Genomic DNA, 56,104 nt, shown 5'->3' with positions numbered 1-56,104 from the left:
AGCACCGTGAACGTGGCGGACCCGGACACCGAGCCCACGACCTCGATCGTGTGGGTGCCCGCGGCCAACGTGGTCGGGATCGTGCCCGAGTAGGTCAGGTTGCCGTTGGCGTCAGCGGTCAGGTTGCTGGCCAGCGTCACCGGGGTCGAGTGGGCCACGATCTTGATGCCCGTCTCGTTGGGCTTGAAGCCCGAGGCGGTCACCGTGAAGGGGTCACCCGGCGCATACGAGGACTTATTCAGCGTCACCGTGGCTTTGGACGGGCTGGTGGGGCTCGTCGGGCTGGTGGGGCTCGTCGGGCTGGTGGGGCTCGTCGGGCTCGTGGGGCTCGTCGGGCTCGTGGGGCTCGTCGGGCTGGTGGGGCTCGTCGGGCTGGTGGGGCTCGTCGGGCTCGTGGGGCTCGTCGGGCTCGTGGGGCTCGTCGGGCTCGTCGGGCTCGTCGGGCTCGTCGGGCTGGTGGGGCTCGTCGGGCTCGTCGGGCTCGTCGGGCTGGTGGGGCTCGTCGGGGTCGAGTCACCAACGATGATGTTGCCGATCACGTTGGGCTTGTTGGCGACGGAGCCAATCGGCTTGGTGCGGTAGGTACAGGTCACCGGAATGACCGGCTTCTGCCCCTGCTCGTTCGTGGCGACGATGGTGGCCGTGAACCCGTCAACAGTGATCGGGTAGGTCCCGGGCTTCGTCGGGGCAGTCGCCCCGGGGGCCGTTCCCTTCGCCGTTGTCACCAGGTTTCCGGTGGCCGGGATCGGGGTAACCGGAATCGTGAGTTTCGCGGTGTAGGTGTTTTCGAACACGGTGTACGGCGCATCCGACGTGCCTTCAACCGTCACGTTTTTCAGATTGCGCAACGTGTCAGTGGCAATGCTTGACGCCGTCACACGCGCGGTCACATCGATGTCCGGAATCGCTGCACCCGGCGCTACCTGCGTGGGCGCGGTCGTGGTGATCTCAGCACCCCAGGTGCCCAAGGTCAGCGGGCCACCGAACTCGCCGGTGCAGTCGAACCAGATGCCAGGTGGGTAGACCAGCGCGTCCGCCTGGGGAGCCGCGATGGCGCCCATCCCGACCAGAGCCAGTCCGCCGACGAGTCCGGTCGTACCGGCGACACCAAGCGTTCGGCGTACGCCAGTGGATGTCGTACGGCGAGTGGTGGTCCGTGCCATGAAGATCTCCCTCGTGCTGATGCGGTCGTAGCGCCCGTGCGCAACCTACTACTTAGTAAGCCTACGCGGGTAAACGTACGTCAGTGTGACCTAGATCGCAACGCGCCTATGCGGGAATCGCCGGATAACCGTTCGCCGAGCCTGATGAATCCTCGTCTTCCGGGGGCAGTCGGCACCATGCCTGCACCACGAATCCGCTGACCGCCACTGCGGTAGCTGACGCACCTGACACCAGCGCCAGGATCAGCGGCGCCCGATCGGCACCATGGGAAACCCGGTCGATGTGCACCAGCACCTGGGCCAGGTACCAACCAGCGAACACCGATCCGGCCAGCGCACACGCCTGGGCAGCGACCAGCGTTGCGCGCGCCCGCTGCGGTGAGGGTGGCGCCACCTTTTTGGATGAGCGCAGATAGCGCCGGATCTCCCAACCGGCCACCAGCACGGCGGCGGCGATCATCAGCAGCACCACCACGGTGATCCAGGAATTCGTCGGCATCGAGTTGCCGCGCGATGTCCACCACCGAAGTCCGAAGAACGACAGCACCAGCACCACCCCCGCGCCGATCAGCGCGTAGCGGATCCGGACACCCTCCGACAGGTCGATCACCAGACACCTCCGGGCCAGTCCGGTCCGGGGCGAACACCCTGGTCCGGCAACGATTCGACAAGCGCGGCGACCGTTCGCACCCCGTCTGAGGTACGCAGCGTCGCATCGGGGTCGGCCAGCAACCAGGGCTGAAGTACGAAGGCGCGTTCGTGGGCGCGCGGATGCGGCAGGCTGAGCGCCGGGCCGTCCAGGACCAGGTCGGCCATCTGGATCAGATCGAGGTCGAGCGTCCGAGCACCCCACCGGGTCTCGCGGATCCGGCCGAACTCAGCCTCGATGCGGTGCAACTCGCGCAGGAGGGACGCAGGGGCCAGACGGGTACGAGCCAGCAGTACGGCGTTCAGATAGTCCGGTTGCTCCGGGCCGATGGGGTCGGTTTCGACGATCGGGCTGACGCGCAGAGTCCGCAATCCCGAGATCTGGGAAACCGCTCGGACCGCGGCGCTCAGCGTGCCGAGTCGGTCACCCAAGTTAGCCCCGAGCGCGATGACCACGGCCTGATCGGCCTCTCGCCGGATGGCGACCGACGGCCCACCGCCGGGGGTGAAGTCGACACCGGCCGGTGCGTCCGGTTTGTGCAAGGTCACCTCGACCGCCTCGACACCCGGGTGCGCCAAGGCCGCCGCCGCAATGCGGGTTGCCAGCGTTTCGATCAGATCCACCGGTGGCCCGGACAGGATCGCGACCGTCTCCTGCGCCACGTCGGCGTAACTGACGGTGTCGGTCAGGTCGTCGCCCGCACCCGCCGCGGCCAGGTCGGTCTCCAGGATGACGTCGGCGATGAAGCGCTGCGGTTGGGTTTTCTCGAAGTCGAGGACTCCGTGGCAGGAGGTGACGGCGATGCCGTGCAGGGCGATCCGATCAGTCACGAGGACGCGACCTCCGCCACGACCTCGACGGCCGCCAGGGTCGATCGCGCGTCGTGCACGCGAACCCCCCATACCCCGGCCTGGGCCAGCAGCACGCTGACCGCTGCAGTGGCCAGGTCACGGTCCTGGGCCGCAACCGGCTCATCGCCCCGGGCGCCGACGCGTTCGAGGAACCGCTTGCGCGAGGCACCGACCAGCACGGGCTGACCCAGTTCGTGGAACCGGGCGATGCAGCGCAGGAGCAGCCAGTTCTGCGGACCGGTCTTGGCGAAACCGAGGCCGGGATCGAGCACCAATCGGTCGGGCAGCACTCCGGCTTCCAGGAGGGCATCGCGTCGCTGGCCCAGCTCGCGCAGTACGTCGGCGACCACATCGGTGTAGTGCGCTCGTTGCTGCATGTCGGCGCTGTGGCCGCGCCAGTGCATCGCGATCATCGGGACTTCGGCGTCGGCGACCACCCGAACCAGCTCGGGGTCGGCCAGGCCACCGCTGACGTCGTTGACGATGCTCGCGCCAGCGTCCAGCGCCGCGTGCGCAACCCGCGCCCGCATGGTGTCGATCGAGATCGGAACCCCTGCGTCCGCTAGGGCGCTCACCACGGGTACGACGCGCCGCAACTCTTCGTCGTCACTGGGCCGACCGGCACCGGGCCGGGTGGATTCGCCACCGATGTCGAGTAGATCCGCACCGTCCGCGATCAACTGGTGCCCTCGCTCGATCGCGTCGTCAGCGGCGAGGTAACGGCCGCCGTCGGAGAACGAATCGGGCGTCACGTTGACGACACCCATCACCAAGGGGCGATCGGCGGGGCGAGCCGGAAGCGCAGTGGTCACCGCCGCGGTGCCGCGATCAGGCTCATCGCTTCTGCGCGGGTGGCCGCACTGCGTAGCTGACCGCGGACCGCCGATGTGATGGTGAGGGCCCCTGGCTTCTTCACCCCACGCATCGACATGCACAAGTGCTCGCACTCCAGGACGACCAGGACGCCCTGTGCACTGAGATGTTCGACGAGCGCGTCGGCGATCTGACTGGTCAGTCGCTCCTGGACCTGCGGACGTTTGGCGTAGACGTCGACCAGGCGGGCAATCTTGGACAAGCCGGTCACCCGACCCGATTTGGCGGGGATGTACCCGACGTGCGCCACCCCGTGGAACGGCACCAGGTGGTGCTCGCAGGTGGAGTACAACTCGATGTCACGCACGATCACCAACTCATCGTGGGACACATCGAACGTGCGGTTCAGGACGTCCTGAGGCTCCTGCCACATGCCCGCGAACTGCTCGGCGTACGCCCTCGCCACCCGACCGGGGGTGTCGCGCAGACCCTCACGGTCCGGATCCTCGCCCAGCGCCAGCAGGAGTTCCCGGACGGCCGCAGCCGCCCGGTCCAGATCAACCTTCGGTGGGATTGACATGCCCGTTGCTGGAACCGTCGATGTAACCGCCCTCGGGGACCTCGACGATCACCTCGGCCGGCAGCTTGTCCTCTTCGGGCTTCTCGCCTCGGGCGATCGCTTCCTTCTCCGCGGGAGTCATGACCGGCGGGCGGTCAGAGACCAGGCGTCGGTCGCTGGACAGCCACACCTGCCGGCGCGGACGCTTGTGCACGTCCTTGAACAGTTCGGCCAGCGCGTCGGCGTTGAGGGTTTCCTTCTCGAGAAGTTCGAGGACCAAGGTGTCCAGGATGTCCCGGTTGTCGTTGAGGGCGTGCCACGCCTCGTCGTGCGCGGCCTCGATCAGCCGGCGCACCTCCTCATCGACCGTGCCGGCGAGCACCTCGGAGTAGTCGCGCTCGTGGCCCATGTCCCGGCCCAGGAAGACCTCACCGTTGCCGGAGCCCAGCTTGATCGCGCCGATCCGCTCGCTCATCCCGAACTGGGTGACCATCTTGCGGGCCAGACCGGTCGCCTTCTCGATGTCGTTGGAGGCACCGGTGCTGGGGTCATGGAAGACGATCTCCTCCGCGACGCGGCCACCGAGCGCATAGGCCAACTGGTCCAGCAGCTCGTTGCGGGTCGTGGAGTACTTGTCGTCGGCGGGCAGCACCATGGTGTAACCCAGTGCACGACCGCGCGGCAGGATGGTGATCTTGCTGACCGGCTCGGTGTGGTTCATCGCCGCAGCCACCAGCGCGTGACCGCCTTCGTGGTAGGCGGTGATCTTGCGTTCCTTCAGGCTCATCACCCGGGTGCGCTTCTGCGGACCAGCCATGACGCGGTCGATCGCTTCGTCCAGCGCGCGGTTGTCGATGATCTGCGCGTTGCTGCGAGCGGTCAACAGCGCCGCTTCGTTCAGCACGTTGGCCAGGTCCGCACCGGAGAAACCGGGGGTACGACGCGCCACCGTCAGCAGATCGACGTCAGGGGCCATCGGCTTGCCCTTGGCGTGCACCTGCAGGATGTGGTGTCGGCCGGCCATGTCCGGAGCCTCGACGGCGATCTGCCGGTCGAAACGGCCCGGGCGCAGCAACGCCGGGTCCAGGATGTCGGGCCGGTTGGTCGCCGCAATCAGGATGACGTTCGTCTTGACGTCGAAGCCGTCCATCTCGACCAGCAACTGGTTCAACGTCTGCTCGCGCTCGTCGTGGCCGCCGCCGAGGCCCGCACCACGGTGCCGGCCGACGGCGTCGATCTCGTCGACGAAGATGATCGCGGGGGCGTTCGCCTTGGCCTGCTCGAACAGGTCGCGGACGCGGGAGGCACCGACACCGACGAACATCTCGACGAAGTCCGAACCGGAGATCGAGTAGAACGGCACCCCGGCTTCACCGGCGACCGCGCGGGCCAGCAGCGTCTTACCGGTGCCGGGCGGGCCGTAGAGCAGGACGCCCTTGGGGATCTTGGCGCCCACGTCGAGGAACTTCTTCGGCGACTGGAGGAACTCCTTGATCTCGTGGAGTTCTTCGACCGCTTCGTCGGCGCCGGCCACATCGGCGAAGGTCACCTTCGGCATGTCCTTGGTCGCCAGCTTGGCCTTGGACTTGCCGAACTGCATGACCCGGGAACCGCCACCCTGCATCTGGGACAGCAGGAACCAGAACAGACCGAGGAGCAACAGGAAGGGCAGCAGGCTCAGCAGCAAGCTGACGAAGACGTTCTGCTTCTGGGTGTCGTCATCGAAACCCTGCGACGGCGGGTCCTCGTTGAGCAGGTTGACGATGTTCGATCCGCGGGCGCTGATGTAGTTGGCCTGGACCTTCGTCAGGTTGGTGTTGCCGTCGATCGTCGTCGGGTTCTTGAGCGTCAGACTCATCGAATCCGGCGTCAACTTGGCCGATTCGACGTTCTTGTTCTTGATCTGCTCGATCGCCTGCGAGGTGGTGATCTGGCTGTACCCGCCGACACTGCCGACGCTGAACCAGATGACGCCGGCTACGACCACGAGCGCAAGCCAGAGCCCCGGACTACGAATGAGCTTCTTGAAATCCATGTACCTGCCGGGCTGTGCCCGATCCTCCCGGTCGGCGCGACCGGGGTCGCGACTGCCAAATCAACTGCCGAATGAACTTGTGCTGGACGCTACACGCCGCCGTCGATGGGTTGCGAAGGGCGTCCATCATCGCCAACGTCCGGGGCGCCGCGGGTGTTCCGCGAGCCTGCGTTGGTCAAGTCTACGAATAAACGTGCGGTGCGAGGGTTCCGATGTCACGCAAGTTGCGGTACCGCTCGTCGTAATCCAGCCCGTACCCGACGACGAACTCGTTGGGAATGTCGAATCCGACGTACTTACATTCGATCGCGACCTTGGCAGCATCCGGTTTGCGCAGCAGGGTGCAGATCTCCAGGGACGCCGGCCCACGGGACAGCAGGTTGCTGCGGATCCAGTTCAGCGTCAGTCCCGAATCGATGATGTCCTCGACGATCAGGACGTGCCGGTCGTGGATGTCGGTGTCCAGGTCCTTCAGGATCCGCACCACACCGGAGGATTTGGTGCCCGAACCGTAGGACGACACGGCCATCCAGTCCATCGGCACACTGCTGGGCAGCGCCCGCATCAGGTCGGCCATCACCATGATGGCGCCCTTCAGGACCCCAACTAGCAGGACATCCTTATCCTCGTAATCCACCGCGATCTGCGCAGCGAGTGCGTCGAGTCGGTCGTGGATCTGCTGCTCGGTGTAGAGCACGTGGTCGAGGTCACCGGAGATGTCCGAGGCATCCATGGCCCCTATTCAACTAGACGCGAGCGACCGGGTGCGGGGCCGACCTCGATCTGACCGTTCCGCCGACTGACCCGGACACCACCGGGTACGTCGATCCCCACCTGGCCGTGCCAGTCGCGAAGAAGCCGCTCGAGTTCGTCGATGTGCACCTTGGCGGTCTGCGGAAACAGCGCTCGCCACACCCGCCGCCGCACGGGTTCGACCAGTCCGGCCAGATCCTGCACCGGCCACGGCGGCGCTCCCAGGGCAGCGGTTGCGGCAGCCGCCAACTGATCCAGGCCGTCGGCGTCGGATCGGGCCAGGTCCGCCGTACGGGCCAGACCGGCCACCACCCCGGGGCCCAGCGCGTCCTCCAAGGTGGGCAGCACCTGACGGGCTCGGACCCGGGTGTAGCTCGGGTCGGTGTTGTGCGGATCGTCCCACCAGGTCAGGCCCTGCGCGGTGCACGCGGCCTGGGTCTGCGCGCGGGTGATGTCCAGGAACGGTCGTACCAGTCGACGCCGGGCATCGAAGGTCGCCATCCCGGCGATCGACCGCAGCCCGGAACCCCTGGCCAGACCCAGCAGCACTGTCTCGGCCTGGTCATCGCGGGTGTGCGCCAGCAGGATCGCGCTCGCGCCGAGATCCTGCGCGGCATCGCCCAGGACCGAATACCGGGCAGTGCGCGCCGCATCCTCCGGCCCGGTCCCCTGCTGTGTCACCTGGACCCGCACCACCAGCGCCGGTTCCAGCCCCAACGCACCGCACTGCTGGGCGGCCCGCGTCGCGATCTGCTCCGAACCGTCCTGCAGGCCGTGATCGACCACCACCGCCGCGGCCTGCACGGACAACCGGGGCGCCTCGAACGCCACGGCCGCCGCGAGCGCCAACGAGTCGGCTCCCCCGGAGCACGCCACGATCACTCGCTGTCCGGTTGCTCCGTCCAGCACCCGGCGTACGGCCGAACGGGTCGCGGCGACCGCGGGGTCCGGTCCGGGCATCAGATCAGGAATGCACCCGCGCGACCCAGTCCGCGGGGTTCTCGATCTCACGCGCGGTCGGCAACGTCTCCGGCGAGGTCCAGACCTCGTTGAAGCCGTCGACGCCGACCTTGTCGGTCACGGCCCGCACGAAGACGGCACCGTCGCGGTACTGGCGCATCTTGGCGTCCAGGCCGAGCAGCCGTCGTAGCAAGCGGTCGACGCCGCCAGACCCGCCGCGGCGGGCCGTGAATTTGCGGCGGATCTCGGCGACGCTGGGCACCACCTGCGGCCCCACGTCGTCCATGACCACGTCGGCGTGACCCTCCATCAGGGACATCACAGCGGTCAGATCGGCCATCTTCTCGCGTTGCTCGGGCGTCGTGACCAGATCGGCCAGCCCACCGCCGCCTTCGCGGAGCATGCCCGGCAGCGCCCGCACCGCTTGTTGCAGCCGGTCGCCGAGCTGGTCAGGGTCGGGGACCAGATCCAGCATCAGCGCACGGGTGCGGTCGATCATGTGCTCGCGCAACCAGGGCACACCGATCAACTGCACCCGGTGGGTCTCCTCATGCAGGCACACCCACAGGCGGAAGTCGGCGGGATCCGCCTGCAGTTCGCGCTCGGTCGCCACGATGTTCGGCGCGACCAGCAGCAGACTTGGCGTGCCGCCCGGCGCGATGTCGAACTGACCCAGCACCTTGCTGGCCACGAAACCGAAGACGGCACCGACCTCGGCCGCGCCGACCTTGGCCGACACGGCCCGGCTCACCGGGCCCGGTTGCTTCTTGGCGAAGACCTGCTCGATCACCGGGTCCAGCAGCGCCGATGTCGAGGCCAGGTTGATGTCGGTCCACACGGTGCGGTCGACGATGAGCACGGGCGAGTCAGCACTGGACGGCGAGTGCATCCGGGCGGTCTCGGCCACCGGGCCCCTCGCGCGATGCGCGGCGTCCCGCAGGTCCTCGACGGCGGCGTGCGCCTGCCCGAGACTGACTGCGGGACCGTCCGCGATCAGCCGATGGGCAACCTTGCCCGCGGCAGCCCAGTCAACGAAGCTCACTCGGGCAGCCTATGGCTTCACAGTGACGCCACGGCAGCCACGACATTGTCGATGGCGGCGCGAGCGCCGTACGGGCCCTGCGATTGCGGGCCGTTGGTGATGATCGCGAAGACCAGCAACTGGCCGCTGTCGGTGCGCACCGTGCCCGCGAGCGAGCTGACGCCGGTCAGACTGCCGGTCTTGGCCCGGACCTCGCCGGCGGCCGCCACGTTGGTGGACTGCAGGAACCGGTCGTCCATCGTGCCGTTCCAGCCACCGACCGGCAGCCGGCTCATGACCTCCTCGAACCGGGCGTCGGCACCGCTGGCCCCCTTCTGCAACACGTCGGCCAGCAGGCGGGGCGGAATCGTCGTGCCGTCGGCGAGGCCGCAGACGTCGGCGAGTTTCACACCGGTCACGTCGAATCCGCTGGCGGCGACCGTGTCCCTGACCCACGCCGTCAGCGCAGCGTCGTCGCCGGCGACCCCCTTGGTGAACGCCGCCTGGCGCACCAAGGACTCGATCATCGCGTTGTCGCTGTCTTGCAGTGCCATTCCCAGTACGTCGACCAGCGGCGCCGACTGGACCGCACCGAGCGTGGCGCCGGTAGCCGGGCCGGAGGAGGCGAGTGCGGTGATCGTGATGCCCTGGGCGGTGAGGTTCTTCGCGAATGCGGTCTGGGTCGCCTTGACCGGGTCGTCAACTGCCGGGATGCCGGCCTTCGCGCGCTGGGTGGACAGTCCGAGCATCGCGATCCGCGCGGTGTACCCCATGCTCAGGTAGGCCGGGTCCCACGAGGGCACCGTCGACGGGCCGGGGGCGTAGGACGTGTTGACCGCCAGCGTGACCGAGGTCTGGCCCGCCTTCTTCAGGGCGGTCGCGACCTGGGTGGCGAGGTCGGCGAGACCGGCGTAGCCGTTGACGCTGCTCGGATCGCCCTTGCCCGGGTTCAGTGCCGTGTCTCCCCCGGCCACCAGGACGATCTGGTTGCCGCTGCCGGCGACCACCTTCGTGGTCAGGCGCTGCTGCAGGCTCATGGTGTGCGAGACCGCCCAGGCCGACAGCAGCTTGGTGACCGAGGCCGGTTCCAACGGAGTGCTGCCCGACTGGTCGAAGAGCGTCTGCCCGCTGTTTACATCCCGGATCACGAGGCCGGTCGTGTTCCCCAGCCAGCTGCTGGCCAACGGCTTCTTCACCGCAGCGGCCACCTGGGCCGCGGTGATCTTCGAGGCCGGGGTCGAGATGGCGGCAGTGGACGACGGGGAAGGTGAGGGCGGCGCGATGCTGGAGGTCGGCGTACCGGAAGCTCCCGGGGAGGCCAGCGGCGCACGCGGCGCATCGGCCCGGGTGAGGAAACCCGGGACCTTGTCGAAGATGTCCAAGGTCAGGTAACCCGCGAGCAGCACGAGGATCGCGACGACGCTGATTAGCGCCTTACGCATATCTGTCTCCTGCCCTGGCTTGGGGGTGCCCACCCGCGTGCGTCAGACTGTCGGGCAACCCGCAGCGACCACCGGTCGTGACCCTACGTCAACGAGGCAGTATCGATGAGCACCGACAACAGCGCCCAGCTGGAATTCGACGTCAGTGTGGAGATCCCGCGTGGGACCCGCAACAAGTACGAGATCGACCACAAGACCGGGCGCATCCGCCTGGACCGGCGCCTGTTCACCTCCATGGTCTACCCGACGGACTACGGCTACATCGAGGACACCCTCGGCGAGGACGGCGACCCGCTGGACGCGCTGGTGCTGCTGACCGACTCGGTGATCCCGGGGGCGATCGTCGAGGCGCGCGCCGTCGGTGTCTTCAAGATGGTCGATGAAGCCGGTGGCGACGACAAGATCCTGACCGTGCCGGCGGGCGACCCGCGATGGGACGCCATCAACGACATCGAGGACGTCGAGCCCTTCCTGCTCAAGGAGATCCAGCACTTCTTCGAGACCTACAAGGCGCTCGAGCCGGGCAAGTCCGTCGAAGAGGGTTCGCACTGGGTCGGCGCGGCTGAGGCGCAGAAGGTCGTCGCTGAGGCGATCGCCCGGGCGCAGGCCGAGGGGTTCTCGACCGCTCGCTGGGTAGTTCCCAAGCACTGATGCCCACCGCGCCCTACGGCTCCTGGGAGTCCATCGTCACCACGTCGATGCTGACCTCCCAGGGCGTCGGCCTGTCCAACCCGATTCTGGATCGCGAGACCCTGTACTGGTTGGAGTCCCGCCCGTCCGAGGGCGGCCGCGTCGGCCTGTGGCGTCGATCGCCCGAGGGCGCACCTGAGCTCGTCGTGCCGGCGCCGTACAACGTGCGCACCCGGGTGCACGAATACGGCGGCGGCGCGTACGCCGTACGACTGGGTGTCGTCGTCTTCTCCGACTTCACCTCGGGGCGGGTCTACCGGGTGACCGATGACGGTCCGGTGCCGCTGACGCCTGCCTCTTCCGATGTCCGGTACGCCGATCTGCGGGTGCACGCCGGACGTGGCCTGGTGCTGGCCGTGCGAGAGACGCATTCGCCGTCTGCGGAGCCGGTCAACGAGATCGTGGCGCTGCGGTTGGACGAGGAAGGTCCGGGCGCGGTGCTGGTCTCCGGCGCCGACTTTTACTCCGACCCGCAACTGTCCGCCGATTGCGAATTGGCCTGGACCCAGTGGGATCACCCGGCGATGCCGTGGGACGCGACGCTGATCCAGCGCGGGGTGCTGGGTGAGGACCTGACCGTGTCCGATGTGGCGCCGGTCGCGGGTGGACCGGGCGAGTCGGCGCTGCATCCGCGGTGGGCACCCGGCGGCGACCTGATCTTCGTCTCCGACCGGACCGGGTGGTGGAACCTCTACGCGCAGCGCGGCTCGACAGTCACCGCATTGCATCCGGACGAGGCCGAATACGCCGGTCCGCAGTGGGTTTTCGGCCTTTCGCCGTACGTCGTGCTGTCGACGACCCATCTCCTGGTCACCCGGACGACGAACGAGTCGACGTCGATCGCGATGTTGGACCGCGTGACCGGCGAGTTGACGACGGTGTTGCCGGCCGGCGGGACTGCGTCGCTCACCTCGTGGAGCGGAACCGCCGCCGCCATCATCGACCCGCCGGACGGACCACGCTCGGTGGCGACGATCGGTCTGGAGTCGGGGCAGTGGACGACGGAGCGCTCGGCCAGTTCGGTCACGCTTCCGCCGGAGTGGGTGTCGCTGCCGCAGCCGGTGTCGTGGGCCAGCACGGTTGCGTCAGCCCCTGGTGACGTTCATGGCTGGTATTACCCGCCGACGAATCCCTCGTTCAGCGCGCCGGACGGCTCGCGACCGCCGCTGATCGTCGAGTCGCACGGTGGTCCGACGTCGTCGGCATCGACCGGCTTCTCGTTGTCGGTGCAGTACTGGACGTCCCGCGGTTTCGCAGTGCTGGACGTGGACTACCGCGGCTCCTCTGGCTATGGCCGCGCGTATCGCGATGCGCTGCAGGGCAATTGGGGTGTTCTCGATGTCGCGGATTGTGCAGCAGGAGCGCTGGCGATGGCTGCTGCGGGGAGGGCCGATCCAGCCCGCCTCATCGTGCGCGGTGGCAGTGCTGGTGGTTACACGACCCTGCAGTCGCTGGTGGCGACGACGACCTTCTCGGCCGGCGTGAGTTACTACGGCATCGGCGATCTGGAGATGCTGGCCCGCGACACGCACAAGTTCGAGTCGCGGTACATGGACGGGCTGATTGGTCCGTATCCCGCTGCGGCACAGACGTATCGGGACCGCTCACCGATCCATCACCTGGACCGGCTGTCGGCGCCGATGCTGTTGTTGCAGGGCGCCGACGACAAGGTGGTGCCGCCGAACCAGGCCCAGGAGATGGCCGCCGCCGTCCGAGCAAAGGGTCTACCGGTTGCGCTGATCGTCTTTGAGGGCGAGGGTCACGGCTTCCGCCGGGCGGACACCATCACTGCGGCCACCGAAGCCGAGTTGTCCTTCTACGGAAGGGTTTTCGGTTTCACTCCTGCAGATTCACTGCCGCCGATCCAGATCGACAACCTGTAGCCAGTCCGGTGGCGCGGCCGGCGAACTCAGGCGCCCTTGCAAGCGGGCGGGTTGTGCGCTGACCAGTGGTAGTTGCGTTGCCATCGGAGTGTGCCGGGTGGGTTGTCGGGGGTGAAGAGGTCGCCGCCGTAGTCGGCGCTGGTTTTCTGTCCGATCACTGGTGGGACGAGGAATTCGAGGTGGTCGTGGCGTTCGCGGATCTGGAAGTTGCGGTCGTGCACGAGCCGGTGGTGGTGGGCGCACAGCAGGCACCCGTTGTCCAGATCAGTGCCGCCATGGGGGTCCTCGGGGTTGTGGGGTGTCCAGGGGTTTCGCCAGTGGTGGCCTTCGCACCAGTGCGGTGGGCGGTCGCAGCCGGGGTAGGCGCAGCCTCGGTCTCGCAGGGCCAGGGCGCGGCGTTGGGTGGCGTTGAAGAACCGTTGCAGTTGTCCCAGATCTAGGGGCAGTGACTTGCCGCCGAGGACTTGGGGCAGGATCCCGGCCCCGCAGCCAATCTCACGAGCCTTGCTGGCAGAGATCCGGGTGCCCGAGGGCAACGTGCCGGGACCCACCTGGCCGGTGAGGGTGTCGTAGTCGACGTTCACGGTGAGCACGGCGGCGATCCCGCCGGCGTTGGGTAGGGCGTCGGCGGGTAGGTGGGTGCAGATCGTGGCGAACGCGCGTCCTTGGCGGTGCGCCTGGTCCGACGGCAACCCAGCATCCCTCGACTCACCCGGCTCACCTGATTCAGCCGCTTCGGCTGGTTCGGTGTCTTCTAGGTGGTAGCGCCGGGGTGCGGACAACGCTTCGATGGCGGTGCGGAGCATTTCGGCTTCGGTGTCGGGGACGGTGAAGCCGCCGCGGTGGGTGCCGTCGCGGTTGTCGCGCATCCAGAACCGGGCCGCCCGGGCGGCGCGGCGTTCCCGGGCTTGTAGTTGGTTCTCTTCGTGCTCGTCCGCCTCGGCCGGGGTCTTGAAGGCGTCGGCGGCGCGGGTCGCGGCCCGGCCCAGGTCCTGGATCGACAACAACCGGGCCGCATCGAGCAGGGATTCTTGGGCGCGGACCCGGTCCTCCGGGGCCACGGCGACGGGGAGGTGGGTGAGGGCTTTGGCGATGGTCCCGGCTTGTTCCCGGTTCACCCGGCCCTCAGCTAACGCGTCTTCCACGACCGGGGTGTTGGACAGGTGGATCGCGGCACGGACCAGGGCGTTGCCCTCGCGCCGGTCGCCCCCGAAATCAGCCGCCAACAGTTGCCCGGTGTTGGTCGCGCCGACCGCCCGGGCGGTGTCCCGCTCATGCAACCCGCGGGCCAACACCATCAACGCCGCATCGATCCGAGCTTTCGCCCGGGCCAGCGACGCGCTGAGTGTCCGTAGATCGGCGTCGGTGAGATGGTCGTCAACCTCTCGGTGGGAAACCAGAGCATCCAACGCGGTGTGTACGCCAGCGACACCATCGGCCCACGAAACCTGTTCTGCAACAGCGACACTCACGACCCCACCCCGTCCCCACGAGAACCGAACTGATGTACCCATTCTAAGAGGCGGCACCGACAGCCACCGGAGCCACATCAGCCGGTGTGGACAACTGCTGACACGCCAACCGCTATCCACAACGGCGAGTTGAAAACGATGCCTTCACTCAGCCGAAGGCGGGTTGTCCGAATCGCGCGATCAGATGCCAGACCTGCTTGAGATCTTGCGCGCGGAAGCGGCCGGTCCGCGATGCCTCGCCGACAATGCGCGCGTCGAGCACCCCGTCACGTGCAATTGCGAGACCCACCCGTTGCGCTCCGGGGTCACGGTAGTAGGCGCGACGGCTGAGCTCACCCACCGTGAGGATTCGCCCCTCGTGCCATTCGAGCTCGACGGCTAGCCGCTGGGCGACCTCCTCCACGAACGTGCCGCGGTAACAGGGGTCGAGCACGAGCGCCGCCACGTCGGTAGCGAGCTCAACGACACCGTGGACCTGCGCTTCGATGTAACCGTCGAGCAGATCACCCTCCTCGGGTTCGACCGCCGGACCGCGCTCCATGCGATCGAACCGGTCCGCCAACCGCAACAGGTCAAAGTGCTTGGCGGTCGCGAAATCAGTTGGGTTCATTGCGGAATCGGGGAAGCAGAAGGTCGCCCGGTCCAGCGCGGATTCAACCAACCGGAAGTGGGCCGAGCCGAAGCGCGGCGCTCCACCCAGAGCGCGTCGACGGTGGTTCAGCGCACCATACTTCGGTCGCTCGGCGGCGGGGGCATCGTCGTACGCACCATCGAACAGCTGGTTCTCCCACTGCCACCGCGCCCCGCCGCGGTGAGCGGTCAGCCCGCCGTTGCTGGTCCCGGTCTCGAATTGGGAGCGATAGAGACCGTCAAGAGCAAGAGCCTCAATCGTCGGCACCCCGCGCGCGGTCGCACGGTCGGGGTGAAAGTTGAGGGTGATGCGCTGCGTGCGATCCAGTTCCTGGCCCGTGGCCCGTCTATCAATTCTTTCGACCGCCGCGGCAGCCCACACACTCGGCCGGCTCACCAAGCGATCATATGAGCGCTCTCACCGCCCCAGCGGCCGCAGGTGCGCGTACTCCTCCTCGGTGTCCACCAGCGCACGCGTCTTGCGCCGCAGCAGCAGGATCATCAGCACGCCAACGCCCCACACGACGTACTGCACCGACATCGCCGCCCGGAACCCGTCCAGGGTGTACGCCGACGCCCCGCCCGGGTTGACCTTGTCCAGCACCACCCCGATCAGCCAGATCGTCGAGAGGGACGCCGTGAAACCGCCGACATTCACGATGCCGGTGGCCGACCCGATCCGGGCCGGCGGATTGAAGGTGCGGGCCAGATCAAAGCCGACCACCGATCCCGGGCCACCGATCGCGATCACCACGACGAGCAGGATCAGCAACCACAGCGGCGCCCGGCCGGGCCACAGCAACACCGCCGTCCAGACGACCGCCATCGCCGCGACGATGCCCAACACCGACTGCGAGCGCCGGTAGGGGAACCGGCCGGAGAAGACCCCGATGATGGGCCCGGCGATCGAGGAGCTCACCACCATGATCGACAGCAACGTGCTGGCCATCGCCGTCGACAAACCCTCCCCAGCGGTCAGGAACGGGAATCCCCAGATCAGCGCGAAGACCGTCGCCGCGAACTGTGAGGTGAAATGGCACCACAACCCGAGTTTCGTGCCCGGGTGCGCCCACGCCGCCCGCAGCGCCTGGGTCACCGCGCGCAGCCGCACCTCCTCCTGGCGATGATTGGCGTACGGCGAGTCCTTGACGATCGCGAGCAGCGCCACCCCGAAGACGACGCCAGCCAGTGACGCGATGAGGAAGGTCTTCGTCCAGCCCCAGTCGTGCAATGCGACCGCGAGGGGGCCTGCGGCCACGAGCGCGCCGATCTGCCCGATCAGCCCGGTGAACTGCGTGATCACTGCCGCTCGTCGCGAGGGGAACCACAGCGCCACGATCCGCAGCACCGACACGAAGATCATCGCGTCGCCCGCGCCGATCACGACGCGCGCGGCCAGACCAGCGGGATAGCTTGCCGCGAAAGCGAATCCGGCCTGCGCCCCGGTCATCAGCACCAGACCGGTGATCAGCAGGACCTTCGAGCCGAAGCGGTCGAGCAATGCGCCCACCGGCACCTGCAGCGCTGCGTAGACGAACAGCTGCAGCATCACGAAGGTGCCCAACTGGGCTGAGGTGATGTGGAAGCGCTGCGCCGCGATGATGCCGGCGACGCCCAGGGAGCTGCGGTGGAAGACCGCCAGGAAGTAAATGCTGACCGCGGTACCCCAGACCAGATACGCCCGGCGACCGCCCAGGGGATACCTCAGGTCCGTACTGCTCATCGCCATGCCAGGCTAGCCCTGTGGACTCCTTTACCCGAAACGGCCTGACCTTCGACGTGACCGACGCCGGCCCGGCCGACGGACCGGTCGTGATCCTCCTGCACGGCTTTCCCCAGGACCGCACCGCCTGGGACCAGGTGACGCCGTTGCTGAACGAGGCCGGCTACCGGACCCTCGCACCCGACCAGCGCGGCTACTCCCCGCGCGCCACGCCCCGCGGCCGATCGGCGTACGTCATCCCGGAGTTGGTCAAGGACGTTGAGGCGCTCATCGACGCCTCGGGCGCCGAGCGGGTGCACCTGGTCGGGCACGACTGGGGCGGTGGCGTTGCCTGGGCCGCCCGCAGCGCACTGGCCGATCGGCTGTGGGGCGTCACGGTGCTTTCGACGCCGCACACCGCCGCCATGTTGAAGTCGCCCAGCCAATGGCCGCACTCGTCGTACATGATCGGTTTCCAGATTCCCTGGGTCGCCGAGCGCGCGGTGGGGCGCACGTTGCCGGGCCTCTACATCAAGGGTGGCGTCCCCAAGGAGCAGGCGCTGCGCTACGCCGAGCGGTTCAAGGATCCAAGCTCACTGACCGGCCCGCTGAACTGGTACCGCGCGATGCTCAGCAAGACATCGTCAACACCGCGGGGACCCAAGGCCCAGGTGCCCACCACCTATCTGTGGGGCAGCCGCGACCCGTTCCTGGGCCGGGCAGCGGCCGAGAAGACCGCGGAATTCGTCAAGGGTGACTACGAGTTCCGGGAGATCGACGCCCAGCACTGGTTGCCGGAGACCAACGCCCAGGACGTGGTCGAGGCGATCACGCGGATCCCGGCGCCTTAGTCCTTCGTGTGCGGCTCGCGCGGCTTGCCCAGGATCGGGTAGACCGGCGGCGGGGGCGGCCCGTTGCGCACGCGGCGGCGGTGGCCGACGTACGCCATGACGACGAAGATGGCGATGAAGAACAGCGCCAACCCGAAGAAGCCCAGGGCGATGCCGATCGGATGACCGGTCGGCTGGTCCACTCCGGTCACGGGTGTCCACTGCGCGTTCACCCTGCAATTGTGCACCCGCGGCACGACCGCCCGTGCACTAGGTTCTAGGCGTGCGCTGGCTCGAACCCTGGTATTCCGCCTATGCGATCACCGGGCTCATGGTGCTGGGTGTCGCCCCGATCCTGATGCCGGTGACCGTCGACGGCGCGGGTCACGGCGCCACGATCGTCGGACTCGTGGTGGCCGCGTTCTACGTCGGCGGCCTCTTCGCCCCCGTGCTGGGATCCCTGGCCGACCGAACTGGGCGGCAACGCGCGGTCTTCCTCGCGACCTTCCCCATCATGGCCGTGACCGTCGCCGGCTTCGCGTTCACCCGCGAAGTCTGGCTGTGGGCGCTGCTGGCCCTGGTCTTCGGCGGCGCCGGCTCGCTGTGCGGCACGGTCGCCGGACTGTTCGTCGTCGAAGCCCACCCGCAGAACGAGTGGAACGACCGGCTGAGTTGGTTCCGATTGGCGTACGGCGCGGGGCAGGTTGTCGGGTTGATCATCGCCGCCGTCGCGGCGACCCATCTCAAACTGGGCTGGCTGGTCACTGCGGTACTGCTGGCGTGCGGGTTCCTGCTCGGCCGGATCGGGCTGCCGCAGCTGCGGCCCAGTCCCCCGAAGAAGACCTCCCCCACGGCTCCGGGCCACCGGCGACTCTTCCCGATTTTCATCCTCACCTGGCTGCTGACCATGACCGGGGTGCAGACCTATTTCAACGTGGTGCCGCTGATCATGCGCGACGCCTTCGGGATCTCCGCATCCACCACGTCGCTGCTCTTCCTGGTCGGTGCCGTGATCGGTACGGCGATCTACCCGTTCTGCGGCAAACTCGCCAACCGCGTCGGCCCGGGTCTGGTCCTGTTGATCGGATTGGTGATCACGGCGATCTCCTTCGCCGCGATGGCGGTCGCCCACTCGGCTGATCTGCCCGGCAAGTCAGTGATCGGCGCGCTCGCGCTCGTGACCTCGGCCATCGCCTACGCCCCGGAAGTCGTCGCCGCCACGATGATGATCGTGCGAGTCGCCCCAGGTGACCAGGGGTCGGCGATGGGCTTGCTGAACGGGATCATCGCTGCCGGCGCGGTGATCGGGGCCATCGCCCCCTCGTTCCTGGCGGCCATGTGGGGTTACTCCGCGCTGCCGGCGGTCGCTCTCGTGGTGCTCATGGCCGCGGCGGCCGCCGGAATCCCGCTCTACCGCAAGATCATCTGGATACCCGCTCACTCGTCATAAGGAGTTACCCATGTGCCGCTGGCTGGCCTATCTCGGCTCGGACATCCCGATCGAGGATGTGCTGATCCGGCCCGATCACTCGTTGCTCGACCAGAGCCTGCTGGCCCGTGACCGGTTCGTGCCGGGCTCCTACCTCGGCTCGCAGTTCCGCGATCACGCCTTCCCCACCAACGGTGACGGCTTCGGCCTCGCGTGGCGCGGCCGCGACGGCACGCTCGGCCAGTTCCGGCAGACCACACCGGCGTGGGACAGCCAGAACCTGCGCCACCTGGCCGCACAACTGACCTCCGGCTGTTTCCTGTCGCACGTGCGCGCTGCCCCCGGCGGCACCATCGCCGAGCAGAACTGCCACCCGTTCGTGCACGGCAACTGGATGTTCCAGCACAACGGTGAGATCAACGGCTTCACCCAGGTCAAGCGAGATCTGACGATGGACGTCGACCCCGACCTCTACCCGTTCATCCTGGGCAACAGCGACACCGAGGTGTGCTTCCACCTGGCCCTGACCTATGGGCTGGCCGACGACCCGGTGGCGGCGCTGACCCGGATGATCGGCCGCGTCGAGCAGGCCCGGCACGATCACAAGGTCGCCGAACCGTTCCGGGCCACGATGTGCGCCTCCGACGGCACCCGGCTGATCATCCTGCGGTGGATCAGCCCCGACGCGACCGGGGATGCGGCGCCCTCCCTGTTCCACTCCTTCGGCGCACGGTCCCTGCGGACGGTCGACGGCACCCCGGACAACTTGCCGATCGACAGCCACCTGGTGGTCTCCGAACCACTGGAACTGCATTGGAGCGAGCGCACCTGGCATGAGATCCCCGCCGGAACCATCGGCACCGTGACCCCCGGCACCGAATTGGAGATGATGCCGATCCAGTTGTGAGCGTGTGCCAGGCTGGGATGCATGGCGATTCGTGGACGCGTCCCCCGCGGCTGGCTGGGCATCGTGCTCGACGCGCCGGACGCACGAGCCTTGGCGCACTTCTACTCCGATCTGCTCGGTTGGCCGCTGGCCGATGACGAACCGAATTGGTGCACCATCCAAATGCCTGACCTGCCGGTCAATCTCGCCTTCCAGAGCGAACCGGCGTACGTCGTGCCCACCTGGCCGTCGGAGGCCACCCACCAGCAGATGCAGCTGCACCTGGATCTGGAGGTGGACGACCTCGCCGGGGCCATCGAGGACGCCATCGCACTCGGCGCGCGCGAAGCTGGCTTCCAGCCACAACACAACGTGCGGGTGATGCTCGACCCCGCCGGCCATCCGTTCTGCCTCTACGACAACGACCTTCCGGAGCCCCAGTGACCGATCTTGACCTGCCCGAGCACGCCGACGTGCGCCTCGTTGCCGCCGACATGGACGGCACCCTGCTCGACGGCAACGGTGCTGTCCCGGAGACGTTGTGGCCACTGCTTGACGAAATGCGTTCTCGCGGCATCGTGTTCGCTCCGGCGAGTGGCCGGCAGTACGCCACACTCGAACGCACCTTCGCCTCTCACTCGCAGGGCATGGTCTTCATCGCCGAGAACGGCACGTACGTCGTGCGCGACGGCGCCGAGATCAGTTCCGACACGCTGGAGCCAGACGTCGTCGTGTCCATCGTGGAACTGCTACGAACGCGCACCGACCTGGATCTGGGTGTCGTCGTGTGCGGTAAGCGATCGGCGTACACCGAACGGGACGACCCGGCGTTCCGCGCCGAGGCGGACAAGTACTACGCGCGACTGGAACTCCTACCCGATGTCCTGGAGTACGACGACGACGTGCTCAAGGTGGCGGTCTACGACTTCACGTCGTCCTCGACGGGCGCGGGCCCGGCGCTCGAGGGTTTCGCCGAGAAGTATCAAGTGGTGATCTCCGGTCACCACTGGGTGGACGTGATGAACCAGGGCGTTGACAAGGGGCAGGCGCTGCGACGGCTGCAAGCGGCGCTCGGCGTGACCCGCGAGCAAACAGTTGCCTTCGGCGACTACCTCAACGACAAGGAGTTGCTGGAATCAGCGGGCATCTCCTACGCGATGGCCAACGCACACCCGGACATCACCGCCGTCGCGGCCTACCAAGCGCCCGCCAACACCGACGACGGAGTGGTGCGCGTCCTGCGCGCACTGGTTGAGTAGCACTCACCCACCCCCTCGGATACGTTCCGAGAGCCGTTGTGGCTCGGGCCCGGACGTGTTTGCGTTTGACCATGGCCGATTCCACGCAGTTCGACTATTTGATCATCGGCGGCGGCATGTCGGCAGACACCGCTGCGCGGGGCATCCGGGAACTCGACGCCGACGGGACGATCGGCATCCTCAGCGAGGACGTCGACGAGCCGTACACCCGCCCGGCACTGAGCAAGAAACTCTGGACCGATCCCGAATTCACCTGGGATCCGGTCCCGCTCGGCACCGCTGATGCGACCGGGGCGCAAATCCGGTTGCAGTGCAGCGTCAGCACCATCCGCCCGGCCGAACACGAGGTGGACACCACCGGCGGCGACACCGTCGGGTACGGCAAATTGCTGATCGCGACCGGTGGTGCACCCCGGCTGCTGCCGGTCCCGGCCGGCCCGAAGGTGTTGCCCTTCCGATCGGCGCAGAACTACCGCGATCTGCGGACGCTGGCTGATCAGCACGGCCGGATCGCCGTGGTCGGCGGTGGTTTCATCGGCACCGAGTTGGCTGCTGCGTTGGTGCAGAACGATGTCGAGACCGTGCTCATCCACGACGGCTCCGTCGTCGGCGGCAATGTCTTCCCACCCGACCTGGCCAAGCATTTCGAGCAGCTCTTCATCGACGCCGGAGTCGAAATCGTCGGCGGCACAAGAGTCGTCGGTGGAGAGGTCACGGACGACGGTGTCCGCTTGGACCTTGCCGACGGTGATCCGGTCACCGTGGATGCGGTCGTGAGTGGTCTGGGCATCACGCCGGTGGTGTCGCTCGTCGAGACCGCCGGAATCACGGTCGATGACGGGATCGTGGTCGATGAGCAGTTGCGGACCTCCGCCGAAGACGTGTGGGCCTGCGGCGATGTGGCCAACTACCCCGACCGGATCCTGGGTCAACGCCGGGTGGAGCACGTGGACAACGCCGAGCAGATGGGCAAGGCCGCCGGTCGCAACCTGGCGGGCGCCGGTCAGCCCTACGCGCACACGCCGTTGTACTACTCCGACGTCTTCACCGCCAGTTACGAGGCGGTCGGCCGCCTCGACGGGTCGTTGGAGGTCGTCGAGGACTGGCAGGAGCCGTTCGACACCGGCGTCGTCTACTACCTGGACGAGGGCAAACCGGTCGGCGTACTGCTTTGGAACGTCTGGGATTCCACGGACGCGGCCCGCGAGGTGCTGGCGAGCGCGGACACCCTGTCCCGTGAGGATCTGATCGGCAGGATCCGCTGAGCGAGTATCAGCCGATCGAGTCCTACGCCCCCATCGGCGACGGACGCACGGTCGCGCTCATCGGTCGCGACGGCCGGATCGACTGGTTGCCCTTGCCGGGGTTGGCTGCCCGGCCGATCTTCTCCCGACTGCTGGACCCGCAGACCGGTGGCTGTCTCGAACTGTGTCCGGCCGAGGACTTCGAGAGTTCGCGGCGATACCTGGACGGCACGAACGTCCTGGAAACCACGTTCCGTACGTCGTCCGGTTCCGTGCGCGTGACGGACGCCATGGTCTCCGGGATCGCCGGTCGACTGCCGTGGGCGCAGTTGTCCCGACGCGTCGAGTGCGATGAAGGGCAGGTGGCGATGCGCTGGACCGTCCAACCGGGTACTTCCTGGGGCACCGCCTCACCGTGGGTCGAACACACCGACGGTCACCAGGTTCTGCGCTGCGCCGACGTGACTCTCGCGGTGGTGGGCGAGGACCACGGCCCGACCGATCCCGTCCACGACGCTCCCGGCGGACCGGTTCTGCACGGCGCGTTCGTTGCCCGGGAGGGCGGTCAACATGCGTTGGCCCTGGTGGCGACCGAGGCGGAACCGGTGCACCTGCCGGATCCCGCCCTGATCAGCGATGGCATCGACCGGACCGTGGCCAACTGGCAGGACTGGTCGCGCGTGTTCAGCTACGACGGACCGTGGGCCGACCAGGTGCAGCGCAGTGCCCTGGCGCTGAAGCTGCTGATCTACAGCCCGACGGGTGCAATCGCTGCGGCCGCGACCTCTTCGCTGCCGGAAAGCCCTGCCGGAGAGAAGAACTGGGACTACCGCTTCGCCTGGGTGCGCGACCTGGCGTACACCGCCCACGCCCTGACCCGGTTCGGGTTGCGGGAGGAAACGCACGCCGCGCTGTCCTGGATGTTGCGCACCATCCGCGAGGGCGGCGACCGGATGCACGTCATGTACACCCTGGACGGTGGGCCGGTCCCCCAACCCCGGCAGTTCGACGTACCCGGCTGGCACGGGATCGGCCCGGTCGTGCACGGCAACCCCGCCCAGGACCAACTGCAACTCGGCGCGTACGGCGACCTGTTCGCCATCTGCCGCACGTACGTCGAGGCCGGAAACCTGCTGGACCTCAAGACCGGTCGGTTGCTGGCCAAGATCGCCGACACCGTGGCGGATCTGTGGCGCCGGCCGGATTCCGGGATCTGGGAGCTGCCCCAACTGCGGCACTACACCTGCTCGAAGATGAGCTGCTGGAAAGCGTTGGAGGACGCCGTCTCGCTGTCCGAAGCCGGCGCCATCCCCGGCCACGGCGCGCGCTGGCAGACCGAACGGGACCGCATCCGTGACTGGATCGAAAAGCATTGCTGGTCGGACGAACTCGGGTCCTACGTCGCCTACGCCGACGGCACCGACCTCGACGCCTCGGTCCTGTTGCACGCACCGACCGGGTTCGATCGCGGCGAGCGGATGTCGCGCACCATCGACGCGGTCACCGCAGCACTCGGCAGCAACGGCCTGTTGTACCGCTACTCAGGCATGCAACACGAGGAGAAGACCTTCGTCGCCTGCGCGTTCTGGCGGGCCCAGGCCCTCGCCTGCGTCGGGCGGCATCAGGAAGCCGTCGACCAGATCGATCGACTCGTCGCCGCCGCCAATGACGTCGGTATCTACGCCGAGATGATCGACCCCGACGACGGCTCGGCCTGGGGGAACACACCTCAGGCGCTCAGTCATCTCGGCTTGATCAACGCCGTACTGACCATCGCCGAACTCGTCCCCGACGAGATCCTCGGCACCCGCTGAACCACCCACCACCCAAAAGGAAACTCATGACCCGCGACCAATACACCCTGACCGACCCGACCACTCTCTACGAAGCCAACGAGCCGCAGGCCCAGGAACTCGACGGGCCGGGGACCGACGCCGAGATGACTCCCGCCGCCGACCTGGGCGAGCAGACCTATCGGGGCACCGGCCGGCTGAAGGGGCGCAAGGCCCTGATCACCGGCGGCGACTCCGGCATCGGCGGTGCGACCGCGATCGCCTTCGCTCGGGAAGGGGCCGACGTCGCCATCAGCTACCTGCCGGAGGAGGAAGAGGACGCCCAGCGGATCGCCGGACTGATCCGCGAGGCCGGCACCTCGGCGTACACCTTCCCCGGCGATCTGACCGACGCGGCCTTCTGCAAGTCGCTGGTCGCCGACGCGGTCGAGGCCCTCGGCGGGTTGGACATCCTGGTGAACAACGCCGGCAAACAGCAGTTCAACGAGGACCTGACGACGCTGTCCGATGAGCAGTTCGACGCCACGTTCAAGACCAACGTCTACGCGCTGTTCTACATCACCAAGGCCGCGCTGCCGCACCTGAAGCCCGGGTCCACGATCATCAATTCCACGTCGGTGCAGGCGTATTCGCCGGCTGCAATCCTGGTCGACTACGCCTCGACCAAAGCCACCATCAACACCTTCACCAAGGCCCTGGCGCAGCAGCTGGCACCCAAAGGCATCCGGGTCAACGCGGTCGCCCCGGGCCCGGTGTGGACACCGCTGCAACCGGCCGGCGGTCAGCCGCAGGAGAAGCTGAAGGACTTCGGTGACGAGTCGCCGATCGGCCGGGCGGGGCAGCCCGCGGAGTTGGCACCGGCGTACGTGTTCCTGGCCTCCCCCGAGTCCAGTTACGTGGCGGGCGAGACGTTGAACGTCAACGGTGGGATGCCCACCCCCTGACCCATCCCGCACGTACGACGCCCGCCCGGTCCCATGGACCGGGCGGGCGTTCGTGGGGCGAGGGTCAGGCCTTCTTGGGCACGCGGTTCTCCGCGGACACCATCCAGGACAGCTGCTCCAACCGCTCCAGGATGGAGTGCAGGATGTCCGCGGTGGTCGGGTCCTCCTCGTCGACCGCGTCATGCACGTCGCGGCAGGTGTGCGCCACGTCGTCGATGCGCTCGGTCATCAGATCGATGACGTCCTTGGTCAGCACCTCACCCTGCGGGAACTCCGGCAGGGTGGTGGACTGGGCCACGATGTCACTACGGCCGTCGGGCAGGGCATGCAGGGCACGCATCCGCTCGGCCACGGTGTCCCCGAATTCCCTTGCCGCATCGATGATCTCATCGAGCTGCAGGTGAGTGTCGCGGAAGTTGGTGCCCACGACGTTCCAGTGCGCCTGCTTGCCCTGCAGCGACAGTTCGATCAGGTCCACCAGGACCTTCTGCATGTTCTTGGTCAGCGCCGCCGACGCGGTGAAACCGGTCTCGGCGTTCTCTTCCTTGGTGCGCTTGGCACCCACCCCACCGGGCGCATTGCGGTTGTTGGTCTTCTCGATTGTTGCCATGGATCGACGCTAACAACTCCCACCCGATGGGCTACCCCAGCACGGGTGGGACGGTGCCGGTTGGCCCTAGCGTGGAGGACGTGCCTGGCGATCAACTGACCTTCGACAACCCCGTCCAGCGGTACCCACGAGTGACGCCACCGTTGCAGCACCAGGACGAACCAGCGCTCCAGGGTGGCATGTCACCGGTGCCGGATCTGGGTGAGCACAGCTACCGCGGGACCGGTCGACTGACCGGCCGCAAGGCGCTGATCACCGGCGGCGACTCCGGCATCGGTGGGGCCGCCGCGATCGCCTTCGCCCGGGAAGGTGCCGACGTGGTGATCGTGCATCGGGCCGGCGAGGAGCAGGACGCGGCACACGTACTCACGCAGATCGCAGACGCGGGGCGTTCCGGCCACGCGGTGGTTGCCGACCTCGCGCACGCCGATGATTGTCGACGCGTTGTCGCCGAGGCGCTCGCTGCCCTGGGCGGGCTGGACATCCTGGTCAGCAACGCCGGCAAGCAAACCGCGGTCGCCTCGGTGCTCGACCTGCCGGACGAGCAGTTCGAACTGACCTTCCAGACCAACCTGTTCGCCTTCTTCCGGCTGGTGAAGGCTGCCCTGCCGCACCTGCCCGCAGGCGCCAGCATCATCGCGACCGCCTCGTTGGAGGCGTACAAACCGGCCCCGGACCGGCTGGACTACGCGGCCTCGAAAGCCGCGATCAACAACTTCGCCAAGGGGCTCGCACAGCAACTGGCACCCCAGGGCATCCGGGTCAACGTGGTGGCGCCCGGACCCACCTGGACCGCCCTGCAGGTCTCCGACGGGGTTTCCGATGACCAGCTGGTGCACTTCGATGACGAGAGCACCTACGAGCGGGCCGGTCAACCAGCCGAGATCGCACCTGCGTTCGTCTTCCTTGCGTCCGCCGAGTCCAGCTACGTCTCCGGCGAGACGTTGAACGTCAACGGCGCGATGGTGACGCCCTGAGCGGCATCACGGTCGTCGCGCTGCCTGGCCTGGGGCTCGACGCGCGCTACTACGACCACCTCACGACAGCGCTTCGACCGCAGGGCATCGAGGTCGTGGCCCTCGACCTACCCGGTTTTGGATCGCTCGCGTGCACCGGATCGCTGCCCGCAGACATGGTCGGCGAACTCACGACGTCGGTGATCGCGCGGATCGCTGCCGTGGTGCGTGGGCCCTGGGTGCTCCTCGGTCACAGCATGGGCGGCAAAGTCACCAGTTCGGTTGCAGCACGGACTCTTTCGGGGAACATCGGACTCTTCGGGCTCATCGGTGTGATCCTGCTGGCTCCGTCGCCGCCCACTCCGGAGCCGATGGACGAGGACCGGCGGGACACCATGCTGGGCTGGGCCACGGGCGGGCCGATCAGAGGTTCGGACGCGGCGGAGTTCATCGAGCAGAACGTCGCCTCCCCACTGCCGGCCGCCGACCAGGGCGCAGTCCGCTCGTCGATCACCGGCTGCTCCCCCGCGGTGTGGCGGCAGTGGCTGACCACCGGCTCGAAACAGGACGTATCCGACCAGATCGGGGTACTGCCGCTGCCGGCGCTCATCCTGGGCGGTGACCAGGACGACGACCTGGGAGCCGCCGCCCAGCCCCGGCTGCACGCAGGCACCTACCCGCGGGCGTCGTACGTGACGGTCCCGGACTGTGGGCACCTGATCGCGCTGGAGCAACCCGAGTTCTTGGCCGCTGCCGTCGCTGACTATCTGCACGAGCAGTCCTTGACCGCGCCGTTGGTGCCTGACCAGTGGTGTGCGCTGATCGCCTCCGAGCGCACCATCCCCGCCGTACGCCGATCGCTCGCCGCCCGCGCGATCCCGGACGACCCTTCGTACACACCGAAGGTCCTGTCGGCGCGGCAACTGACCACCCTGCGGTTGCTCGCGGAAGTCGTTGTCCCGCAGGTCGACCCGGCAATCGATGTGGCGGCACGGGTCGATGCCCAACTGGCACGGGGTGAGGGTGACGGCTGGCGGCCCGACGGCCAGCCACCGGATCCGGAGGCCTACCGCAGCGCACTCGACCAGTTGGCCGGGACCAGCATCGACGAGCACACCGTGTCGGCACTGATCGACAACCCGGCGTTGCGGTCGTGGTTCGAGGACGCCCGGGTCGACTTGATCCGCCAGTGGCTCGGCCACCCGGCCTCGATGGCCCGGATCGGGTACGACGGGTTCGCCGCGGGCTCAATCGCGACGATCGGGCGCGGCTACCACCTCCTCGGTCCCGGCGAACGGGATGCCTGGGAGCCGCAAGAGCTGGGGACAACGCTGTGAAGCTGGCTGACATGCGGCACTACGCAACGACGGACGAGGTGGACGCGGTCGTCGTCGGCACCGGTGCAGGCGGCGCCCCCATCCTGGCGACGCTCGCCGCTCGGGGGTTGAAAGTCGTTGCGTTGGAGGCAGGTCCGAACTTCGAGGCCACTGACTTCAGCGCGGACGAGGCCGACGCAGCGAAGATCAACTGGATGTCCGAGCGGCTGTCCGGCGGCGAGGACCCGACGGCGTTCGGTCCGAACAACAGCGGTCGCGGAGTCGGTGGGTCGACCTTGCACTGGGGCGCCTTCACCCCGCGCCCCGATCCCCGTGATCTGCGACTGAACCAGATCACGGGCGCCGGGACCGACTGGCCGGTGGATCCGGCCGAGCTGACCGGCTATCTGCGACAGGCCGAACGCGACATCGGCGTGAGCGGTCCGAGTCCGTACCCGTGGGACCCGGACCGGGTCTATGACCAGGCACCGGTCCCGCGCAACGGTCCGGCCCGGTTGGTCGCCGCCGGATGCGAAGCGCTGGGCATCACCGCGACCGACGCGCCCGCTGCGGTGCTGTCGGTCGCGCGCGCCCAGCCCGGCTTCGGCGAGCGGCACGCATGCGTCAACTGCGGGCAGTGCCATCAGGGCTGCCGTTTCACGGCCAAGGGCACGATGGACACGACTTATCTGCCGGCTGCAGTCGCCAACGGCGCTGAGATCCGGCCTGATTCGATGGTGACCGGTGTTGAGCTGGACGTGCGCGGCCGGGTGGTTGCGGTGGTCTATCAGCGCGACGGCCGCACCCAACGGCAGCGGTGCCGCAACCTGTTCTTGTGCGCCGGCGGGATCGAAACCCCCCGGCTGCTGCTGCACACCGGCCTCGCCAACAGCAGCGGCATGGTTGGCCGCAACTTCATGGCGCACGGCGGCACGCAGGTGTGGGCCCAGTTCGACGCCCGCGTCCGCAGCTACCGCGGGTATCCGTCGGCGCTGATCACCGAGGATTTCGTGCGCCCGAAGGACGCTGACTTCGCCGGCGGCTACCTGATCCAGTCGCTGGGGGTCATGCCCGCGACGTACGCGACGTCCTTGGTGCGCGGCGGCGGCCTGTGGGGGGCGCCGTTGATGGAAGCACTCGAGCAGAGTCAGTACACCGTGGGCATCGGGATCAACGCCGAGTGCCTACCTGCGGCGCAGAACACGCTCGAACTGGCCGATGAGACAGACGAATTCGGAATCCCGCGCGCCCGCATCACGTTCAGCGCCGGGCCCAATGAGAAGGCGATCGACCAGCACGCGACCGACACGATGACCCGGATCATGCAAGCGGCCGGTGGCACGAACCTGCGAGTTCTCAGCCGCACGGCACACACCCTGGGGACCTGCCGGATGAGCACGGACCCGGCACTCGGGGTCGTGGACGGCGACTTGCGCAGCCATGAGATCGCGAACCTGTGGATCTGCGACAACTCGGTGTTTCCCAGCGCGCTCAGCGCCAATCCGGGGTTGATCACGATGGCCCTGGCGTTGCGGACCGCGGAGCGTTTCCTGGCCGGTTAGGAGGCGCCGACGGTGGCCGGAGACGTCGCTCGGGTGGCCGCGGCGAGGACCTGGTCGCCGGCGAGTCGCCAATTGGCCGGCAGGGCGATCACGCCGGGGATCGACGTACGCTCCCCCAACGGACCGGCCACCAGGACGGGTGCCGATTGGGCGAGCAGCTTCACGACGGCGGATCGGTGCCGCAGACCGGCCGGTTTCATCCCGGACAGGACGCACGCTCGGGCCGAGCAGGACCGCACCGCTGCAGCGGTCGCCTTCCACGGCGTGTCCGCACCCAGGACCACCGGCGTCAGTCCGCGCTCCAACAGCATCAGAGAGAACAGATGACTGGGCAGGTCATGCAACTCCCCGGGCGGACATGCCATGACCACCGGCACCTGCACCTCGATCTGCGTCGCCGGACGACGGAACTCGGCCATGACCGAGCGGACGATGCGTGAGGCGTGATGCTCGTGCAGGACGCTCAACTGACCGCTGGCCCACATGTCTCCGACCCGACGCAGGACGGGGATCAGCACGTCGGCGACGACGAGGTCGGTGCCGCCGGATGCCTGGAAACCGAGGATGAGCTGCCGCATCGTGTCCGCGTCCAGACCCAGGATCGCGTCGAAGATCTCTTCGCGACCCTGCAGCACTGCGGCTGCGTTGTCACTCGAGTCGTGCACTGCTGGTCCCATCCGTTGGTGTGCGGCACAGCCGTACCGATTGCGAACCTATGCGCTGGATCGGCCGTTTAACTACGCCCCTACGGGGGAAGTGACCCATCTGTTATAGAGCGATCTCCGGTTTGATATCCGCCACCTTCCAGATCCGCCGGCGGTACGCCGCTGCTGCCGTCAGGGCGAGGCTGGCGATGAGGTAGACGCCCAGCACCAGCGCGTCCATGGGCACGTCGCTGAGTGGCGCGCCGTACATCAGATGTCGCAGCCCATCGACGGCGTAACTCATGGGCAGCACATGGTGGACCGCCTGCAAGGCGGTGGGCAGTGTCTGCCATGGGAAGGTGCCACCGGCCGACGCCAGTTGCAGCACCAGCAACACCAGGCCGAGCAACTGACCGACCGGACCGAGCCACGCGTTGAGGGTGTGCACGATCGCGACGAAGGTGACGGCCGTCAACGCCAGGAAGAGCAGCACCGGCACACTCTCCAGGACGCTGATATCCACCACCCGGACCACGATGGTCAGCATGATCAGCACCTGGGCCACGGCGATCGCGGCGGGGGTGAGCCAGCCGGCCAGCGCCGTGCGGCCCGGCCCCTGCCGGGCAGCGATCGCCCTGCGTGAGAGGGGCCGCACCAGCAGGAACATCACGTAGGCGCCCACCCACGCACCGATGCAGCAGAAGAACGGAGCCAGCCCCGCGCCGTACGATCCGGCCTTGGCTTCGGCGACGTCCTGGGTCTTGATCGGCGAGGCGATCGTGCTCGCGGTCGCGTCACGGTCGTCCTGGTCGAGGTCGGGAATCGACCCCAGACCCTCCTTCAACCCGTCGGCCAGTTGCTTCGAACCGGTCACGGCCGACCCGAGACCCTTCTGCAGATCGTGTGCTCCGGTGGCCAGTTGCCCGGCCCCGGTCTGCAGTTTGCGCGCGCCGCCGTCCGCCTGACCGATACCCGTCTGCAACTGGCGAGCCCCGGTGTCGACCTGTTGCGCACCCGAATGCAACTGCTGCGCACCTGAATTGGCTTTCGCCGCGCCGTCTTTGAGTTGATAGGCACCATCGCGGGCCTGCTGCTGACCCGAGACCAGCTGGCTGCTGCCGCTCTGCGCGGTGCCGAGCCCGTCAACCAACTTCTGGGAGCCTTCGACCAGTTGGTGGGCACCGGTGGCGACCTGCTTGGAGCCGCTCGCAAGGGTGTCCAACTGGCCGCGGTCCTGCTGGACCTTGGTGTTCAAGTCATCCAGCGGTTTACGGACCTCATCCAGTTTGGCCAGGATCTCCTGCTGCGTCGCCTCGGGCAGGCCGGAGTCCTTGAGCTTCTCGACCAGGTCGGCCCGGATGGTGTCCAACTGCCCGTGCGCAGTCTGCGACGCATCCGCGATCTTGTCGCCGAGAGTGGCGATCTGTTGGTTGCCGGCCGCGACCTGGTCGGCTCCACTGGCGAGTTTGACGGCGCCCGTGTGCAGGTCGGAGGCGCCGGTCCGCGCCGTGCCGATCCCCGTGTTGAGCGTCTTCTGCCCGCTGAGCAACTGGTCCTCGGCGGTCGCGAGCCGGTTCGCACCGGTCGACAAGCTGCTGGTGCCGTCGGCCAACTGACCGCTACCGGTGACCAACTGGCCGGTCCCCGTGACCAACTGACCCGCTCCGGTCACCAGCTTGCCGGTGCCGTCCACCAGGGTGTCCGTCCCGGTCTTGAGCTGATCGGCGCCGGAGGCAAGTTTGCCGGCACCGCCCTGAGCGGTGACCAGACCGGTGTGCAGTTGATCGGCACCCTCGCCGGCCTTCTTGATCTGCTGGTGGATGGTGGAGAAACCCAGCAGGAAGCTGCTGGCCGCTTGTTCGCTGACGTTCTGCTCGATCGACCGGGTGACTCTGGTCAGCACCTGGTCGGCGATGGTCGACGACAGATAGTTGTTGGCCTCGTTGGTTGTCAGGATCAACGGAGCCCGGGTCGGGTCGAAGTCGGCGGTGGAGGCCAGCGCCGCCGAGAAGTCCTTGGGGATGGTGAGGGAGAAGACGTAGGACCCGTCGCTGACGCCCCGGGCCGCTGTGTCGGCGTCCACTTCCTGCCAGTCGAACGAACCGTCGTCCTTGAGGTTGTGCGCGATCTGGGGGCCGACGTGGATCGTGCCGCTGTTCTGCGACTTCGCCGGTTGATCCTGTACGACGATCGCGGCCTTGACCTGACTCAGCGCGCCGTAGGGGTCACGGTTGGCCCAGAGGTACAACCCGGCGTACAGCGTCGGGATCAGCATGATCGCGATCACGGCCAGGGTGGGCCACTTGCCGGAGGTCAGGCGGCGCCATTCGCTGAGCGCCATGCGGAAGGCCTTCATGCCGGCACCCCGCCGATCCAGATCAGGCCCTCATGGGAGCGGACCGTGGGACTGGTCAGCTGCAAACAGACCGCCACCCCCTCGGCGGCGGCGGCTTGGGCAACCGAGACCGCTTGGTCGTACGTCGTGCCGTACCGATCCGGGCAACACATCACCAGCGCCTCGATCCCCGGCCGCCTGGCCGCTATCTCGGTGAGCATCTCGATGCGGAACTCTCCCGACAGGTGCTCGATGCGGGTGTTGCGCAGCTCGTCGGCGTCGTGTTCGTGCAACCAGTGAGTGACGCCGGTGCGCCCGGCGGGCAGCTGGGCGATCGCCAGTTCCTCGCCGACCACGGTCTTGAGCGGCAGCACTTCGTCGGGATCACAGACCTCGGGCACGTCGACCAGGGCGGTGATCCGACGCAGGCGTTTGTTGTTTGGTTGCCCGTCCACCAGCACCCGGCCCCGATGCGGGGCCATCCGACCCGACAGCACCAGCGAGAGCGCTGTGTGTCCTGCACCCGGCACACCGGCGACCACCGTCACCTCGCCGGATTCAAGGCTCAGACTGGTGGGCTCCAGGAGTACGCCGTGTGGTCCATCAACGCTGACCTTGTCGGCCTCGATCTGCATGAGGCCAGTTTTTCACCGCGTGGTCGATCGTTGACCCTTCGGAGCCAGGCCGAGGTCCGAATCACGTCGGTTCGCGCCGTACCTCGACGGTCAGCATCGGGTCGGCGGGCAGCGCGGCCAACCCGCAACTCGACGTCATCGATCCCAGGGGCTAGCTCAGCCGACGGTCTCGGCGACCCAGCGCGCGGTCAATTCGTCGCGGGCCGTGAGGTATTCGCTGCGCAGCCGGGCCACCAGTTCCGCCACGGTGGATGACTGCTCGATGACCCCGATCCCCTGCCCCGAGCCCCAAATGTCCCGCCACGCCTTCGCGTCGCCACCGCTGGATCCGAAGCTCATCGCCGAAGGGTCAGAGGTGGGCAGATCATCCGGGTCAAGACCGGCCGCCTCGATACTGCCGCGCAGATAGTTGCCGTGCACACCGGTGAACAAGTTGCTGTAGACGATGTCGCTGGCGCCGGAGTTGACGACCATCTGACGGTAGTCATCGGCCACGTTGGCTTCGACCGTCGACAGGAAGGCCGACCCGACGTAGGCGAAGTCGGCACCGGCAGCCTGTGCCGCCAGCACCGAACGGCCGTGCGCAATCGCTCCCGACAGCAACAGCGGCCCGTCGAACCACGAGCGGATCTCCGACAGCAACGCGAACGGCGACAGCGTGCCCGCGTGTCCACCGGCACCGGCAGCGACAGCGATCAGACCATCCGCGCCCTTCTCGATTGCCTTGTGCGCGAACGCGTTGTTGATGACGTCGTGCAAGACGATGCCGCCGTAGGAGTGCACGGCATCGTTGATCTCCGGCCGGGCGCCCAGTGAGGTGATCACGATCGGCACCTGGTGCTCCACGATGGTGGCCATATCGGCCTCCAGTCGGTCGTTGGAGCGATGGACGATCTGGTTCACCGCGAACGGCGCGACGATCGCGTCCGGGTTCTGCCCTTGGTACGCCGCGCAACGGTCGGTGATCTCATCCAGCCAGTCACCCAACAGGCTCGCCGGGCGCGCGTTCAGCGCCGGAAACGCGCCGATGACCCCGGAGGTGCATTCGGCCACCACCAGATCCGGTCCCGAGGCGATGAACATCGGCGAGGCGACCACCGGCACGGACAGCGGACCGGAGAGGATTGCAGGCAACGACATGCGGAGGTCCTTCGAAGAGAGGGGCGTTTGATGAGCAGCGTACAGTCAAAACTGACTGCAGCTGACGACTACAGCAGAGCCCGCCGGGCCATGCCCCGCCACATCGGCAAGTGCGTGTCGCGGTCCGGATCGTGCGGGTCGAACGCGTAGGTCAGTGCCACCCCGCGCATGCTGGTGTTGAGCAGTTCCCGTGTTGCCACGTAGTCCTCGTGCTGGGCCAACTCCGGCCCGAACATCTCATCGACCGCCGCCCGGATGCTGGCTCCCAGGGCCTGCTCTCCCGGCTTGAGCGCCTCGCGCAGCGCCTCGTTGTACCGCGCTGCCAACCACAGCTCGGTGGCCGCCCAGAAGTACCCCTCGTGATACGTGCCCCACATGGCCGCGACCGCTGCGTCGATCCGCCGCCCGGCATCCTTGGGCCAGCGACGCCGCTCCGCTGTTGCGCTGACTCGCGCGGCGGCGATGTGTTGGACGGCCGCCACCAGCAACGCGTCACGATGCGGGTACTGGTGTAGCAGGCGACCCCGGCTCACCCCGGCTCGCCGCTGGATCTCCAGCGTCGAGGCACCGGCGTAGCCCGCTTCGACCAGCGCCTCGACCGCCGCGTCCAGGATGTGCTGCTGGGTGGCCCGGCTGCGCGCGGCGTAGTCGGTGTACGCGAGCCCATCCGGGAGACCCGGGGCAGTTTTCGAGGGCATGCCGTGTGCCTTTCTGTCGATGCAGCGCCCAGTGTCGCAGTTGCCGGGCCACCCGTGCGCGACCCATACCGCTCCAGCACCTCGCATGCTACGGTCAGTGCTGACTGTAGCCTCGCTGCGAGGCTCCCGAAGCAAGGAATCGCGATGCGTGAAGCTGTTCTTGTCGATGTCGTCCGCCTGGCGTCCGGGAAGGGCAAGCCCGGTGGCGCCCTCTCGGCGACGCACCCCACCGTGTTGTTGAGCACGGTGCTGCAAGCGCTCGTCCAGCGCAGCGATCTGGACCCGGCTCTCGTCGAGGACGTCATCACCGGGTGCGTCCAACAAAGCGGCGAGCAAGCCATGAACATCGGGCGATCCGCGCTGCTGGGAGCCGGTTTCCCCGAGTCCGTGCCCGCGACCACCATCAACCGGCAGTGCGGATCAAGCCAGCAAGCGGTGCACTTCGCGGCGCAAGGGGTGATGGCCGGTGCGTACGACGTGGTGATCGCCTGCGGTGTCGAGTCCATGAGCCGGGTGCCGATGGGCGCCTCACCGCAGGGCCAGGACTACGAAGGTCCCCAGGTGCATGAGCGCTATCCCGATGGCCTGGTCCACCAGGGAATCTCGGCGGAACTGGTTGCGTCCCGATGGAAGCTGGACCGCGAGCAGCTCGACGAATACTCGGCCCGCTCCCACCAACGCGCTGCGCACGCCGCCACGAGCGGTTTCTTCGACCGTGAGGTCGTGGGGATCCAGGTCACCGACGCTAACGGGGCCACGATCGCGCACACCGTCGATGAAACCGTGCGCCCGTCGACGACCGCTGAGCAACTTGCAGGTTTGAAGCCGTCCTTCCAGACGCCAGACTTCTCGGCGCGCTTCCCCGAAATCGAATGGTCGATCACCGCGGGCAACTCTTCGCCGCTCACCGATGGTGCATCCGCCGCGTTGATCATGGATTCCGTTGTGGCCCAACGCCTCGGGCTCATCCCGCGGGCGCGATTCGTGTCGTTTGCCGTCACCGGTGACGATCCGATCATGATGCTCACCGCGCCCATTCCCGCTACCCAGCAGGCTCTCAAACGAGCCGGGCTGGGCATCGATGACATCGACGCCTACGAAGTCAACGAAGCCTTCGCCCCCGTGCCCCTGGCGTGGCAGCGGGAGATCGGGGCTCACCCGGAGCGCCTCAACGCGCGCGGTGGCGCCATCGCGCTCGGCCATGCGTTGGGCTCCTCAGGCACCCGGCTGCTGGCCACGCTGGTCAACCACCTGGAGGCCACCGGCGGGCGCTACGGACTGCAGACCATGTGCGAGGCAGCCGGAATGGCCAACGCCACCATCATCGAGCGGCTCTGATCCGACGTACGCCGAGTGGCCGGGTCAGCGCAGCCCGGCCACGCTGAGCAGGGCGAGCGCATCCGCGACGGGTCCGCCCCCGGCGATGATCTTGCGCAGCTTCATCGTCAGCCGAGGCTGAGCCACCGTCAGGGCGCCCAGCAGAGTGCCGTCTGCGTGGTAGAGCACCACCCGGCTGTCCGCATCCTGCACCGTTGTGGTGGTCGTGCCGTGGACGCCGACGAACTGGATCCGCTTGCCGTGCAGGTCAGACCAGAAGTACGGCACCGTTTCATACTGCTCCTGGCCGCCGACAGCGTTACGGGCCGCGACCGCACCCTGCTCCGCGGCACTGGTCCAGTGCTCCAAGCGCATCCGTCGGCCGAACTGTCCGTTCTCCCAGGTCACGACGTCGCCGGCGGCGTAGACGTCAGGCAGGGTGGTCCGCAGGCCGGCATCCGCTGACACGCTCTGATCGAGCTCCAGTCCGATGCCCGACGACGTCAACCAGGAGGTTGCCGGCACCGCGCCCAACCCGACGACGACCAGGTCCGCCTCGACGGAACTGCCATCGCTCAGCGAAACAGCCAGTCCCCCAGTGCTTTCGGTGATCTGCTGCACCTTGCACGAGAGTCGTAGATCCACTCCGTTGTCCCGATGCAACTGCGCGAAGTACGCCCCCGTCTCCTCGCCGACCGCTCGCACCAACGGCACGTCGGCCAACTCGACCATCGTCACGGAACCGCCGTGCCGGATCAGGGCCGAGGCAACCTCCGAACCGATGAAGCCGCACCCCACGACCAGGACCCGAGCGCCTGCTGCCATCGCTGCTCGCAACGTGTGGGCATCGTCAACGGTCCGTAGTGCCAGCACCTGCGGATGGTCCTCGTAACCGGGCAACGATCGCGGCACAGCACCGGTCGCAACGACCACCTGCTCGTAGGGGACTTCGCCGTCGGCGAGCATCACCGACCTCTGGGCCGGGTCGAGCGCGATCGCCGGAGCAGACAGCAGCACGCGGACCCCCAGCTCGTCGCGCAGATGACCCTGCGTCCGGAAGGTGGTGTCGGGAGGCTCTTTGTCCTGTGCGAGAACGTCTTTGGACAACGGCGGTCGGTCGTAGGGCAGGTGCGGTTCGGCACCGATCAGGGTGATCGGCCCGGCGTACCCGCTCTTGCGCGCCGCCTCCACCGCACGCAAGCCGGCCAGTGAGGCGCCCACGACCACGAGCCCGGCAGGCACCTCACGCCTCCAGACGCAGAGCCTCGGTCGGGCACGACTCACAGGCTTGTTGTACGGCGTCCAGGTCCTGTTCGTCGATCTGCTCGGTGAGCAGGGCGAGCTTGCCGTCCTGCTGGATCTCGAAGACGTGTTCGGCGTACGCCTCGCACAGGCCGAGCCCGGTGCAGCGGCTCCGGTCCAGAATCAATCGGGGCATCGGATCATCCGTTCACATCGAACTTCATCCGCTTGATCGTGCGCATGAAGTTGCTGTCCATGAAGACCGGGTCGTAGGCGCGGCCGTCCGGCACTTTGGTGAGCAGTTCGCGGAAGACAGCGGTCAACATCGCCTTGGCCAGTTGGTTGCCGAGGCAGTAGTGCACACCACCACCGCCGAACACCAGATGCGGGTTGGGGTTGCGGTCCAGGCGGAACGTGCCCGGGTCGCCGAAGACGGTCTCATCGAAGCTGCCCGAGGGGTAGAACATCACGACCTTGTCGCCCGGCAGGATGGTTTGGCCACCCAGGGTGGTCTCGGCCACGGCGGTCCGCCGGAAGGTCATCACCGGTGACGCCCAGCGCAGGAACTCCTCCAGGGCCACCGCGATCCGCCCGTCGAAGTCCTCCATCAGCCAGGCCTTTTGCTCCGGATGCTGGGTCAGCGCCAGCGTCGCGCAGCTCGTGGTCTGAGTGGTGGTGTCCGTCCCGGCGACCGACATCAACACGAAGAACGAGCCGATCTCGAAGTCGCTCAGTTGCTCGCCGTCGACCTCGGCCTGCACCAAGGCGGTCAGCAGGTCATCGGTGGGGTTGGCGCGACGCTCGGCGATGAGCTGCTCGCTGATCTCGTGCAGCCGGACACAGGCCTCGACCTGGACTTCGTCCGCGGACCGATCGCCGAGCAGCTCAGCATCGGTCCACGCCACGACATCCGAGGCGGCCGATCGGACGTCTTCGCGCAGCTCATCCGGAATCCCGAAGAGGTCGCAGAAGGTGTGCATCGGCAGTTGTTGGGCAACCTCGGCGACGAAGTCGATGGTGCCCTTTCCCACGATGCGGTCGACGACCCACGCGGCGCGCTTCTCGATGTCCGCCTGGATCTTGCGGATCTGCTTGGGCGTGAACGCCGCACTGACCAGACTGCGCAGCCGGCTGTGCTTGGGATCGTCCATCGCCAGAAAGGACTGGGACATCTCCAGGAACACCTCGGGCAGGAGGTCGAAGAGCACTCCTTGCCGCGACACGAAGGTCTCGTTGTCCTTGCTGATCCGCACGATGTCTTCGTGCCGGACGACCGCCCAGTACCCGGGGTCGTCCGGGTCCGGGGTCACCGCGTCTTCGACCGGGCGCTGCCAGGAGACCGGGCGGGTCTGGCGCAGAACGCGATACACCTCCTCGTGCTCCTCCGAAGTCTGCAGCCAGAAGCTTTTCGCCGAGACATCGATCTCGTCGTAGTCCGGTTTGCCTTCGCTGGTCGCCGGGATGAACTCCACCTCGGCTTCATCGTCGATGATCGTCATGAGGTCTCCTCGTCGGCGTGGCTGAGCAGGACGTCGTAGGGTCGGGCGTCGCGCCGGCCCGACAGGTCCAGATGGATCGCTTTGGTCTCGACGAACGCGGCGAGGGCGTCGGGCCCCAACTCGCGGCCGAGACCGCTTTGTTTGTAGCCGCCGAACGGCACCGCGGCGTTGATCTGGTGCGCGTCGTTGATCCACACCGAACCGGCCCGGATTCGGGCAGCCACCGACAGCGCGGTGTCGTTGTCGGAGGTCCACACGCTGGCCGCCAACCCGTAGTCGGTGTTGTTGGCGATCTCGATGGCCTCCTCGACAGTGGAGTACCGCAACACCGACAGCACCGGCCCGAAGATCTCCTCCCGTGCCACCCGCATCTCGGGGCGTACGTCGGTGAGAATGGTCGGCTCGACCCAGAATCCCTGCGAAAACTCCTCTCCCTCAGGGACTTTGCCTCCGAAAGCCACCGTTGCGCCGTCGGCGACTGCGCCGTTGATGTAGTCGAGGATGCGGTCGCGCGACTCCTGCGAGATGACCGGTCCGAGGTCGGTGTCCCAGTCGTCCGGCTGGCCCACGACGATGGTCGATGCCCGCTTGACGAGCCGGTCGACGAACTCGTCGTGGATGGATTCGTGCACCAACAACCGGGTCATCGACTCGCAGACCTGACCCGAATACAGCAGGCCGCCGTACAACAGGCCATCGGCGGCGAGATCGAGGTCCGCATCGGGGAGCACCAGCGCTGGGGACTTCCCGCCGAGTTCCAGGGTGACGCTTTTGACGGTGTCTGCCGCCAGCCGCATGATCTGCTTGCCGACCGCCGTCGAGCCGGTGAAGCCGACTTTGCCGACGTCCGGGTGCGAAGCCAGCGGTACGCCGACCTCCTCCCCCGTGCCGGTGACCACGTTGAGTACGCCGTCCGGCAGGCCCGCCTCCAGCGCGAGTTGCGCAAAGCGCAGGATCGCCAACGACGTACGCTCATCGGGTTTGACGACCACGCTGTTGCCGGTGAGCAGGGCGGGGACGATCTTCCACGACGCGAGCAACAGCGGGAAGTTGAACGGAGCGATCACGGCAACCACGCCGATCGGCTCGCGCCGCACGCTGGCCTGACCCAGACTCGGGAAGCTCGTGCGCGGGCCGGGCACTTCGGAGTCGAATCGCGTTGCCAGATCGGTGAAGTACTCCATGTGCGGCGCGACGTAGCCGATGTGGAAGCCGGTGGCCTGACGCACCGTCGCTCCGTTGCCCAGGGTCTCCAAGTCGACCAACTCATCGAGGTGGTCGCCGACCAACTGGGCGAGCCGTCGGATGACCTCGATCCGATGCGCGGCCGTGGCATTCGCCCACACGCCGGACTCGTAACTGAGTCTGGCCGCGGCCACGGCCGCATCGACGTGGGATACATCCCCGCGCGGGATGGTGGCGACCGGTTCGCCGTTCTTGGGGTTGATCACGGTGATGCGCTCATCGGCCGAGATGTCCACGCCGTCGATCAGCATGGGCACGTGGGTGATCGTCTCGGTGACAGTCATCGCTGGCTCCCGTTCACTGGGTGGGGTCGAGCAGGATCTTGGTGGCCTGGCGCTGCTCGAAGAGCTCGTAGGCAGCGGCTGCCTCTGACAGCGGCATGCGGTGGGAGATCATCCGAGCGGGCGCGAGTCGGCCGGCCTCCGTCAGCGCAATGACCTCGTCCATGTAGTTCACGATGTTGGCCACGCCGTTGACCAGCTTCACCCCGCGAAGCCACAGGTCGCCGTACGGCAACTCCATGGAGTCTTCGAGGTACACACCGGGGATGGAAATGGTGCCGCCGGCGGCGACGATCTTGCAGGCCGTCGCCAGTGCCGACTCGTGACCGACCGCGTCGACCACTACATCCGCACCGACCCAGTTGGTGAGGTCCAGGACGGCGTCGTAGGGGTCGGTCTCCGCAGCGTTGACCGGGATCGCCCCGAAGCCAGCGGCTTCGGCCAACCGCTCGGGCACCATGTCGACGACGATGACCTTCTCCGCACCGAGTGCCACTGCGGCCATCACGGCGCACAGGCCGACCGGGCCGGCTCCGACGACGGCGACGGCGTCACCGGGGCGGATGGCTCGGCGGACTGCCTCGTAGCCGGTGGTCATGATGTCGCCGGCGAAGAGGAGGTCCTCGTCGCTGGAGCGGATCTCATCGGGCAGCTTGCGCATCACGATGTCCGCGTTGGGCACCACGACGTACTCTGCTTGGCCGCCATCGAGGCCGCCGAGGGCGATGCCGAGCCCGAAGATGCGCGATCCGGCGCACCGCGCAGGATCACCGCGGCGGCACGCCCGGCAGTGACCGCAGTGGACGACGCACGACGCGACGGCGCGATCGCCTTCCTCGAACTGCTGCACAGCAGAACCGGTTTGGACGACGGTGCCGAGGAACTCGTGCCCGAGGATGACGTCGGACTCCAGCTCGATGCGCCCCTCGTAGGGGTGCAGGTCGGTGCCGCAGATCGCGGTCTTCTCCACCTTGAGCAGGACGTCGCCGGGCTCGGTGATCTGCGGTCGGGGAACCTCTCGGACGTCGAGTTTGTGGGGCCCGACCAGGATGGCCGCCTTCATCGTGTCTTCCATCGCGCTGCTGCTCAGGCCGGGACCTGGGCGTCCTTCTCGGCGACCAGGTCTTTGTAAACGGGGAAGAGCGGTTTGGTCAGCGGGACCAGTTTGAGGATCTTGCTGACCGGGCCCTTGGCCTTGACCTGGCCCTTTGCCAGACCGACGGCGAGGTTGTACTCACCGCGCCAGAACTTGTCCGCGATGTCACCGGACATGATCAACGTGATGTCGGGGGCCAGTTCGGTCTCGCCGTAGTCGACCACCATCGGGTCGTGGAAGCCGATCGTCACGACACAGTCGGGGTCGGAGTACTCCACCCGCATGTTGATGTTGGCGGCCTTCAACTTCGGGCCGACCTCCGGGTTGTCCCCGGCTACCCGGAAGATGCCCCCGATGTACTTGTCCAGCTCTTCGCCGCTTGAAAAGAAGCCCATCGTCACTCCTCGTGGCTCGGGCGCATCTTGTGATGCACCTCACACGGGAGACGTTAGGAGCGTGGCCGCACCCGATCGTCCCCCTCGGGGAGGATTTCGGCCGGCGAGCAGTCGCGGGTCTACCCCTCAGGGATGAGACCCCGCGGGCCGGTGGAGCGCAGGAACATCGACACGACCTCGGCACGATGGCGAGCGCCGAGTTTTCGCAGGATGTGCTTCACGTGCGTCTTGACGGTGGCCTCGGCGACGACCAGCTCCTGCGCAATCTGGGTGTTGGTCAGCCCGGCGCAGATCATCTCGGCGACCTGCCGTTCGCGGGCGGTGAGCACCTGCGCCGCGGCGTGGTTGCCGGCAGCGCTGCCGGGCTGATCGCGCAACCGCTTCCGCAGCACTTCTCGCTCCAGGACGAGCCCGACCGCGTCGGCCAACAACTGCAGCGAGAAGACATCCTCGGCACCGAACGGCATCCGGGTCCAGAACCGATCCACGTGCACGATGGCGTCGATCCGGTCACCGACACAGATCGGTGCCGCAGCGAAGGATGAGGATCGTGACACCTGCGCGATGCCCTGGTGCACCCGCGGATTGCCCCGTACGTTCCCCACGACGATCGGACGGCGCGAGACGAGCATGTCGTCTTCGACCATCCCGATACCCAGCGTGGGCGGTGCGCTTCGGCCCGCCTCACGGATGTCGTCGGACCACCGACGATCCCGCGGGACGTAGACCGCCGCCGGCAACCATGAACCGTCGACGACCTCGGACACGATGGCCCGGTCGAAACCCATCCGGCTGATCATCGGCGGCAGGGAGTCCAGGATCTCGGCGTGATCGGTCAAGCGCCCAATGGATCGGACGAGGTCGGCCAGGACCGCCGTGGTCGAAACCGTTGACTCCAGCACGGCCACGACCGACCTCCTATGTGACGTAGACCACTTCTGGAGTCTCAGGATGCCTCGGTTTCGCCCAGCAGTCAATGCTGACTGCAGCCAGAACCCCCTTCCGCTACGGGCCTTTGTCAGGAGGCGACGGTCGCGGAGTACTGCGCGACCAGCGGGCCTTTCACGAGTTTGCCGGTGGCCGTTCTGGGCAACGAGTCGGTGAAGTCGAGGGTCCGCGGGATCTTGTACCGGGCAAGCTTGCCCTCAAGGCTGGTCAGGATCTCCTGGGCGAGGTCGTCGCCGGTGATCGCGCCCTCGGCGGGTTGCACGACCGCTTTGACCGACTGCCCCAGGTCGGCGTCCGGCACACCGATGACGGCAACGTCGAGGATTGCCGGATGCAACGCCAGGAGGTTCTCGATCTCTTGCGGATAGATGTTCACGCCTCCGGAGATGATGGTGAACGCGGCTCGGTCGGTGAGATACAAATAGCCGTCGCCATCGACGTGCCCGATGTCTCCGGTCGTTGTCCAGGTGTCGTGGTGGGGGTGGGTTGCGGCGGCGGTCTTCACAGGGTCGTTGTGATACGAGAACGGCCGCACCTCGCGCTCGAAATAGACCATCCCGTCCTGCCCCGTCGGCAGATCGGCGCCGGACGGGTCGCAGATGTGGATCGTGCCGAGTGCGGCCTTGCCGACGGTGCCGGGGTGCGCAAGCCAGTCCTGCGGACTGACCATGGTGATGCCGTTGGCCTCGGTTGAGGAGTAGTACTCGAACAGGATCGGTCCCCACCACTGGATCATGGCTGCCTTGACCTCGACCGGGCACGGCGCTGCGGCGTGCACCGCCACCCGAAGGCTTGACACGTCGTACTGGTCCCGCACCTCTTGAGGCAGTTTGAGCATGCGAACGAACATCGTGGGCACCCACTGGCTGTGGGTGGCGCGGTACTTCTCGATCGCGGCCAGGGCGGCTTCGGCGTCGAACCGGTTGGCCAGCACGACCGTGCCGCCGAGCGCGTTCACGATGCCGCCGAACCGCAGCGGCGCGGCGTGGTAGGTGGGTGCACAGGAGTAGTAGACCGTGTCAGTGCCGAAGCTGAGCGCCTTGCCGAACACCGCCGTGAACGCATCGGCTCCCGCCTCGCCGACCTGCTTGCCGGTCAACGGCGGCTTGACGCCCTTGGGCTGACCGGTGGTGCCCGAGGAGTAGAGCATGTCCACCCCGCGCGGCTCGTCCGGCAACGGGTCGGCGGAGGTCGTAGCGAGGATCTCGGAGTAGGAAGCGAGACCACCTCCCGGCTCACCGTCGATGATGTACGCCGCCTTCAGGCCGGGCACGTCCGCCAACAGCTGCTGGGCCAGGTCACGGTGCGCCTCGGAGACGAAGAGCACCTGGGCGTCACAGTCGTTGAGGATGTAGACCGCTTCCGGTGCGGTCAGGTGGTGGTTGACCCCTGTGACGTAGAAGCCGGATCGCACTCCGGCCCAGTAGATTTCGAACACCTGCGGCAGGTTGTCGGAAATGAACGCAATGTCTTGACCGACCTCGACGCCCAGGTCACGTAACTGCCGGGCCACCCGGATCGAGTTGTCGTTCAACTCCGCGTAGGTGCGGGTCTCTCCCGTGTCGACGTGGATGATGGCCGGCTTGTCGGCCTGGTCGGCGATGTGTGCTCCGGGGTACATGCAGGGCTCCTCAGTCAAGTGACACAGGTCACGTACGTTGCTTGCGACTGTAGGAACGACGCCCTGCCTGGACAAGGTTGCCCGGAGGAGATCCCCCTACGGGATGAGTAACCGGCCGACCTACCAACGAAGGTGAGTCTCGGGGCCATTGGACCAAATGTCCGGTATCGGATGTCCGCTGATAACGATCAGCAGAAGGACAAACGCCAGCGAAGCGAACGACAACAGCAAATATCGAGAGGCGATCCACCCGGTCGAATGCCATTGAGTCGTAGCTGGCACCAGGCCGATCAGAAAACTCAACCCAACCGCCGCGGGAATAATGCCTAGCTGCCAGGCAAGTATCAAAATGTCACCGGAGCCGCGCATGTCGCACATGACTGTTACGGCCAGTTCCCACACTGCACCAACAGTCACCGCAGTGACGAAAAGCACCGCTGCCTGCATCCACGCTCGGCTCGCGTCAATTCTGGTCGTGGTAGGAAAAGCATTTCGCAAGCTCCTCATCACAGCCACGATCTCGGAGACGAGAGGCTGAAGTCTGGAGGCAACCACAATCTGCACCTCGTCTTCGGTAGCAACTGATAGTGGCACGGTAGCGCCCGGCTGTCGCAAACCCAGGCAGGTGTCACACACCCTGGCCTGACCCAGCATTTCTGCTGGTCAGCGCCCTCTTGTGGAGCCGCCTATCGGAATCGAACCGATGACCTATTCATTACGAGTGAAAGGATGCCTATACTGGAAGTGCCCAAAACACCAGTGATTGCAACGGTTTTCGCGTCTGAGATGGGTCACGGATTAGTCTGTGAATGGCTAACCAATGGCTAACGGCGACCGGGAGGTCAGAAGATGGGACGAGCCAAAGGCACCGGGAGCGTATTCGAGCGAGGCCGCGACGGGCAGTGGGCATGGCAACTCGACGTCGGCTTCACCGCCTCCGGCAACCGCCGCCGCATCACCCAAGGCGGCTACCCCACCAAGAAAGCGGCACAGACCGCACTGTCCAAGAAGCTACGCGAGGTCGCCGCGAACGGCGTCCCAGCGATCACCGGACGCACCACCGTCAAACGATGGTCCGAGCAATGGCTCGCCGCCTACGCCAAACATGTCCGACCAGCCACCTACCGGGCCGCGTCATCCGCCGTCCACCAGCACATCATCACCACCATCGGCGGCAAACAACTCGGCGCCCTGCTACCGACAGACGTGCGAGCAGTCCACCGCTCCGCCCTGCGCGACGGCAACTCCACCAGCACAGCGCTACGCACCCACGCCGTGCTGACCACCATGCTCAAAGCCGCCAAAGCCGAAGGGCACACCGTACCCGAGAACGTGTTCGCCGTACGCCGTCCCACCAAAGCCGTCTCAGACCGCGACGCGATCCCCCTGGAGGACGCACTGCGTCTCCTCGAAGCTGCGCGGACCGGACCCGACGCAGCCCGCTGGGTCGCGGCGCTCCTGCAGGGCATGCGCAAGGGAGAGATCTACGGACTCACCTGGGACGCCGTGGACCTCGACCGTGGCCTGATCGACATCTCTTGGCAGCTACAGGCCCTGACGTACGCCGACCGCTCCGCCGGCACCTTCCAAGTCCCCGACGGGTACGAAGTGCGGCACCTGACCGGCGCGACCCACCTCGTGCGCCCTAAGACCACCAGCGGGCAGCGGATCGTCCCCCTCGTGCCGTGGATGCGCGCGGCGCTCGCCGAATGGGAGCAGGTCGCCCCCGCCAACCCGTGGAACCTGGTGTGGACCGAGAACGGCCAACGACCCATGCGCGACAAAACCAACACCCAGGCATGGCACGGCCTACAAGCAACCGCCGGCGTCATCCACCCCGCAGGCCGCCCCTACACCCTGCACGAGGCCCGCCACACGGCGGCGACGCTATTGATGCAAGCTGGAATAGACCCGGAAGTCATCAAGGCGATCATGGGCCACTCCTCGATCGTGACGAGCCGCGGCTACATGCACGTGAATACTGAAATGGCCCGCGCCGCGCTGTCGGCGGTCGCCGCTACTCTGGGCCTGAACGAATCTGTACCCCCGCACCTGCTCGAACAGGCCGGGGGCATGGCCCACTCGAACAAGGAGTGAACGTGACCGACACTACCTGTAAACAAGATGGCTGCGAGCGGCCCACGATTGCCCGCGGGCTCTGTACCAAGCACTACGACCGCGCGCGCAACGTTGGCGACATCGAGTTTGGACCCCGCACCCGCGGTAGGGCTGGATTGACCCATGCTGAGATTTTTGCAGTCACCCCGAAGTGCGTCACGTCGACGGGGTGCATCGAATGGGACGGGCACCGCAGTCAGTACCAATATGGGATCATCCAGAGCAAATCATTCGGCAATCGCGGGGCGCACCGCGTAGCGATGGACATGGCGCTCGGAGAGCGCGTGCCAGACGAGTTGCACGTCTGCCACCGCTGCGACAACCCTCCGTGCGTCAACCCTGAGCACCTCTTCCTCGGCGACGACCTCGTGAATGTGGCCGACATGATCGATAAGGGTCGCCATGCGCATGGCGAGCGCGGTGGAGGGTCGAAACTGCGCGAGGACCAGGTGGTCGAGATCATCAATCGTTATGCCGCCGGTGGGATCGGACGCCCGGCGCTTGCGCGCGAGTATGGCGTTTCCCCTGCGTGTATCCAGAAGATCACTGAGGGCAAGATGTGGCGCCACCTGCCTCGACCTGCACGCCCCCAGAACGCACCCAGCGCATAGCCAGCACGTCAGCCAGGCGCTCGCGAGGAAGGCCCTGGAGGACGTTGCGGCCCGGCTCAACCTCGTTGCCGCATCCCCGCAGCCCGCCGTGATCGCAGCACCCGGCACGTCACCGGATCCAGCGCCATAGCCTCTGGGTCATCCAAGAGCGCGTTCACCCGCTGCAGGTGCCGGACGGTGGTCACCCCGAACTCCTGCCGCACCGCAGCGTCGTACGCGCCGTCACGGCGGCGACCCAGCCACGCCCGCTCGAAGGCCAGCAGGTCAGCCATCGAGGGCCGCGACTCTGCGTTCGATCTCGTCTCGCTCATCCTCGGTCAGTCCTTCCAGTCGCACCCGAACCGTGGGCACGTCCACCCACAACTCCCGGGCTAGCTCGTATTCGTCCTGTGACCATGCCAGCGCGTCAGCGAGGCGCTGCAGCGGGATCAGCTGGCGAACCGCCGCCTGATCGACGCAATGCTCCAGCGACGACGGATCGACCGCGTGCGCCAACTCGTGCGCCAACGTGGAGCGCCGCTGAGCCTGGGTCAGGCCGCGCTGAAGGTAGATCGTGCGCGCCTCGCAGTCCGTTGATCCCAGCACCCCGTCTGGGAACTCGCAGAACACGACCTGCCAATCAGTCATGCTTCGGAGTGTCCGCCACGGGTGATGCATCCGGCGAAGCTATCCTCCGGCGCCGACAACATCAGTCGTCCTCGTCGCCCGGGTCTCGCTCGCCGTGCCGGGCGGCCTTCTGCGCGGCCCGCGCTGCGGCATCGTTGTCGCGTTTCCTGCGGGCCGCCAACTCATCATCGGTCAGCGGGCGTTTCCCATCATCGGGAACGGGTGCCGGGCTCCCCCCGGCAGGGTTGGTGGCGGTTCCATCGCGGCGCATCCTCTTCCTGATCTCGTCCAACAACTCTTCATCGGTCAATGAGCCGAGGGACGGTGCCGCAGCCGGGCGTTCCTTGGCCTCCATCGGCGTGAGGAACCCAGCCGCGACGAACGCCTCTAGGACGGGACGCCCATAGGCCCTGGCGAACTCCGCGACCATCTCCGCCTTCGGGATATGACCGCCTTTCCAGCGCGAGACATTCGCGGCGTCAATCCCACTCCGGTCGCTGATGTCGCGTTGTCGGCTGGTCTTTGCGACCTGCTCCACGTACTCCCACCAACTCATGGCGAAACCGTATTGCGTCGCTTTGGGTGCATCACGCCGCCAATCATGCCTTGCGTTTACGCAACCACGCAGGCCAGCGAACTACAGGGGTGTGTTTCAGCAGGTCAAGCGGCCTACACACTTGCGCAAGTGTTGCGTTATCTAATCGTTACCTACACGCATTGCGGTTCTGTGTCTCCTTCACGTAATCTCATTGCATCACCGCAAGGCAGTAGGTCAGCGGGACGAAGAGCAGGGAAGGAGGGGTGATGGACGTGATCGCAACCATGCGCATGAAGACCGACATGGTGAGCAAGATTCGCCGCTGGAAAGGCCTGTCAACGGACACGGCGCTCGCGGCAGCGATGGGCACCGACCCGGGCAACCTCTCGCGAGTCCTCAGCGGCAAGCAGCAGCCCGGCGCTCGCTTCATCGGGTCGCTGTGCCTAGCACTCGAAGCCGACATGGACGACCTGTTCGAGGTCGTCGGAACGGGCGAGGAAGTCGCCGCCTGACAAACACCAAGCCCCGACCACCGCAGGTCAGCAGCAGGTCGGGGCCCGATCGAAAGGAAGTATCCCAGATGGACCTCATCCCCTTCAACTACGGCGACGCCCAAGTGCGCGTTGTGCAGATCGACGGCGAGCCGTGGTTCGTCGCCAGCGATGTTGCCAAAGTCCTTGGCTACCGCGACGCCGAGAAGATGACGCGCCGCCTAGACGACGAGGACAGGGGTACCCGCTCAGTGGGTACCCCTGGTGGCGAGCAGAACATGACCGTTATCTCCGAGCCCGGCCTCTACTCAGCAGTCCTCGGCAGCCAAGTGGAGGGCGCGAAACTCTTCAAGCGGTGGATCACCCACGAGGTCATCCCCCAGATCCGCCGGGCCGGCAGCTACGGCGCCGTCAAAGAACTCTCCTACGAGGAGATGGTGCTGCGGACCATCGAGGAGTCGCAGGCCCGGATCGCGGCGCAGGCCGATCAGATCAAGGAGCTAACGCCGAAGGCCAACGCGTGGCAACGGTTCATCTCCTCCGACGGCGACATGTCGGCCAGCGAGGCCGCGAAGGCCCTCACCCGCGCCGGTCACAAGCTCGGTGGACTGCACAAGCTCTACGAGCTATGTGACCGGTCGCGCCAGGAGGGCGGCCTCGGCTGGTTCTTTCGCAACGGTCACGGCCAACGCGAGGCGTATCAGCGGGTCGTGGAGCAGGGGCTGATCCGGATGAAACCCGGCACCTACGAGAACTCCCACACCGGGCAGCAGCACACCACGGTCACGCCCCGGTTCACCGCCAAGGCCCTCGATGTGATCGCGAAGCACCTCGGGGAGGCGGCATGACCCCCATCGAGCACCTTCCCGGATACCTCGCCGACGACCGCGGCATCTGGTCAACCAAGAAGGGTGATCCGGCCCTGCTGCAGGTCACCGGCCGCAGAGCACGGCGGGCGACGGTCAAGACCAGCCACGGACTGGTCAACGTCTGGACCGCCATCGCCACAACCTGCGGCGTCCCAGCCGCTCGCCTCTGGCAGATCGAGTTCGAAACCGAGACCGACGAGGAGTTCTAGGAATGACAGCCGCAGCAACTGGTGTCCGGATGATCCCATTCAACCAGGTCGTGACCGACTCGGGAACGTCTGCTTCAACGGTCAACCGGGCCATGAACAAGTGGAAAGCCGGGATCGACGACGGCAAGTTTCCGCCACCCCTGGCCTACAAGCGCAAGGGGAAGGGCGCGAAGGCCGAAAGGTGCTGCACCACCGACCAGTTCGCGGATTGGCTCGAACGCTGGCCGGAGGACTAACCCCGAGCACCGTGCCACGGCCCGGGTCCACACCTCGCCGTGGCACGGCCACCCAAGTAAGCGGCCGGTCCCGCGCTTCACACACCAGGACCGGCCAACTCAACCAAGGAAAAGGATAGCAATGGCAACGATTGTTACCACCCAGGCCGAGCTTGACGCGGCCCTCGCGTCGGGTGTGCCGTACATCGATATCGACTCGCCTGCGGGCGTGTTGATCGAGGTCACGGCCAACGGCAGTTCGACGGTCACGGCCACCGGCAGTTCGACGGTCACGGCCTACGACAGTTCGACGGTCAGGGCCACCGGCAGTTCGACGGTCAGGGCCTACGACAGTTCGACGGTCACGGCCACCGGCAGTTCGACGGTCACGGCCTACAGCAGTTCGACGGTCACGGCCACCGGCAGTTCGACGGTCACGGCCACCGGCAGTTCGACGGTCACGGCCTACGACAGTTCGACGGTCAGGGCCTACGACAGTTCGACGGTCACGGCCACCGGCAGTTCGACGGTCACGGCCACCGGCAGTTCGACGGTCACGGCCTACAGCAGTTCGACGGTCACGGCCACCGGCAGTTCGACGGTCACGGCCTACAGCAGTTCGACGGTCACGGCCAACGGCAGTTCGACGGTCACGGCCTACGACAGTTCGACGGTCACGGCCTACGACAGTTCGACGGTCACGGCCTACGACAGTTCGACGGTCACGGCCACCGGCAGTTCGACGGTCACGGCCTACAGCAGTTCGACGGTCACGGCCAACGGCAGTTCGACGGTCACGGCCTACGACAGTTCGACGGTCACGGCCACCGGCAGTTCGACGGTCACGGCCTACAGCAGTTCGACGGTCACGGCCACCGGCAGTTCGACGGTCAGGGCCAGTCGCTACGTCGCCGTGCACCTCCACGACGCCCGAGTCACCGTCGATGGTGGCGTCGTCATCGACGTCACCAAGGTCGACCGGACCAGCATCGACGGGTGGATCGACTACTACGGACCCGACGGGAACGACGACGGCACGATCACCGTCTACAAGCAGGTCGACGAGAACCTGACCGCAGGCCACCAGTGGACTCCCACCACGTACGCGGTCGGAACGAAGGTGAAGGCGGCGGACTGGCAACCGACCGCTGAATGTGGCAACGGTTTGCATTTCTCGCCCACCCCGCAGCACACGTTCACGTACGCCGACTACGAGAACCCGCGGTTCCTCGAATGTCGCGTGAAGGCAGCGAACTTCGTGGCGCTCGGCGACAAGATCAAGGCGAAGTCATGCGTTGTGGTGCGTGAGCTTGACCAGCACGGGAAGCCGGTGCAGTCATGACAGCCACAGAGGGTGTTCCCATCACCATCGAGCAGACCACACCGAAGGCCGTCTACTTCCGGCACCACCCGTGCCCGGAAGTTCACCGGGTGACCACGGATCACCTTGCGCGAGCATTGGATTCGGTGCAGGTGTCACCAGCGGGCACTGTCCGGATCGATCACGTGTCCCTGGACGAATCGCACCTGCAGTCCATGTGGAACGCGGCACTGGATCGTGCCGCACAGCAACGATTCGGCACCGCTGACTGGTCGGAGGAACTGTGAGTACCCGTCCGGACGTCTACGACCCGCCACCGAAGGGCCTCGTTGAGGGCAGCATCCGCGCCATTGAGGAGTCGATCGCGTTGAAGATCGCTGTCACGGACGCGAAAACCGCTGCGACTACGGCGGATCGGGCCAACCTCGAAGCTGTCCTGGCTGACCTTGACCGGGACATCTTCGCCGAGACGGTCGACGCCCATGGGCTGCCAGCGTGCCTTGGCGGTGCGTCGTGACCGCTGACATTCCCACCCTGTCCGGTGCCCTGTCGGTCGCGGCCGGCGTGTGCGTCTTTTTCGTCGCGGCTGGTCTGATCGCTGTCGTTCTGTACGCCGTGTCTCGCCGTTCCCCGACCCGTGACGACTGGGCCGACCAGCCCGCGCAATACGAGCGGTCCGCGTACGTCCCCGACTACGACTGGGCCGCGGCGGAGGACCAGATGCGGGCTCCCTACGACTGGAAGGAAACCGGGCTGTGATCATCGATCTGTTCGCTGGGCCTGGTGGCTGGGACGTTGGCCTCGGGATGCTGGGGCGTCATGACGTGATCGGTATCGAGTGGGACACCGCTGCGTGTGAGACCGCCCGCGCTGCAGGGCATCACCGCATCCAAGCCGACGTCGGCTTGATCGAACCTGCCCGCTTCCGTGGCGTTGAGGGCCTGATCGCTTCGCCACCGTGCCAGGCGTGGTCCATGGCCGGCAAGCGCAAGGGCGAGTTGGACCGGGGCAACTGCCACATCTTGGCGGAGCGTATGGCCGCAGGGGACGACTCGACCGATTGGACTGCTTGGGAGGACGAGCGGTCGCCGTTGGTGTGCCAGCCGATCCGGTGGGCGCGCGAACTCTCCCCCGAGTGGATCGCGCTGGAGGAAGTCCCGGCCGTTGCGTCGTTGTGGCAGCACTTCGCGGTGTTGCTGCGAGGCATGGGTTACCGCGTCTGGACTGGTGACTTGCTGGCCGCCGACTATGGGGTGCCGCAGACCAGGTTGCGTCGGATACTCATGGCCCACAAGGGAAGGCCCGTGCACCCGCCGATGCCGACGCACGCCGAGCACGCCCACGGCGCCGGGCTGTTCGGTGCGGACGTGCAGCCTTGGGTCAGCATGGCTGACGCGCTGGGTTGGGATGCGGATGCAGTTGTCCGCCCCGCGCGTGGCGAAGGAATGATCGAACGCCACGGCGAAAGACCCGACCACCCGGCAACCGAGCCAGCCCCCACCGTCATCAGCAAGTCCCGGTCATGGGTCGTTGATCGGAGGACTAACTCCAAGGGTCCGAGCGGGACGATGGTGCCGACGGCACCGGTGCCCGTCACGCAACCCGCCCCGACCCTGACCGGCAAGAATCCGCCGTTCGTTGTCCGGCCAGACGAGCGTCCACCGGTGTACGTCAACGGCAACCAGCCCAACGCTGGGAGGCGCAGCGCGGACGAGCCCGCACCGACAGTGCTATTCGGTCACCGATCCAACGACGTCCGCTGGGTCACCGAGAGGCCCGCTACCACCGTCGTCGGATCATTCAACCCCGACGTGATCTCCGCACCCGGATACCGCACCACTGAGTCACGCCAGAATGCGGCGGGGTCCGTGCGGGTCACCGTCCAAGAGGCCGGGATTCTGCAGTCATTCCCGCCCGACTACCCCTGGCAGGGAAGCAGATCCAAGCAGTACGAGCAGGTCGGTAACGCTATCCCACCTCGCCTGGCCGCCCACGTCCTTGATGCTCTCGGCGTCGGGGAACTCCGGTGGGGGGTAGCGGCATGACCGACGTCGTCCTGCTGCTCCTGCTCCTGGCCCTCGCCATCGGCACCGTCTGGCTCCTGATCGAGGGCAAGCCGTGACCCTCACCGCAGCGGTGACCGCCGCTGTCATCGCCGCGTGGGCCACCCACCACGCAATCGACCACATCGCAAGGAGATTCGCGTGAACCTCACCACCTACCCCGACCTACTCCAAGGTACCGACGAATGGCTACACCTGCGAGCCGGAATGGTCACAGCGTCCGTCGTCGGGAAACTCATCACCCCGAAGCTCGCGACCGCCGACAACGACACCAGCCGCGGAGTAATCGCGACACTCGCCGCCGAGCGCATCACCGGGCACATCGACCAGACGTACGTCTCCGCCGACATGTGGCGCGGCGTGGAGGACGAACCAAGAGCCCGCGACGCCTACAGCGAGCACTACGCACCCGTGACCGAGTGCGGATTCATGGTTCGGCACATCGCCGAGGTGATCCCGCTGGGTTACTCCCCCGACGGGCTCGTGGGCGACAACGGCCTCATCGAGTGCAAGTCACGGCAGCAGAAGAAGCACCTGCAGACGATCATCTCCGGCGAGGTGCCCGCCGAGAACATGGCCCAACTCCAATGTGGGCTGCTCGTGTCCGGCCGCGAGTGGATCGACTACGTGTCCTACTGCGGCGGAATGCCGTTGTGGGTCAAGCGGATTGAGCCCGACCCCGCATGGTTCGACGCCATCACCGACGCCACGGTCACCGCGTACGGACAGATCGCGCACATCGTCAACCAGTGGCCGTTCCTCACTGACGGCCTCCCAGAAACCGCCCGCATCGAGCACGAAGAGATTGTGATCTGACATGGACCTCACCACCACCATTGAGCCCAAGAGCGACCAGTTGAACGCCGACGACCTCATGGCTGGCCCGCGCACCGTCACCATCACGGAGGTCCGCAAGGGCAGCAACGAGCAGCCGGTGAACGTCGTCACCGCCGAGTTCGGACCGGGTCGGCCATACAAGCCGTCGAAGTCCATGCGGCGCGTGATGGTCGCAGCGTGGGGGGTTGACTCGGCGGCCTACCTTGGCCGCCGCATGACGATCTACCGCGACCCCAAGATCCGGTTCGGCCCCGATGAGGTCGGAGGCATCCGGATCAGCCACCTGTCGCACATCGACAAGCCGCTGACGATGGCGCTCACGGTGAGCAAGGGCAAGCGCACCCCGTACCGCGTGCAACCCCTCGCCGACGCACCCGCACCGGACCCTGACCGGATCGGCCAGGACCAGATGCGTGACCTCATCGCAGCGTTCGATGCTGTGGGGATCACGGAGCGCGCCGACCGCTCCCGGTACGTCACCGACACCCTCGGGCGCGAGGTCGCCGCGGCGGACATGACACGGGCGCAGGCGGATACGGTCATCGCCGCGCTGCTGGCACTCGTTGAGCCCGCCGCTGACGCCGCCGAGTTGCCGATCGGTGGCGAGTGACCATGTTCGCACCGTTCGAGGTCTTCGGCAGCCTCCGCGAGCAGATGGGCGAGTGCGGTCACGGCTGCGAAGGGTACTGCCCCGCCGAGGAAATGACCGGGCTGGAAACCGACCAGCTTGTGCACCTCGAAGTGGCCGGAACCCGTTACGTCTCAGACCGGTACGTCGCGATCCTCACTGAACTGGTGGACCTCGACCGCGCCGACAAGGACGCGTTCCAACTCTTCGGCGACAAGCCGGTCAAGTCGGGAGAGGAAGCGTGCCTGATCGTCCCCGACACCGAGCCCGGCCCATCCACACAGCCACTGAACGCGGCAAGGGTCGGCCGGATCACCGAACTCGGGGCCAGCATCCGCGAAGGCGGCCACCGTCGCCCCCAGCACCTCTACGACGACGGGCGACACATCGGCTGGCTGATGGTCATGAGTGGAAGCGGCGACATCAACGACTCCGCAATCACCCTCACTGACCTACCCGAGGCTCGGCGCCTCCTACACGACGCCAACAACGACTGGGACGAAGCCGCCCGCCTACTGCACATCATCCGCCCCGCCGTGGCGGGTGGCATGGCCGATGCTACGACGAAGCAATCGAGATCGTGCAACGACTCGTCGAGGACCTGGATAACCACGACGCGGCAGCCGCGCGCATGGCAGAGGAAGCCGTCGAGGAACTCCGAGCACGCAAGGTTGCCACCCTCGAGGCGGCGATCAGGTCATGACCGACACCGACGTCTGCACTCACACCACCCGCTGCGACTGCCCCGAATGCGCCCCCTGCCCCTGGTGTAACGGAACCGGCGCCGTCCCCGAACGTGACCCCGAGGTGCGAGCCAAGGCCGACCTGCCATGCGACCAGTGCGGTGGATCGGGAGCGCGACGATCGAGGACCTGTTCCGCGAGCCGCACGTCACCTCCTGCGCCGAATCCCGAGGCCAGGAATGCGAGTGGTGCGACGAATGCCCCTGCCACCAAGGCGGGCTGTGGGACGACGACAACGACACGGAGGACTGCGAGTGAGCGACAACCTGAGCGTGACTACCGAGGCGCGACTGCGACTCAACGACAC

General features: G+C 67.0%; 61 protein-coding genes (1 of these 61 cut by a window edge). 29 read left to right on the top strand and 32 right to left on the bottom strand.

Annotated elements, in window-relative coordinates:
* The 10 genes from DR843_RS20355 to dacB all read right to left on the bottom strand — a co-directional run.
* A protein-coding gene (locus tag DR843_RS20355) for a DUF6801 domain-containing protein (RefSeq protein ID WP_218564412.1) crosses the window boundary here: on the bottom strand, positions 1 to 1,163 show its 5' portion. Its footprint begins 160 nt before the window's first position; 1,163 of the gene's 1,323 nt are visible here — the first part of the coding sequence; its start codon is at positions 1,161 to 1,163; the stop codon falls past the left edge of the window.
* Between the two features lie 106 nt (positions 1,164 to 1,269).
* A complete protein-coding gene (locus DR843_RS00300) occupies positions 1,270 to 1,773 on the bottom strand; it encodes a DUF3180 domain-containing protein (protein WP_170119701.1) in 504 nt (167 codons plus the stop codon).
* On the bottom strand, positions 1,770 to 2,642 hold the full coding sequence (folK, locus tag DR843_RS00295; RefSeq protein WP_109683582.1) for a 2-amino-4-hydroxy-6-hydroxymethyldihydropteridine diphosphokinase: 873 nt from the start codon (positions 2,640 to 2,642) through the stop codon (positions 1,770 to 1,772). Before folK ends, DR843_RS00300 begins: the two co-directional genes overlap by 4 nt.
* Entirely contained in the window at positions 2,639 to 3,475 is an 837-nt protein-coding gene (gene folP / locus DR843_RS00290; protein ID WP_425451524.1) for a dihydropteroate synthase, read from the bottom strand. Before folP ends, folK begins: the two co-directional genes overlap by 4 nt.
* Entirely contained in the window at positions 3,472 to 4,056 is a 585-nt protein-coding gene (gene folE, locus DR843_RS00285) for a GTP cyclohydrolase I FolE (RefSeq protein WP_109683580.1), read from the bottom strand. The genes folP and folE overlap by 4 nt, the downstream gene beginning before the upstream one ends.
* A complete protein-coding gene (gene ftsH, locus DR843_RS00280) occupies positions 4,034 to 6,070 on the bottom strand; it encodes an ATP-dependent zinc metalloprotease FtsH (protein WP_109683579.1) in 2,037 nt (678 codons plus the stop codon). The genes folE and ftsH overlap by 23 nt, the downstream gene beginning before the upstream one ends.
* A 181-nt stretch (positions 6,071 to 6,251) precedes the next feature.
* Positions 6,252 to 6,803, bottom strand: a complete 552-nt coding sequence (gene hpt / locus DR843_RS00275) for a hypoxanthine phosphoribosyltransferase (RefSeq protein WP_109683578.1) — start codon at positions 6,801 to 6,803, stop codon at positions 6,252 to 6,254.
* A gap of 5 nt (positions 6,804 to 6,808) precedes the next feature.
* On the bottom strand, positions 6,809 to 7,783 hold the full coding sequence (gene tilS / locus DR843_RS00270) for a tRNA lysidine(34) synthetase TilS (protein WP_109683577.1): 975 nt from the start codon (positions 7,781 to 7,783) through the stop codon (positions 6,809 to 6,811).
* A 4-nt stretch (positions 7,784 to 7,787) separates the two neighbouring features.
* Entirely contained in the window at positions 7,788 to 8,825 is a 1,038-nt protein-coding gene (locus tag DR843_RS00265; RefSeq protein WP_109683576.1) for a zinc-dependent metalloprotease, read from the bottom strand.
* 17 nt (positions 8,826 to 8,842) lie between these two features.
* Entirely contained in the window at positions 8,843 to 10,246 is a 1,404-nt protein-coding gene (dacB, locus tag DR843_RS00260) for a D-alanyl-D-alanine carboxypeptidase/D-alanyl-D-alanine endopeptidase (RefSeq protein ID WP_109683575.1), read from the bottom strand.
* 105 nt (positions 10,247 to 10,351) lie between these two features.
* Here dacB and DR843_RS00255 point away from each other — a divergent pair, with 105 nt between their 5' ends.
* Both DR843_RS00255 and DR843_RS00250 read left to right on the top strand, forming a co-directional pair.
* Entirely contained in the window at positions 10,352 to 10,897 is a 546-nt protein-coding gene (locus DR843_RS00255; protein WP_281268766.1) for an inorganic diphosphatase, read from the top strand.
* Positions 10,897 to 12,819 carry a S9 family peptidase gene (locus tag DR843_RS00250; protein WP_109683574.1) on the top strand — a complete coding sequence of 641 codons (1,923 nt, stop codon included), beginning with the start codon at positions 10,897 to 10,899 and terminating at the stop codon, positions 12,817 to 12,819. The genes DR843_RS00255 and DR843_RS00250 overlap by 1 nt, the downstream gene beginning before the upstream one ends.
* Before the next feature lie 26 nt (positions 12,820 to 12,845).
* On the opposite strand, the gene DR843_RS00245 is transcribed toward DR843_RS00250, so the two are convergent.
* From DR843_RS00245 to DR843_RS00235, 3 genes are all read right to left on the bottom strand, one after another.
* On the bottom strand, positions 12,846 to 14,291 hold the full coding sequence (locus DR843_RS00245) for an HNH endonuclease signature motif containing protein (RefSeq protein ID WP_170119700.1): 1,446 nt from the start codon (positions 14,289 to 14,291) through the stop codon (positions 12,846 to 12,848).
* Positions 14,292 to 14,439: 148 nt separating this feature from the next.
* The gene (locus DR843_RS00240; protein WP_211310155.1) at positions 14,440 to 15,318 is read right to left on the bottom strand and encodes a DUF3626 domain-containing protein; all 879 of its coding nucleotides are present in this window, start codon (positions 15,316 to 15,318) and stop codon (positions 14,440 to 14,442) included.
* A 21-nt stretch (positions 15,319 to 15,339) separates the two neighbouring features.
* Positions 15,340 to 16,644 (bottom strand): MFS transporter, encoded by a 1,305-nt coding sequence (locus DR843_RS00235; RefSeq protein WP_109688241.1) that lies wholly within the window; start codon positions 16,642 to 16,644, stop codon positions 15,340 to 15,342.
* A gap of 20 nt (positions 16,645 to 16,664) precedes the next feature.
* Between DR843_RS00235 and DR843_RS00230 the strand changes: the two genes are divergently transcribed.
* On the top strand, positions 16,665 to 17,474 hold the full coding sequence (locus tag DR843_RS00230) for an alpha/beta fold hydrolase (protein ID WP_109683572.1): 810 nt from the start codon (positions 16,665 to 16,667) through the stop codon (positions 17,472 to 17,474).
* Here the strand turns inward: DR843_RS00230 and DR843_RS00225 are convergent.
* Positions 17,471 to 17,686, bottom strand: coding sequence for a hypothetical protein (locus tag DR843_RS00225; RefSeq protein WP_146202451.1), 216 nt, complete (start codon positions 17,684 to 17,686; stop codon positions 17,471 to 17,473). The genes DR843_RS00230 and DR843_RS00225 overlap by 4 nt on opposite strands.
* Before the next feature lie 50 nt (positions 17,687 to 17,736).
* Between DR843_RS00225 and DR843_RS00220 the strand changes: the two genes are divergently transcribed.
* The 7 genes from DR843_RS00220 to DR843_RS00190 all read left to right on the top strand — a co-directional run bounded on the left by DR843_RS00220 (position 17,737) and on the right by DR843_RS00190 (position 25,008).
* A complete protein-coding gene (locus DR843_RS00220) occupies positions 17,737 to 18,903 on the top strand; it encodes an MFS transporter (RefSeq protein WP_109683570.1) in 1,167 nt (388 codons plus the stop codon).
* A gap of 10 nt (positions 18,904 to 18,913) precedes the next feature.
* On the top strand, positions 18,914 to 19,789 hold the full coding sequence (locus tag DR843_RS00215; RefSeq protein ID WP_109683569.1) for a class II glutamine amidotransferase: 876 nt from the start codon (positions 18,914 to 18,916) through the stop codon (positions 19,787 to 19,789).
* Positions 19,790 to 19,810: 21 nt separating this feature from the next.
* The gene (locus DR843_RS00210) at positions 19,811 to 20,212 is read left to right on the top strand and encodes a VOC family protein (protein ID WP_109683568.1); all 402 of its coding nucleotides are present in this window, start codon (positions 19,811 to 19,813) and stop codon (positions 20,210 to 20,212) included.
* Positions 20,209 to 21,027, top strand: a complete 819-nt coding sequence (locus DR843_RS00205) for a Cof-type HAD-IIB family hydrolase (protein WP_281268765.1) — start codon at positions 20,209 to 20,211, stop codon at positions 21,025 to 21,027. The genes DR843_RS00210 and DR843_RS00205 overlap by 4 nt, the downstream gene beginning before the upstream one ends.
* A gap of 71 nt (positions 21,028 to 21,098) precedes the next feature.
* Positions 21,099 to 22,292 (top strand): NAD(P)/FAD-dependent oxidoreductase, encoded by a 1,194-nt coding sequence (locus tag DR843_RS00200; protein WP_109683567.1) that lies wholly within the window; start codon positions 21,099 to 21,101, stop codon positions 22,290 to 22,292.
* Positions 22,289 to 24,085 (top strand): glycoside hydrolase family 15 protein, encoded by a 1,797-nt coding sequence (locus DR843_RS00195; protein ID WP_109683566.1) that lies wholly within the window; start codon positions 22,289 to 22,291, stop codon positions 24,083 to 24,085. Before DR843_RS00200 ends, DR843_RS00195 begins: the two co-directional genes overlap by 4 nt.
* Before the next feature lie 26 nt (positions 24,086 to 24,111).
* The gene (locus tag DR843_RS00190) at positions 24,112 to 25,008 is read left to right on the top strand and encodes an SDR family oxidoreductase (RefSeq protein WP_109683565.1); all 897 of its coding nucleotides are present in this window, start codon (positions 24,112 to 24,114) and stop codon (positions 25,006 to 25,008) included.
* A 64-nt stretch (positions 25,009 to 25,072) separates the two neighbouring features.
* Here the strand turns inward: DR843_RS00190 and DR843_RS00185 are convergent, their stop codons facing one another.
* Positions 25,073 to 25,618 carry a Dps family protein gene (locus DR843_RS00185; RefSeq protein WP_109683564.1) on the bottom strand — a complete coding sequence of 182 codons (546 nt, stop codon included), beginning with the start codon at positions 25,616 to 25,618 and terminating at the stop codon, positions 25,073 to 25,075.
* An 80-nt stretch (positions 25,619 to 25,698) separates the two neighbouring features.
* On the opposite strand from DR843_RS00185, the gene DR843_RS00180 reads away from it, so the two are divergent.
* The 3 genes from DR843_RS00180 to DR843_RS00170 are packed head-to-tail and all read left to right on the top strand — an operon-like array spanning position 25,699 to position 29,452.
* Positions 25,699 to 26,595 carry an SDR family oxidoreductase gene (locus DR843_RS00180; protein ID WP_245933921.1) on the top strand — a complete coding sequence of 299 codons (897 nt, stop codon included), beginning with the start codon at positions 25,699 to 25,701 and terminating at the stop codon, positions 26,593 to 26,595.
* Positions 26,592 to 27,911, top strand: a complete 1,320-nt coding sequence (locus DR843_RS00175; protein WP_109683562.1) for an alpha/beta fold hydrolase — start codon at positions 26,592 to 26,594, stop codon at positions 27,909 to 27,911. The genes DR843_RS00180 and DR843_RS00175 overlap by 4 nt, the downstream gene beginning before the upstream one ends.
* Positions 27,912 to 27,922: 11 nt before the next feature.
* On the top strand, positions 27,923 to 29,452 hold the full coding sequence (locus DR843_RS00170) for a GMC family oxidoreductase (RefSeq protein ID WP_109688237.1): 1,530 nt from the start codon (positions 27,923 to 27,925) through the stop codon (positions 29,450 to 29,452).
* Here DR843_RS00170 and DR843_RS00165 read toward each other — a convergent pair.
* The 5 genes from DR843_RS00165 to DR843_RS00145 form a co-directional block, all read right to left on the bottom strand.
* A complete protein-coding gene (locus tag DR843_RS00165; RefSeq protein WP_170119699.1) occupies positions 29,449 to 30,117 on the bottom strand; it encodes a cobalamin B12-binding domain-containing protein in 669 nt (222 codons plus the stop codon). The genes DR843_RS00170 and DR843_RS00165 overlap by 4 nt on opposite strands.
* Positions 30,118 to 30,220: 103 nt before the next feature.
* Positions 30,221 to 32,452 (bottom strand): YhgE/Pip family protein, encoded by a 2,232-nt coding sequence (locus tag DR843_RS00160; protein ID WP_109683560.1) that lies wholly within the window; start codon positions 32,450 to 32,452, stop codon positions 30,221 to 30,223.
* Positions 32,449 to 33,066: an ATP-binding cassette domain-containing protein gene (locus DR843_RS00155; RefSeq protein WP_109683559.1), complete on the bottom strand. Its 618-nt coding sequence runs from the start codon at positions 33,064 to 33,066 to the stop codon at positions 32,449 to 32,451. The genes DR843_RS00160 and DR843_RS00155 overlap by 4 nt, the downstream gene beginning before the upstream one ends.
* 156 nt (positions 33,067 to 33,222) lie before the next feature.
* Positions 33,223 to 34,206 carry an NAD(P)H-dependent flavin oxidoreductase gene (locus DR843_RS00150; RefSeq protein WP_109683558.1) on the bottom strand — a complete coding sequence of 328 codons (984 nt, stop codon included), beginning with the start codon at positions 34,204 to 34,206 and terminating at the stop codon, positions 33,223 to 33,225.
* Between the two features lie 68 nt (positions 34,207 to 34,274).
* Positions 34,275 to 34,904 carry a TetR/AcrR family transcriptional regulator gene (locus DR843_RS00145; protein ID WP_109683557.1) on the bottom strand — a complete coding sequence of 210 codons (630 nt, stop codon included), beginning with the start codon at positions 34,902 to 34,904 and terminating at the stop codon, positions 34,275 to 34,277.
* Between the two features lie 144 nt (positions 34,905 to 35,048).
* Here DR843_RS00145 and DR843_RS00140 point away from each other — a divergent pair, with 144 nt between their 5' ends.
* Positions 35,049 to 36,242, top strand: coding sequence for a thiolase family protein (locus tag DR843_RS00140; protein WP_109683556.1), 1,194 nt, complete (start codon positions 35,049 to 35,051; stop codon positions 36,240 to 36,242).
* A 24-nt stretch (positions 36,243 to 36,266) separates the two neighbouring features.
* Here DR843_RS00140 and DR843_RS00135 read toward each other — a convergent pair whose 3' ends face one another.
* The 9 genes from DR843_RS00135 to DR843_RS00095 all read right to left on the bottom strand — a co-directional run bounded on the left by DR843_RS00135 (position 36,267) and on the right by DR843_RS00095 (position 44,995).
* The gene (locus DR843_RS00135; RefSeq protein ID WP_109683555.1) at positions 36,267 to 37,463 is read right to left on the bottom strand and encodes an NAD(P)/FAD-dependent oxidoreductase; all 1,197 of its coding nucleotides are present in this window, start codon (positions 37,461 to 37,463) and stop codon (positions 36,267 to 36,269) included.
* Position 37,464: 1 nt separating this feature from the next.
* Positions 37,465 to 37,659: a ferredoxin gene (locus DR843_RS00130; RefSeq protein WP_109683554.1), complete on the bottom strand. Its 195-nt coding sequence runs from the start codon at positions 37,657 to 37,659 to the stop codon at positions 37,465 to 37,467.
* A gap of 4 nt (positions 37,660 to 37,663) precedes the next feature.
* Complete coding sequence (locus tag DR843_RS00125; protein WP_109683553.1) at positions 37,664 to 38,962, bottom strand: cytochrome P450; 1,299 nt, start codon at positions 38,960 to 38,962, stop codon at positions 37,664 to 37,666.
* On the bottom strand, positions 38,959 to 40,491 hold the full coding sequence (locus DR843_RS00120; RefSeq protein WP_109683552.1) for an aldehyde dehydrogenase family protein: 1,533 nt from the start codon (positions 40,489 to 40,491) through the stop codon (positions 38,959 to 38,961). Before DR843_RS00120 ends, DR843_RS00125 begins: the two co-directional genes overlap by 4 nt.
* Before the next feature lie 13 nt (positions 40,492 to 40,504).
* Positions 40,505 to 41,551: an alcohol dehydrogenase catalytic domain-containing protein gene (locus tag DR843_RS00115; protein WP_211310154.1), complete on the bottom strand. Its 1,047-nt coding sequence runs from the start codon at positions 41,549 to 41,551 to the stop codon at positions 40,505 to 40,507.
* A 23-nt stretch (positions 41,552 to 41,574) separates the two neighbouring features.
* Complete coding sequence (locus tag DR843_RS00110; RefSeq protein WP_109683550.1) at positions 41,575 to 41,979, bottom strand: hypothetical protein; 405 nt, start codon at positions 41,977 to 41,979, stop codon at positions 41,575 to 41,577.
* Between the two features lie 119 nt (positions 41,980 to 42,098).
* Positions 42,099 to 42,887, bottom strand: a complete 789-nt coding sequence (locus DR843_RS20455) for a LuxR C-terminal-related transcriptional regulator (RefSeq protein WP_109683549.1) — start codon at positions 42,885 to 42,887, stop codon at positions 42,099 to 42,101.
* 110 nt (positions 42,888 to 42,997) lie between these two features.
* Positions 42,998 to 44,548, bottom strand: a complete 1,551-nt coding sequence (locus DR843_RS00100) for an acyl-CoA synthetase (RefSeq protein WP_109683548.1) — start codon at positions 44,546 to 44,548, stop codon at positions 42,998 to 43,000.
* Between the two features lie 120 nt (positions 44,549 to 44,668).
* Positions 44,669 to 44,995 (bottom strand): hypothetical protein, encoded by a 327-nt coding sequence (locus tag DR843_RS00095; RefSeq protein WP_146202450.1) that lies wholly within the window; start codon positions 44,993 to 44,995, stop codon positions 44,669 to 44,671.
* Between the two features lie 402 nt (positions 44,996 to 45,397).
* Here DR843_RS00095 and DR843_RS00085 point away from each other — a divergent pair, with 402 nt between their 5' ends.
* Positions 45,398 to 46,645: a tyrosine-type recombinase/integrase gene (locus DR843_RS00085; protein WP_109683546.1), complete on the top strand. Its 1,248-nt coding sequence runs from the start codon at positions 45,398 to 45,400 to the stop codon at positions 46,643 to 46,645.
* Between the two features lie 2 nt (positions 46,646 to 46,647).
* Positions 46,648 to 47,277: an HNH endonuclease signature motif containing protein gene (locus DR843_RS20345; RefSeq protein ID WP_211310153.1), complete on the top strand. Its 630-nt coding sequence runs from the start codon at positions 46,648 to 46,650 to the stop codon at positions 47,275 to 47,277.
* Between the two features lie 56 nt (positions 47,278 to 47,333).
* Here DR843_RS20345 and DR843_RS00075 read toward each other — a convergent pair whose 3' ends face one another.
* The 3 genes from DR843_RS00075 to DR843_RS00065 form a co-directional block, all read right to left on the bottom strand.
* Entirely contained in the window at positions 47,334 to 47,549 is a 216-nt protein-coding gene (locus tag DR843_RS00075) for a DUF3263 domain-containing protein (RefSeq protein WP_109683545.1), read from the bottom strand.
* Positions 47,542 to 47,904, bottom strand: a complete 363-nt coding sequence (locus tag DR843_RS00070; protein WP_109683544.1) for an ImmA/IrrE family metallo-endopeptidase — start codon at positions 47,902 to 47,904, stop codon at positions 47,542 to 47,544. The genes DR843_RS00075 and DR843_RS00070 overlap by 8 nt, the downstream gene beginning before the upstream one ends.
* Before the next feature lie 61 nt (positions 47,905 to 47,965).
* Complete coding sequence (locus DR843_RS00065; RefSeq protein ID WP_109683543.1) at positions 47,966 to 48,439, bottom strand: helix-turn-helix domain-containing protein; 474 nt, start codon at positions 48,437 to 48,439, stop codon at positions 47,966 to 47,968.
* Between the two features lie 248 nt (positions 48,440 to 48,687).
* Here DR843_RS00065 and DR843_RS00060 point away from each other — a divergent pair, with 248 nt between their 5' ends.
* From DR843_RS00060 to DR843_RS19945, 13 genes are all read left to right on the top strand, one after another.
* The gene (locus DR843_RS00060) at positions 48,688 to 48,933 is read left to right on the top strand and encodes a helix-turn-helix domain-containing protein (protein WP_211310152.1); all 246 of its coding nucleotides are present in this window, start codon (positions 48,688 to 48,690) and stop codon (positions 48,931 to 48,933) included.
* Positions 48,934 to 49,001: 68 nt separating this feature from the next.
* Positions 49,002 to 49,760, top strand: coding sequence for a BRO family protein (locus DR843_RS00055; protein ID WP_109683542.1), 759 nt, complete (start codon positions 49,002 to 49,004; stop codon positions 49,758 to 49,760).
* Entirely contained in the window at positions 49,757 to 49,990 is a 234-nt protein-coding gene (locus DR843_RS00050; RefSeq protein WP_109683541.1) for a hypothetical protein, read from the top strand. Before DR843_RS00055 ends, DR843_RS00050 begins: the two co-directional genes overlap by 4 nt.
* 2 nt (positions 49,991 to 49,992) lie before the next feature.
* Positions 49,993 to 50,226: a hypothetical protein gene (locus DR843_RS00045; RefSeq protein WP_109683540.1), complete on the top strand. Its 234-nt coding sequence runs from the start codon at positions 49,993 to 49,995 to the stop codon at positions 50,224 to 50,226.
* Positions 50,227 to 50,347: 121 nt separating this feature from the next.
* Positions 50,348 to 51,547: a DUF7666 domain-containing protein gene (locus DR843_RS20985; protein ID WP_109683539.1), complete on the top strand. Its 1,200-nt coding sequence runs from the start codon at positions 50,348 to 50,350 to the stop codon at positions 51,545 to 51,547.
* Positions 51,544 to 51,813 carry a hypothetical protein gene (locus DR843_RS00035; protein WP_109683538.1) on the top strand — a complete coding sequence of 90 codons (270 nt, stop codon included), beginning with the start codon at positions 51,544 to 51,546 and terminating at the stop codon, positions 51,811 to 51,813. Before DR843_RS20985 ends, DR843_RS00035 begins: the two co-directional genes overlap by 4 nt.
* Positions 51,810 to 52,043 (top strand): hypothetical protein, encoded by a 234-nt coding sequence (locus tag DR843_RS00030; protein ID WP_109683537.1) that lies wholly within the window; start codon positions 51,810 to 51,812, stop codon positions 52,041 to 52,043. The genes DR843_RS00035 and DR843_RS00030 overlap by 4 nt, the downstream gene beginning before the upstream one ends.
* Positions 52,040 to 52,285: a hypothetical protein gene (locus tag DR843_RS00025; protein ID WP_109683536.1), complete on the top strand. Its 246-nt coding sequence runs from the start codon at positions 52,040 to 52,042 to the stop codon at positions 52,283 to 52,285. The genes DR843_RS00030 and DR843_RS00025 overlap by 4 nt, the downstream gene beginning before the upstream one ends.
* Positions 52,282 to 53,571, top strand: a complete 1,290-nt coding sequence (locus DR843_RS00020; protein ID WP_211310151.1) for a DNA cytosine methyltransferase — start codon at positions 52,282 to 52,284, stop codon at positions 53,569 to 53,571. The genes DR843_RS00025 and DR843_RS00020 overlap by 4 nt, the downstream gene beginning before the upstream one ends.
* Positions 53,572 to 53,730: 159 nt before the next feature.
* The gene (locus DR843_RS00015; protein WP_109683534.1) at positions 53,731 to 54,405 is read left to right on the top strand and encodes a lambda exonuclease family protein; all 675 of its coding nucleotides are present in this window, start codon (positions 53,731 to 53,733) and stop codon (positions 54,403 to 54,405) included.
* Position 54,406: 1 nt separating this feature from the next.
* A complete protein-coding gene (locus tag DR843_RS00010; protein WP_109683533.1) occupies positions 54,407 to 55,036 on the top strand; it encodes a hypothetical protein in 630 nt (209 codons plus the stop codon).
* Between the two features lie 2 nt (positions 55,037 to 55,038).
* Entirely contained in the window at positions 55,039 to 55,827 is a 789-nt protein-coding gene (locus DR843_RS00005; protein WP_146202449.1) for a hypothetical protein, read from the top strand.
* Between the two features lie 66 nt (positions 55,828 to 55,893).
* Positions 55,894 to 56,055 carry a hypothetical protein gene (locus DR843_RS19945; RefSeq protein WP_170119698.1) on the top strand — a complete coding sequence of 54 codons (162 nt, stop codon included), beginning with the start codon at positions 55,894 to 55,896 and terminating at the stop codon, positions 56,053 to 56,055.
* Positions 56,056 to 56,104: the final 49 nt, after the last annotated feature.

This window comes from Branchiibius hedensis (assembly GCF_900108585.1).
Taxonomy (GTDB): domain Bacteria; phylum Actinomycetota; class Actinomycetes; order Actinomycetales; family Dermatophilaceae; genus Branchiibius; species Branchiibius hedensis.
The sequence above is the reverse complement of the archived record's forward strand: the minus strand, read 5'-3'. Positions and strand labels throughout refer to the sequence as shown.

What these genes read in the sequence shown, in the direction of transcription:
- DR843_RS00145 (WP_109683557.1), bottom strand. Translation starts at nt 34,904, where the DNA reads ATGCCCTCGAAAACTGCCCCGGGTCTCCCGGATGGGCTCGCGTACACC.
- DR843_RS00255 (WP_281268766.1), top strand. Translation starts at nt 10,352, where the DNA reads ATGAGCACCGACAACAGCGCCCAGCTGGAATTCGACGTCAGTGTGGAG.
- DR843_RS00050 (WP_109683541.1), top strand. Translation starts at nt 49,757, where the DNA reads ATGACCCCCATCGAGCACCTTCCCGGATACCTCGCCGACGACCGCGGC.
- DR843_RS00120 (WP_109683552.1), bottom strand. Translation starts at nt 40,491, where the DNA reads ATGACTGTCACCGAGACGATCACCCACGTGCCCATGCTGATCGACGGC.
- DR843_RS00115 (WP_211310154.1), bottom strand. Translation starts at nt 41,551, where the DNA reads ATGAAGGCGGCCATCCTGGTCGGGCCCCACAAACTCGACGTCCGAGAG.
- DR843_RS00110 (WP_109683550.1), bottom strand. Translation starts at nt 41,979, where the DNA reads ATGGGCTTCTTTTCAAGCGGCGAAGAGCTGGACAAGTACATCGGGGGC.
- DR843_RS00045 (WP_109683540.1), top strand. Translation starts at nt 49,993, where the DNA reads ATGACAGCCGCAGCAACTGGTGTCCGGATGATCCCATTCAACCAGGTC.
- DR843_RS00100 (WP_109683548.1), bottom strand. Translation starts at nt 44,548, where the DNA reads ATGTACCCCGGAGCACACATCGCCGACCAGGCCGACAAGCCGGCCATC.
- DR843_RS00170 (WP_109688237.1), top strand. Translation starts at nt 27,923, where the DNA reads ATGCGGCACTACGCAACGACGGACGAGGTGGACGCGGTCGTCGTCGGC.
- DR843_RS00155 (WP_109683559.1), bottom strand. Translation starts at nt 33,066, where the DNA reads ATGCAGATCGAGGCCGACAAGGTCAGCGTTGATGGACCACACGGCGTA.
- DR843_RS00185 (WP_109683564.1), bottom strand. Translation starts at nt 25,618, where the DNA reads ATGGCAACAATCGAGAAGACCAACAACCGCAATGCGCCCGGTGGGGTG.
- DR843_RS00095 (WP_146202450.1), bottom strand. Translation starts at nt 44,995, where the DNA reads ATGCAGGCAGCGGTGCTTTTCGTCACTGCGGTGACTGTTGGTGCAGTG.
- DR843_RS00125 (WP_109683553.1), bottom strand. Translation starts at nt 38,962, where the DNA reads ATGACGATCATCGACGATGAAGCCGAGGTGGAGTTCATCCCGGCGACC.
- DR843_RS00160 (WP_109683560.1), bottom strand. Translation starts at nt 32,452, where the DNA reads ATGAAGGCCTTCCGCATGGCGCTCAGCGAATGGCGCCGCCTGACCTCC.
- DR843_RS20985 (WP_109683539.1), top strand. Translation starts at nt 50,348, where the DNA reads ATGGCAACGATTGTTACCACCCAGGCCGAGCTTGACGCGGCCCTCGCG.
- DR843_RS00150 (WP_109683558.1), bottom strand. Translation starts at nt 34,206, where the DNA reads ATGTCGTTGCCTGCAATCCTCTCCGGTCCGCTGTCCGTGCCGGTGGTC.
- ftsH (WP_109683579.1), bottom strand. Translation starts at nt 6,070, where the DNA reads ATGGATTTCAAGAAGCTCATTCGTAGTCCGGGGCTCTGGCTTGCGCTC.
- DR843_RS00070 (WP_109683544.1), bottom strand. Translation starts at nt 47,904, where the DNA reads ATGACTGATTGGCAGGTCGTGTTCTGCGAGTTCCCAGACGGGGTGCTG.
- dacB (WP_109683575.1), bottom strand. Translation starts at nt 10,246, where the DNA reads ATGCGTAAGGCGCTAATCAGCGTCGTCGCGATCCTCGTGCTGCTCGCG.
- hpt (WP_109683578.1), bottom strand. Translation starts at nt 6,803, where the DNA reads ATGGATGCCTCGGACATCTCCGGTGACCTCGACCACGTGCTCTACACC.
- DR843_RS00060 (WP_211310152.1), top strand. Translation starts at nt 48,688, where the DNA reads ATGGACGTGATCGCAACCATGCGCATGAAGACCGACATGGTGAGCAAG.
- DR843_RS00130 (WP_109683554.1), bottom strand. Translation starts at nt 37,659, where the DNA reads ATGCCCCGATTGATTCTGGACCGGAGCCGCTGCACCGGGCTCGGCCTG.
- DR843_RS00085 (WP_109683546.1), top strand. Translation starts at nt 45,398, where the DNA reads ATGGGACGAGCCAAAGGCACCGGGAGCGTATTCGAGCGAGGCCGCGAC.
- DR843_RS00210 (WP_109683568.1), top strand. Translation starts at nt 19,811, where the DNA reads ATGGCGATTCGTGGACGCGTCCCCCGCGGCTGGCTGGGCATCGTGCTC.
- DR843_RS00235 (WP_109688241.1), bottom strand. Translation starts at nt 16,644, where the DNA reads ATGAGCAGTACGGACCTGAGGTATCCCCTGGGCGGTCGCCGGGCGTAT.
- DR843_RS00200 (WP_109683567.1), top strand. Translation starts at nt 21,099, where the DNA reads ATGGCCGATTCCACGCAGTTCGACTATTTGATCATCGGCGGCGGCATG.
- DR843_RS00005 (WP_146202449.1), top strand. Translation starts at nt 55,039, where the DNA reads ATGTTCGCACCGTTCGAGGTCTTCGGCAGCCTCCGCGAGCAGATGGGC.
- DR843_RS00075 (WP_109683545.1), bottom strand. Translation starts at nt 47,549, where the DNA reads ATGGCTGACCTGCTGGCCTTCGAGCGGGCGTGGCTGGGTCGCCGCCGT.
- DR843_RS00190 (WP_109683565.1), top strand. Translation starts at nt 24,112, where the DNA reads ATGACCCGCGACCAATACACCCTGACCGACCCGACCACTCTCTACGAA.
- DR843_RS00250 (WP_109683574.1), top strand. Translation starts at nt 10,897, where the DNA reads ATGCCCACCGCGCCCTACGGCTCCTGGGAGTCCATCGTCACCACGTCG.
- DR843_RS00055 (WP_109683542.1), top strand. Translation starts at nt 49,002, where the DNA reads ATGGACCTCATCCCCTTCAACTACGGCGACGCCCAAGTGCGCGTTGTG.
- folE (WP_109683580.1), bottom strand. Translation starts at nt 4,056, where the DNA reads ATGTCAATCCCACCGAAGGTTGATCTGGACCGGGCGGCTGCGGCCGTC.
- DR843_RS00010 (WP_109683533.1), top strand. Translation starts at nt 54,407, where the DNA reads ATGGACCTCACCACCACCATTGAGCCCAAGAGCGACCAGTTGAACGCC.
- DR843_RS00215 (WP_109683569.1), top strand. Translation starts at nt 18,914, where the DNA reads ATGTGCCGCTGGCTGGCCTATCTCGGCTCGGACATCCCGATCGAGGAT.
- tilS (WP_109683577.1), bottom strand. Translation starts at nt 7,783, where the DNA reads ATGCCCGGACCGGACCCCGCGGTCGCCGCGACCCGTTCGGCCGTACGC.
- DR843_RS00035 (WP_109683538.1), top strand. Translation starts at nt 51,544, where the DNA reads ATGACAGCCACAGAGGGTGTTCCCATCACCATCGAGCAGACCACACCG.
- DR843_RS00065 (WP_109683543.1), bottom strand. Translation starts at nt 48,439, where the DNA reads ATGAGTTGGTGGGAGTACGTGGAGCAGGTCGCAAAGACCAGCCGACAA.
- DR843_RS00140 (WP_109683556.1), top strand. Translation starts at nt 35,049, where the DNA reads ATGCGTGAAGCTGTTCTTGTCGATGTCGTCCGCCTGGCGTCCGGGAAG.